This window comes from Staphylococcus sp. EG-SA-15, assembly GCF_017151895.1.
Classification (GTDB): Bacteria; Bacillota; Bacilli; order Staphylococcales; family Staphylococcaceae; genus Staphylococcus; species Staphylococcus aureus.
Map to the genome: position 1 here is coordinate 1 of NZ_JACVZN010000009.1, position 57,671 is coordinate 57,671.

Consider the following 57,671-nt stretch of genomic DNA (forward strand, 5'->3'; position numbering starts at 1 on the left):
ATTTTATTTTCAAAAATATTGTGATATGCTACAAAATAGAGAAAAATAAATGGGGCGTTTATTAACATGGATACAAAAGACTTTAAACGTTTAGAAAAAATGTATTCCCCGCGATACTTACCTGGATTAGATGGATTGAGGGCATTCGCAGTTATAGGAATCATTATTTATCACTTGAATGCACAATGGTTAAGTGGGGGCTTTTTAGGAGTAGATACATTCTTCGTTATTTCAGGTTATTTAATAACAAGTTTGTTGATAAGTGAGTATTATCGGACGCAAAAAATCGATTTGCTAGAGTTTTGGAAGCGACGATTGAAACGACTCATTCCGGCAGTGTTATTTTTAATCTGTGTCGTGCTTACGTTCACACTGATATTTAAACCGGAATTGATTATACAAATGAAACGAGATGCTATTGCAGCTATATTCTATGTTTCAAACTGGTGGTACATTTCACAGAATGTAGATTATTTTAACCAATTTGCTATTGAACCACTCAAACATTTATGGTCTTTAGCCATTGAAGAACAATTTTACTTGCTTTTCCCATTGGTTATCACGTTCTTATTACATAGATTTAAACCGAGAAATATTATTCAAACGCTATTTATTGTATCGTTGATTTCTTTAGGACTTATGATAGTGATTCATTTCATCACTGGAGATAATTCACGTGTGTATTTTGGGACAGATACACGACTGCAAACTTTATTGCTTGGTTGTATATTAGCATTTATTTGGCCTCCGTTTGCTTTGAAAAAAGATATTTCTAAAAAGATTGTCGTATCATTAGATATTATAGGGATATCTGGTTTTGCGGTTCTAATGACTTTGTTCTTTATAGTTGGAGACCAAGATCAATGGATCTATAATGGAGGATTTTACATTATATCATTTGCAACTTTATTCATTATTGCAATTGCGGTACATCCTTCTAGTTTATTTGCTAAATTTTTAAGTATGAAACCTTTACTAATTATAGGTAAACGATCATATAGCTTATACTTATGGCATTATCCTATCATTGTTTTTGTGAACAGTTATTACGTACAAGGACAAATACCGGTATACGTTTATATTATAGAAATTTTGTTAACAGCGTTAATGGCTGAAATTTCGTATCGCTTTATTGAAACACCTATACGTAAAAAAGGATTTAAAGCTTTTGCATTTTTACCTAAAAAGAAGGGGCAATTTGCTAGAACAGTGTTAGTTATCCTATTATTGGTTCCGTCTATCGTTGTGCTCAGTGGACAGTTTGATGCACTTGGCAAACAACATGAAGCCGAGAAGAAAGAGAAGAAGACGGAATTTAAAACAACGAAGAAAAAAGTCGTTAAAAAAGATAAGCAAGAGGATAAGCAGACAGCGAATAGCAAAGAGGATATTAAAAAGTCATCACCACTATTAATTGGTGACTCGGTCATGGTGGATATTGGTAATGTCTTTACTAAGAAAATACCAAATGCACAAATTGATGGTAAAGTTGGACGGCAACTCGTTGATGCTACACCAATTGTGAAATCGCAATATAAAGACTATGCTAAAAAAGGTCAAAAAGTTGTAGTAGAGCTTGGTACAAATGGGGCATTTACGAAAGATCAATTAAATGAACTATTGGATAGTTTTGGAAAAGCAGACATATATTTAGTTTCTATTAGAGTACCTAGAGATTATGAAGGTAGAATAAATAAATTAATTTATGAGGCAGCTGAAAAGCGCTCTAATGTACATCTAGTCGATTGGTATAAAGCTTCTGCAGGTCATCCGGAATACTTTGCATATGACGGTATTCACTTAGAATATGCAGGTAGTAAAGCGCTGACTGATTTGATTGTAAAAACGATGGAAACACATGCTACAAATAAGAAATAATTTGATGCACTAAACTTTTGAAATATTACATTACTTCTGATATTTATTATCAAAAATGATGTATTTCATTAAAAGTTTAGTGCTTTTTTATTTTCAAATCCCATAGTAACGGTGCAGAAAAAGTGTTGTAAACATTCTAATTGGTATATTACATTCAATGAAGCTTTATTAGGAACAGATTACATTATGATAACAAAGCCCGCAAGACACCTAATCTCTGTTATAGTTTGTTTTGTCGCAAAACTATAAAAGTTATAATTGTTTGCATACTAAAAAAATAAAAAATATAAAATTTAAAATAATTGAGTCGCTAATGACTATATGTATAGAGTGTTTTGATTATTGGGAGGATATTTAATTATGAAAAAAATCGTTACAGCTACAATCGCTACAGCAGGACTTGCCACTATCGCATTTGCAGGACATGATGCACAAGCCGCAGAACAAAATAACAATGGATATAATTCTAATGACGCTCAATCATACAGCTATACGTATACAATTGATGCACAAGGTAATTATCATTACACTTGGACAGGAAATTGGAATCCAAGTCAATTAACGCAAAACAACACATACTACTACAACAACTACAATACTTATAGTTATAACAATGCATCTTACAATAACTACTATAATCATTCATATCAATACAATAACTATACAAACAATAGTCAAACAGCAACAAATAACTATTATACTGGTGGTTCAGGTGCAAGTTATAGCACAACAAGTAATAATGTTCATGTGACTACAACTGCAGCGCCATCTTCAAATGGTCGTTCAATTTCTAATGGTTATGCATCAGGAAGTAACTTATATACTTCAGGACAATGTACTTATTATGTATTTGATCGTGTTGGTGGGAAAATTGGTTCAACATGGGGTAACGCAAGTAATTGGGCTAACGCAGCTGCATCATCTGGCTATACAGTGAACAATACACCAAAAGTTGGTGCTATCATGCAAACAACACAAGGCTATTACGGTCATGTTGCTTACGTTGAAGGCGTTAACAGCAACGGTTCTGTTCGTGTTTCAGAAATGAACTATGGACATGGTGCTGGTGTGGTTACGTCTCGTACAATTTCAGCAAACCAAGCAGGTTCATATAATTTCATTCATTAATCAAATGTAAATCAAATGACGTCAATATTCTCTAACATGAGAGTATTGGCGTTTTTGTTTTATATAAATATAAATGAGAGCGGTTTATTCACTGATCTTTAGGGAACTAAGTAATAAAGTGATAATTTATACTATGTCAGTATGATTGAGAGTGATTCAATTTAGATGAAAACCATGAAAAAATATATTAAAACAGCATTTTTTTGTAGTATGTATTGGTTAATTGTTCAACTAAATATAGCAAATTTAGGTACAAGAATTCCTGATAAGTATTTTCGTCAGAAGTACATAATATTTAAATCATTTAACTTTGAGAAGCATGGAAAATTTTGGAACAAATGGTTTTACGTAAGAAAATGGAAACATAAGATTTTAGATGGTCATCAGCTTAATCAAAATATATATGATCAGCGTCATTTAATGACAATCAATACTGATGAAATTGAAAAAATGATTATAGAGACAAAGAGGGCAGAGTTGATTCATTGGATATCGATACTTCCAGTCATCATATTCAATAAAGGCCCTCGTTTAGTAAAGTATATAAATATTTTCTATGCAATGATAGCTAATGTTCCAATCATTATTGTGCAACGCTATAATCGACCGAGATTAACGCAGTTACTACGCATATTAAAGCGAAGAGGTGAACGTCATGACTAAACATATCATCGTTATTGGTGGTGGCTTAGGTGGGATTTCTGCAGCAATTCGAATGGCACAAAGTGGCTATTCGGTCTCATTATATGAACAAAATAATCATATAGGAGGCAAAGTGAATCGTCATGAATCAGATGGCTTTGGCTTTGATTTAGGTCCATCTATTTTAACGATGCCTTATATTTTTGAAAAATTATTCGAATATAGCAAGAAGCAAATGTCAGACTACGTTACAATCAAGCGTTTACCACATCAATGGCGTAGCTTTTTTCCAGATGGCACGACTATCGATTTGTATGAAGGTATTAAAGAAACAGGTCAGCATAATGCGATATTGTCGAAACAGGATATAGAGGAACTGCAAAATTATTTGAATTATACAAGACGAATCGATCGTATTACTGAAAAAGGGTATTTTAACTATGGTTTAGATACACTATCTCAAATTATTAAATTTCATGGGCCATTAAATGCTCTTATTAATTATGATTATGTACATACTATGCAACAGGCCATAGACAAGCGTATCTCGAATCCATACTTGCGACAAATGTTAGGCTATTTTATCAAATATGTAGGTTCTTCATCATACGATGCGCCAGCTGTATTATCTATGTTATTCCATATGCAACAAGAGCAAGGCCTTTGGTATGTAGAAGGTGGAATCCATCATTTAGCCAATGCCTTGGAAAAGCTAGCGCGTGAAGAAGGTGTCACAATTCATACAGGTGCACGTGTGGACAATATTAAAACATATCAAAGACGTGTGACGGGTGTCAGATTAGATACAGGTGAGTTTGTAAAGGCAGATTATATTATTTCAAATATGGAAGTCATACCTACTTATAAATATTTACTTCACCTTGATACTCAACGATTAAACAAATTAGAGCGGGAATTTGAGCCAGCAAGCTCAGGATATGTGATGCATTTAGGTGTTGCTTGCCAATACCCGCAATTAGCACATCATAATTTCTTTTTTACGGAAAATGCTTATCTCAATTATCAACAAGTTTTTCATGAAAAGGTATTGCCAGATGATCCGACCATTTATCTAGTAAATACGAATAAAACTGATCACACACAAGCGCCAGTAGGTTATGAAAATATCAAAGTCTTACCACATATTCCATATATTCAAGATCAGCCTTTTACCACTGAAGATTATGCGAAGTTTAGGGATAAAATTTTGGATAAATTAGAAAAAATGGGACTTACTGATTTAAGAAAACACATTATTTATGAAGATGTTTGGACACCGGAGGATATTGAAAAAAATTATCGTTCTAATCGTGGTGCAATATATGGTGTTGTAGCAGATAAAAAGAAAAACAAAGGGTTTAAATTTCCTAAAGAAAGTCAGTATTTTGAAAACTTGTACTTTGTAGGTGGATCAGTAAATCCTGGTGGTGGCATGCCAATGGTTACATTAAGTGGGCAACAAGTCGCAGACAAAATAAACGTGCGAGAAGCGAAGAATAGGAAGTGATATCTATGAAATGGTTATCACGAATATTAACAGTAATAGTGACCATGTCTATGGCGTGTGGTGCATTGATATTTAATCGTAGACATCAGCTAAAGGCGAAAACGCTGAACTTCAATCATAAAGCATTAACAATTATTATTCCGGCTAGAAACGAAGAAAAAAGAATAGGTCATTTACTACATTCGATAATACAACAGCAAGTTCCAGTAGATGTCATTGTTATGAATGACGGATCGACAGATGAAACAGCACGTGTAGCACGTTCATATGGTGCGACTGTAGTAGATGTTGTTGATGATACTGACGGCAAATGGTATGGGAAATCACATGCTTGTTATCAAGGTGTGACGCATGTATGTACGAATCGTATTGCCTTTGTAGATGCTGATGTAACTTTCTTAAGGAAAGATGCTGTTGAAACGTTGATTAATCAGTATCAATTACAAGGTGAAAAAGGATTGTTAAGCGTACAGCCTTATCATATAACAAAGCGTTTCTACGAAGGGTTTTCAGCGATATTTAATTTAATGACAGTCGTTGGTATGAATGTATTTTCTACCTTAGACGACGGTCGGACTAACCAGCATGCATTTGGACCGGTGACATTAACAAATAAAGAAGATTATTATGCAACTGGAGGTCATAAAAGTGCGAACCGTCATATTATTGAAGGATTTGCTTTAGGAAGTGCATATACTTCACAATCATTGCCCGTAACAGTTTATGAAGGATTTCCATTTGTTGCATTTCGCATGTATCAAGAAGGATTTCAGTCATTACAAGAAGGATGGACAAAGCATTTGTCAACTGGGGCAGGTGGCACAAAGCCTAAGATCATGACAGCAATTGTGTTGTGGTTGTTCGGTTCTATAGCGAGTATTTTAGGGCTATGTCTTAGTTTAAAATATCGCCAAATGTCTGTAAGAAAAATGGTAGCACTTTACTTGAGCTACACTACACAATTTATTTATCTGCATCGAAGGGTCGGCCAATTTTCTAATTTATTAATGGTATGTCATCCATTGTTATTTATGTTTTTTACTAAAATTTTCATCCAATCTTGGAAACAAACGCATCGTTATGGTGTAGTTGAATGGAAAGGTCGTCAATATTCTATATCTAAAGAACAATAAATCAAGGTAATGGCATTTCAATATAGGAGGACTAGTATGACAATGATGGATATGAATTTTAAATATTGTCATAAAATCATGAAGAAACATTCAAAAAGCTTTTCTTACGCTTTTGACTTGTTACCAGAAGATCAAAGAAAAGCGGTTTGGGCAATTTATGCTGTGTGTCGTAAAATTGATGACAGTATAGATGTTTATGGCGATATTCAATTTTTAAATCAAATAAAAGAAGATATACAATCTATTGAAAAATACCCATATGAACATCATCACTTTCAAAGTGATCGTAGAATCATGATAGCACTTCAGCATGTTGCACAACATAAAAATATCGCCTTTCAATCTTTCTATAATCTCATTGATACTGTATATAAAGATCAACATTTTACAATGTTTGAAACGGACGCTGAATTATTCGGATATTGTTATGGTGTTGCTGGTACAGTAGGTGAAGTATTGACGCCGATTTTAAGTGATCATGAAACACATCAGACATACGATGTCGCAAGAAGACTTGGTGAATCGTTGCAATTGATTAATATATTAAGAGATGTCGGTGAAGATTTTGACAATGAACGGATATATTTTAGTAAGCAACGATTAAAGCAATATGAAGTTGATATTGCTGAAGTGTACCAAAATGGTGTTAATAATCATTATATTGACTTATGGGAATATTATGCAGCTATCGCAGAAAAAGATTTTCAAGATGTTATGGATCAAATCAAAGTATTTAGTATTGAAGCACAACCAATCATAGAATTAGCAGCACGTATATATATTGAAATACTGGACGAAGTGAGACAGGCTAACTATACATTACATGAACGTGTTTTTGTGGATAAGCGGAAAAAGGCAAAGTTGTTTCATGAAATAAATAGTAAATATCATAGAATATAGGTGGTTGAATAATGAAGATTGCAGTAATTGGTGCAGGTGTCACAGGATTAGCAGCGGCAGCCCGTATTGCTTCTCAAGGTCATGAAGTGACGATATTTGAAAAAAATAATAATGTAGGCGGGCGTATGAATCAATTAAAGAAAGACGGCTTTACATTTGATATGGGTCCCACAATTGTCATGATGCCAGATGTTTATAAAGATGTTTTTACAGCGTGTGGTAAAAATTATGAAGATTATATTGAATTGAGACAATTACGTTATATTTACGATGTGTATTTTGACCACGATGATCGTATAACGGTGCCTACAGATTTAGCTGAATTACAGCAAATGCTAGAAAGTATAGAACCTGGTTCAACGCATGGTTTTATGTCCTTTTTAACGGATGTTTATAAAAAATATGAAATTGCACGTCGCTATTTCTTAGAAAGAACGTATCGCAAACCGAGTGACTTTTATAATATGACGTCACTTGTGCAAGGTGCTAAGTTAAAAACGTTAAATCATGCAGATCAGCTAATTGAACATTATATTGATAACGAAAAGATACAAAAGCTTTTAGCGTTTCAAACGTTATACATAGGAATTGATCCAAAACGAGGCCCGTCACTATATTCAATTATTCCTATGATTGAAATGATGTTTGGTGTGCATTTTATTAAAGGCGGTATGTATGGCATGGCTCAAGGGCTAGCGCAATTAAATAAAGACTTAGGCGTTAATATTGAACTAAATGCTGAAATTGAGCAAATTATTATTGATCCTAAATTCAAACGGGCCGATGCGATAAAAGTGAATGGTGACATAAGAAAATTTGATAAAATTTTATGTACGGCTGATTTCCCTAGTGTTGCGGAATCATTAATGCCAGATTTTGCACCTATTAAAAAGTATCCACCACATAAAATTGCAGACTTAGATTACTCTTGTTCAGCATTTTTAATGTATATCGGTATAGATATTGATGTGACAGATCAAGTGAGACTTCATAATGTTATTTTTTCAGATGACTTTAGAGGCAATATTGAAGAAATATTTGAGGGACGTTTATCATATGATCCTTCTATTTATGTGTATGTACCAGCGGTCGCTGATAAATCACTTGCGCCAGAAGGCAAAACTGGTATTTATGTGCTAATGCCGACGCCGGAACTTAAAACAGGTAGCGGAATCGATTGGTCAGATGAAGCTTTGACGCAACAAATAAAGGAAATTATTTATCGTAAATTAGCAACGATTGAAGTATTTGAAGATATAAAATCGCATATTGTTTCAGAAACAATCTTTACGCCAAATGATTTTGAGCAAACGTATCATGCGAAATTTGGTTCGGCATTCGGTTTAATGCCAACTTTAGCGCAAAGTAATTATTATCGTCCACAAAATGTATCGCGAGATTATAAAGATTTATATTTTGCAGGTGCAAGTACGCATCCAGGTGCAGGCGTTCCTATTGTCTTAACGAGTGCGAAAATAACTGTAGATGAAATGATTAAAGATATTGAGCAGGGTGTGTAAGGGAGTAGTCTAAGAGAAAGATGTGAGAAAAGTATAAGGGGAACGTAAAAGGCATAGTGAAATAAGTATGTTCTAAAGAAGTTTTATTTAACAATGAATAGGCGCCTGTTAAGGTTCACGTTTGAATACGTACCTTGATGGGCGTTATACTTTATATAAGCATATCTAACTGGTTGTGCATGCGGATATGCATGGCAGTTAAATCCTAACGATTGAGTGTATATTAATCTGAAAATTCTTAATATTGACAATAATATTGTACCTACCTAAAATGAAAATAAATTCATTGAATACAACGTGTGTCATAAGTTCTGTTGAACATAACGGTGAATGGCAATGTCATTGTAACCATCTAAATGAGAGTGATACAAGTTGTTAGGTTTATGATAGTCACCCAGGCTACGTTTAATGATAGAGGAGGAATTTGATGATCTCTAACAAATTAGCAAATATCCCTGATAGTTATTTCGGGAAAACGATGGGACGTAAAATCGAACATGGACCATTGCCATTAATTAATATGGCAGTTGGGATCCCTGATGGGCCCACGCCACAAGGTATTATTGATCATTTTCAAAAAGCACTAACTATTCCTGAAAATCAAAAATATGGTGCTTTTCATGGTAAAGAAGCGTTCAAGCAAGCTATTGTAGATTTTTATCAAAGACAATATAATGTGACGCTAGATAAAGAAGATGAAGTATGCATTTTATATGGTACAAAAAATGGATTAGTGGCAGTACCAACATGTGTTATCAATCCAGGAGACTATGTATTACTACCTGATCCAGGATACACGGATTATTTAGCAGGTGTACTTTTAGCTGATGGCAAGCCTGTCCCGCTTAATTTAGAACCGCCACATTATTTGCCAGATTGGTCCAAAGTTGATTCACAAATAATAGATAAAACAAAACTCATTTATTTAACGTATCCAAATAATCCAACTGGATCGACAGCTACGAAAGAAGTTTTTGATGAAGCGATAGCTAAATTTAAAGATACAGACACTAAAATCGTGCATGATTTTGCTTATGGTGCTTTCGGTTTCGACGCTAAAAATCCTAGTATACTTGCTTCGGAAAATGGGAAAGATGTTGCGATTGAAATTTATTCCTTGTCTAAAGGTTATAACATGTCAGGTTTTAGAGTCGGTTTTGCAGTTGGTAATAAAGATATGATTCAAGCTTTGAAAAAGTACCAAACGCACACAAATGCTGGGATGTTTGGTGCATTACAAGATGCCGCAATATATGCTTTGAATCATTATGATGATTTTTTAGAAGAACAAAGCAATGTATTTAAAACACGTCGTGACCGATTCGAAGCCATGCTTGCAAAAGCTGATTTGCCATTTGTTCATGCTAAAGGTGGCATATATGTATGGTTGGAAACACCGCCTGGTTATGACAGCGAGCAATTTGAGCAATTTTTAGTGCAAGAGAAGTCAATACTTGTTGCTCCAGGGAAACCATTTGGAGAGAATGGTAATCGTTATGTGAGAATTTCATTGGCGTTAGATGACCAGAAATTAGACGAAGCTGCAATAAGATTAACAGAACTAGCATATTTATATGAATAATAAAGTTAAGGGTGATGTTAAAATGACAAAAATTAAAATCATGAGTGTACGTGATGAAGATATGCCTTATATCAAGGCGTGGGCAGAGAAACATCATGTTGAGGTAGATATTACTAAAGAAGCATTAACTGATGACAATGTTGAAGGTGTCGCTGGTTATGATGGCTTATCGCTATCACAACAAATACCATTATCAGAGCATGTTTATAAACGATTAAATGAACTTGGTATTAAACAAATCGCACAACGTAGTGCTGGATTTGATACATATGATTTGGAGTTAGCAAACAAGTATAACTTGATTGTGTCAAATGTGCCGTCATACTCTCCGAATTCAATTGCGGAGTTTGCTGTGAACCAGGCTATTAATGTGGTTCGTCATTTTAATCAAATTCAAACGAAAGTGCGGGAGCATGATTTTAGATGGGAACCTACTATTTTATCGAAATCCATTAAAGATTTAAAAGTAGCTGTTATTGGTACAGGTCGAATTGGCCGTGTAGTAGCCGATATATTTGCCAATGGTTATCAAAGTGATGTGGTCGCATACGACCCGTTTCCTAATGCTAAAATTGCAACGTATGTCGATTACAAAGATACGATTGAGGAAGCGGTTGAAGGTGCTGATATCGTGACATTACATGTACCTGCAACGAAATATAATCATTATCTATTTAATGCTGAATTATTTAAACATTTTAAAAAGGGCGCAGTATTTGTCAATTGTGCGAGAGGTTCTTTAGTAGATACTAAGGCGTTATTAGACGCATTAGACAATGGTGTGATTAAAGGTGCAGCACTTGATACGTATGAATTTGAACGCAAACTTTTCCCAAGTGATCAAAGGGGCAAAACACTGAACGATCCATTGTTAGAATCGTTGATTGACAGGGAAGATGTCATATTAACACCACATATTGCGTTTTATACTGAAGCTGCAGTTAAAAATCTAATTGTCGATGCATTAGATGCAACATTAGATGTATTGCAGACTGGAGATACTAGGTTACGAGTAAATTAAAAATCGAACTGATGAGATAATTTGGATTGTTGGGATTCTCATCAGTTCGATTTTTTAATTTGGTGTTGATGACGTTGAATATTGCCTAATTAAACGACATCGTAACCTTGATCTTCAATTGCGTCTTTCATTTGAGATACAGCAACTTTACTGTCATCATATTGAACACTTACTTGACCATTTTCAAGGTTAACGTCAGCTGAAGTGACACCGTCAATATTATTTAATGCAGATTCAACAGCACTTTTGCAGTGACCACAGCTCATACCTTCAACATTTAAAATTTCTTGTGACATAGCATTCACCTCCTTTTAGAGCCACTTATTATTTATAATAATTAGTGGCTCTTATGCAGTTGGAGCGAAGATCCAACTGTAAACCGTAGTGTACTTATTATTTATAATAATTAGTGGCTCTTATGCAGTTGGAGCGAAGATCCAACTGTAAACCGTAGTGTACTTATTATTTATAATAATTAGTGGCTCTTATGCAGTTGGAGCGAAGATCCAACTGTAAACCGTAGTGTACTTATTATTTATAATAATTAGTGGCTCTTATGCAGTTGGAGCGAAGATCCAACTGTAAACCGTAGTGTACTTATTATTTATAATAATGTTGGAACCTAATAGGCGGAGCTATTAGGTAAGATACACTAATTCGCTAAGCGAAAAGTGTAACTATATATGCAGTTGGAGCGAAGATCCAACTGTAAACCGCGACATTATAGAGCCAATCACTAGCCTATCTCAGAATCACCAACGAATCCTTCATTATTAAGGAATCTAGGCATCTTTACGGCGTGGTTCTAATCGCATCTTTTTCAATCTAAGTGCGTTTGTGACAACACTTACTGAACTTAGTGCCATTGCAGCACCAGCAACCCATGGCGCAAGTAAGCCCAATGCAGCTATAGGGATACCGGCAATATTATAGCCGAATGCCCAAAATAGATTTTGACGAATATTACGAATGGTTGCTTTACTTGCATAAATGGCTTTAGGAATAAGCATCAAGTCGCCACCAAGAATAGTAATATCAGCTGCTTCAATGGCAACTTCTGTACCTGTACCAATGGCGATACCGATATCAGCTTTAACTAATGCAGGTGCATCATTTACACCGTCACCAACCATCGCAACCTTCTTACCTTGTTGCTGTAGTTTCGCAATTTGTGCAGCTTTTTCTTCTGGTAAAATATCTGCAATAACAGTATCTATGCCTACTTGTTTTGCAATGGCTTGAGCAGTGTTTTTATTATCGCCAGTTAACATGGCAACTTCAATGCCCATATCATGCAATTGTTTTATTGCATCTTTGGCATGATCTTTTACAGTATCTGCCACTGCGATGATACCAGTTAATGAATAATTAACAGCAATGAGCATAGCAGTTTTACCATCTCGTTCATAATATGTTAAATCATCAGAAATATGCTTAGGCAAGCTAATATCATTGTCAGCCATTAATTTACGGTTACCAACCAATATATGGTGATGATCAATCGTTGCTTCAATACCATGTCCAGGTACTGCTTTAAATGTTGTCGTCTCAGTTAATGTTAATTGCTTTTCTTTTGCATAATTGACAATGGCTTCTGCCAATGGGTGTTCAGAATCTTTTTCAGCAGTAGCAAGCAGTTGTAGCGTTTGATTGTCACCATGATAATCTGTCACGACTGGATGACCATTTGTAATGGTACCCGTCTTATCTAAAACGATGGTATCAATTTGATGTGTGCGTTCAACAAACTCGCCACCTTTAAATAAAATGCCATTTTCAGCAGCGCGACCAGTACCTACCATAATAGAAGTTGGTGTAGCAAGTCCTAATGCGCATGGACAAGCAATGACAAGAACGGAAATACTCGCAACAAGTGCAGGTTCAAATGTACCTGGTGTAACTAAAGTAATCCACACGATAAATGTTAATAGTGCGATACCAACAACGATAGGAACGAAATAACCAGAAATAATATCTGCCAATCGTTGAATCGGCGCTTTAGAACTTTGAGCTTCTTCGACAACTTTAATAATATTTGCCAACGCAGTGTCCCCGCCAACTTTTGTTGCTGTCATAGTAATAGTACCGTTTTTGTTCATCGTTGAACCAATTACAGTATCATCAACATTCTTCTCAACAGGGATAGATTCACCTGTTAACATAGATTCGTCGATGGCAGTCATACCTTTAATAATTTTGCCATCAACAGGTATCTTTTCACCTGGTTTAACGATAAGTGTATCTCCAACATGTACTTCATTTAGAGGAATCATCACTTCATTACCATCTTTTAAAATACGTGCTTCTTTAGCTTGTAAACTTAATAATTCGCCAAGCGCATTGGTTGTTTGAGACTTCGCTCTAGCTTCTAAATACTTACCGAATAAGATTAAGGTAATTAGTACGGCGCTTGTTTCAAAGTATAAATGCGGTTGCGTTGTTGAGCCATTTAGCCAACGAACCATTTCATAAATACTGTAAAAATATGCTGCACTTGTACCAACAGCAACAAGTACATCCATATTGGCGCCACCATTTCTTAAGTTTTTATAAGCACCTACATAAAATTGCCATCCAATAATAAATTGTACAGGTGTAGCTAAAATAAATTGGAACCATGGATTCGTAAATAGTGCTGGTATATGCATATTGAAAAGATGCACAAACATTAACATTAATAGTGGTAAAGATAATACTGCTGATATGATAAGCTTAATCAATTTATGTTGTAGCGCTTCAGCTTTGCGTGACGTTTGATCTTTATTGTTATCTTTAATAGACGCGTCATAACCTAATTTTTGAATGCGAGTGACAAGTTTATCAGCATCTGTTTCTTCAGGATAATAGTCAACTTTAGCTTGCTCTGTTGTTAAATTGACCGTTGCATTTTGAACGCCGTCCATTTTATTTAACACTTTTTCAATACGGCTTGAGCATGCAGCACAAGTCATACCTGTAATGTCTAATTCGACAGTTTCTACAGCGACACCGTAACCTAAATGTTGAATCGTATTAATAAATTTTTGGACATCATGTTGATCAGGGTTATACTCAACAGTCGCTTTCTCTGTAGTTAAATTCACTTGGGCATTAACGTCATCAAGTTTATTCAGTTTCTTTTCGATACGATTTGAACATGCGGCACAAGTCATACCAGTGATATCTAATGTTGTTTTTTTCGTATTAGCCACATTATTGCCTCCCTGTGATTCATTGTTACACGTCTAATGTACCCCCTATAGGTATATAAGTCAATCGTTGCGTTTTACTTTTACCAATTTTAAAAAGAAAAAGAGAGATTGCCGTGCAAACATTGCACAACAATCTCTCTACTTAGCATCTATATAAAAGAAGTCGTAATTAATATTAAAGGATGTATGAATGAAAGGTAAAACTTAAATGACTTCTGGATTTGCAATTCTTAGGTGACTTAAAAGAAATCAGATGGGTTAAATTCTTTCGCATGTAAATTTTTAAAATTATTAAGATGGATGACTTTATCATCATCTTTGTTGTCTGACAACTGACGACTCGTGTCGTTTGTCATTTCGTAATCTTGTATCGTTTTGACCAAACCTAGAATGATTAAGATAGCAACTGTGCCTGTAATTAATATTCTCATCGCTATCATACTCCTTTATATTTCTCTTACTCACATTGTACGTTAATAGATTAAAAAATGAATGCGTCTGTAGTATTGAATTTATCTACTACTTTAGCAGTATTTGATGCGAGAATTGTATAGATAAGGGGGATAAGGTCATGATTTTATAATGTTATAGCGTATTAGTTGCATAGGCGAAGGTTTATTTGATTAACTTTTAAACAAGTAAATAAGTTATTAGGAGTTGAAAGGTGTAATGACTGAAAAAGAAAAAATGTTAGCAGAAAAATGGTACGATGCAAACTTTGATCAAGACTTAATCAATGAACGTGCACGAGCGAAAGATATTTGCTTTGAATTAAATCATACAATACCGAGTGCTACAAATAAAAGAAAGGAATTAATTGATCAATTATTTCAAACAACAACAGACAATGTAAGTATTTCGATTCCTTTTGATACAGATTATGGTTGGAACGTTAAACTAGGAAAAAATGTCTATGTAAACACCAATTGTTATTTTATGGATGGTGGACAGATTACAATTGGCGATAATGTTTTTATAGGACCTAATTGTGGATTCTACACAGCGACACATCCACTTAATTTTCATCATAGAAATGAAGGTTTTGAAAAAGCCGGACCCATTCATATTGGCAGTAATACTTGGTTTGGCGGTCATGTAGCCGTGCTACCAGGGGTGACGATTGGAGAAGGTAGTGTGATTGGTGCTGGTAGTGTTGTCACTAAAGATATTCCGCCACACAGCTTAGCGGTTGGAAACCCTTGTAAAGTCGTTCGTAAAATTGATAATGACCTACCATCCGAAACATTAAATGACGAAACGATAAAGTAGCAGTTGCGACACATATAAATTTTAAAAAGTAACCAATCAATTTCAAAATGCTTGAGAATAAGTGATAAAGCATAAAAATGAAAGCGATTGCAAAACTAACCTTAATCATAGTAAAATGAGTTTAAATGATGTTATATCATTAAATCAAAGGGTTAAACCACTTTCAAAATTTATAGGGGGTAAGTGTACATGGTAGTAGAATTTAAAAATGAACCTGGTTACGATTTTTCAGTCCAAGAAAATGTGGATATGTTTAAGAAAGCATTGAAAGACGTGGAAAAAGAATTAGGTCAAGACATACCATTAGTGATTAATGGAGAGAAGATTTTCAAAGATGACAAAATTAAATCAATCAATCCTGCAGACACATCACAAGTGATTGCAAATGCATCAAAGGCAACAAAACAAGATGTTGAAGATGCGTTTAAAGCAGCAAACGAAGCTTATAAATCTTGGAAAACATGGTCAGCAAATGATCGTGCAGAGCTTATGTTACGTGTTTCGGCAATTATTCGTCGTCGAAAAGCGGAAATTGCAGCAATTATGGTTTATGAAGCAGGTAAGCCATGGGATGAAGCAGTTGGTGATGCAGCTGAAGGTATTGATTTTATTGAATACTATGCACGTTCAATGATGGACTTGGCTCAAGGCAAGCCAGTACTTGATCGTGAAGGTGAACACAATAAATATTTCTATAAATCAATTGGTACAGGTGTTACAATTCCGCCGTGGAACTTCCCGTTTGCGATTATGGCTGGTACAACTTTAGCACCAGTTGTGGCAGGTAATACAGTGTTATTGAAACCTGCTGAGGATACACCTTATATCGCTTATAAATTAATGGAAATTTTAGAAGAAGCAGGATTACCAAAAGGCGTAGTTAACTTTGTTCCTGGTGATCCGAAAGAAATTGGTGATTACTTAGTTGATCATAAAGATACGCATTTCGTTACATTTACAGGATCACGTGCGACAGGTACTAGAATTTATGAACGTAGTGCCGTAGTTCAAGAAGGTCAAAACTTCTTGAAACGTGTTATCGCTGAAATGGGTGGTAAAGATGCCATTGTAGTTGATGAAAATATTGATACAGATATGGCGGCAGAAGCTATTGTAACGTCAGCGTTTGGTTTCTCTGGTCAAAAATGTTCTGCATGTTCACGTGCAATTGTGCATAAAGACGTTTATGACGAAGTATTAGAGAAATCAATCAAATTAACAAAAGAATTAACGTTGGGCAATACTGTAGACAATACGTATATGGGCCCAGTTATTAATAAAAAACAATTTGATAAGATTAAAAATTATATTGAGATTGGTAAAGAAGAAGGTAAATTAGAACAAGGTGGCGGCACTGATGATTCAAAAGGTTACTTTGTAGAACCAACAATCATTTCAGGACTTAAATCTAAAGATAGAATCATGCAAGAAGAAATTTTTGGTCCAGTTGTTGGCTTTGTGAAAGTTAACGATTTTGATGAAGCCATTGAGGTTGCAAATGATACAGATTACGGTTTAACTGGTGCAGTGATTACAAATAATCGCGAGCATTGGATTAAAGCGGTAAACGAATTTGATGTAGGTAATTTATACCTTAACAGAGGTTGTACTTCAGCAGTTGTTGGATACCATCCATTTGGTGGTTTCAAAATGTCAGGTACGGACGCTAAAACAGGTAGCCCAGACTACTTATTACACTTCTTAGAACAAAAGGTTGTTTCAGAAATGTTCTAATGCTTCATAATGAACAAGGGCCATCCATTGCGGTTGGCTCTTTTTATTTATAACTTTAAAAATTAAGTAATAGCAACCATATTTTTAGAAAAGGATTATAGGTGTAAGAATGTGAGATACGTTATTTCAATAATAATGGGAATTGTATTAGCAATTTGGTCATATAAACAACTGAGTCAAAGTCATTTAGATAGCGGATTTATTTTTTTCTTCATAGTTTATGTGTTGTGTATCAGTTATTTTAATAACGATAAGCACGATAAAAATAAAAAACGATAGTAGTACACGAATTCATTAACGTGTACACTATCGTTTTTATTATGAATGTTGGTAACGCTCATGAGTTTCTCATCTACTATTTAATCTTAATATTGATTAATCTATGGAAAATGTTATCAATATCTTCGCCAGGCCAGTCAATTTTTTCATCTTTTATCCAATGTATAAAACCTTCAATCAACGAGTCATAAATATAAAATATGAGATTATCTGGGATGTCGCTGTCAATATCGATACGGTCTCTATTATTTTTGATATCGTTATGCATAATTTTAATGCAGACATTTTTTAATACTTTATTAAATTCAGCGTCTTCTTCTTGGAATTCTGCGATTTCTCTCAAATCCTCTTTATTATTAATCGTATCACTCATCGTTTGGAATGGATGATTAAGACGGTCACTGATATCTCTAGCAAAGTAGTCTTTAGTCAATTGATTGAACAAATACTCTAGAAGATCATATTTATCATAAAAATGTTTATAAAATGTTGTGCGGTGTACGAGTGCATTGTCGCAAATTTGATTGACAGTAATCGTTTGGAATAATTGCTGTTCTAACAATTGTAGCAAGCTACTCGACAATGCTTTTTTTGTCTTTATAACTCGTAAATCAGTCTCTTTCATCTACATTTCTCCTTTGTGTGTAGTTTAATATACAAAATTTTCCAATTGATTCTTTAAGAGGTCGGGGATAGATACTATAATCGAACAATAATCTACACTGTATATTTAAACTATAACGTTGATTTTAAAAGGAGGCAATATACTTTGGCAAAATTTTTATATAAGATGGGGACATTCATCGCAAAACATAAATGGTCCGCGGTCATTGCATGGATAGTGATTGTAGCTGCAATATTGATACCACTTGCTACAAATGCACCGAAATTTGACAATGATATTAAAATGACAGGATTAGAGTCGTTAGATACGAATAAAAAGATTGAAAAACATTTTAATCAAGATAGTGAAAAGGCACAAATACGTGTTGTCTTTAAGACGATTAAAGATGATGGTATTGTGCAACCGAACATTACAGAAGACATTAAGAAAACATTAGAGGATATAAAAAAAGATGACAAGCACATTGATAAAATATCAGATCCATATGAAAATAAGCAAATTAGTAAAGATAAAACAACTGCATTTGCAGATATCACATATGACGTTAGTCAAACATCTTTAAAAGATGGCTCTAGAGATAATGTTAAAAGTCATTTGAAAGACTTACGTGACAATCATAATGTACAAACAGAGTTAACTGGTACAGGAATGACATCTACAGAAGTAGGCGGTAATTCTGAACTAGTTGGTATCATTGTTGCATTTGTAGTGTTATTGATTACATTTGGTTCAGTCATTGCTGCAGGATTACCAATTATAAGTGCATTGATTGGTCTAGCATCTGGGGTTGGCATTATCAGTTTGTTAACTTATGCATTCGATATACCAAATGTCACACTGACATTAGCCGTAATGATTGGACTAGCAGTTGGTATCGATTATGCATTATTTATTTTATTCAGATATCGACAAGTTATGAAAACTGAAACAGATTACATTAAAGGCATTGGTCTTGCAATAGGAACAGCAGGTAGCGCAGTCATCTTCGCTGGTGTGACAGTTGTGATTGCCGTATGCGGTTTATCGCTAGTTGGCATAGATTTCTTAGCAGTGATGGGGTTTGCTTCGGCAATTAGTGTTATATTTGCTGTATTCAGTGCACTGACTTTATTACCTGCGTTAATTAGTATTTTCCATAAACGCATTAAAGTGAACAAATTGCAGTCTAATTTTAAAAAAGATATTGATACGCCTTGGTCTAAATTTATTACAGGAAATGCACTTGCGGCAGTATTACTAGGTTTAATCATATTAGTAGCAGCTGCAATACCAGTTAGTCATATGCGACTTGGTATTCCAGATGACGGTGTTAAACCAGCAGATTCTACACAGAAAAAAGCTTACGATATAATCTCGGATAAATTTGGTGAAGGATTTAATGGCCAAATTCCGATGTTGATAAATGTGAAAGATAAAAAGGATGATCCACAAGGATTACAACAAGATTTACAGTCTGTATATAAAGATATTAAAGATAAGAAAAATGTAGATATCGTTACGCCGCCACAAATGAGTAAAGATAATGATTACGCTTTGATGGTCGTGATACCTAAGCAAGGGCCTAATGCAGAGAGTACAAATGATTTAGTGCATGATTTACGAGATTATCATAAAGATGCACAAGATAAATATGGGTTCAAAACGGAGATTTCGGGACAAAGTGTCATTAATATTGATATGTCTAAAAAGTTAAATGAGGCGACACCTTTATTTGCCTCAGTCATTGTTGTATTAGCATTTTTCTTATTAATGATTGTCTTCCGTTCAATTCTAATACCATTAAAAGCAGTTTTAGGATTCGTCTTGTCATTAATGGCAACATTAGGATTTACAACATTAGTAATGCAAGATGGTTTTATGAAAGGTCTGTTTGGTATTGAAACGACAGGACCAATGCTAGCATTTTTACCGGTTATTACTATAGGTATCTTATTTGGATTAGCGATGGATTATGAAGTCTTCCTTATGTCGCGAATTCATGAAGAATATAGTAAAACAGGGGATAATGATTATTCTATCAAAGTAGGATTGAAAGAAAGCGGTCCTGTTATTGTAGCAGCTGCATTAATTATGTTTAGTGTCTTCTTTGCGTTTGTATTCCAAGAAGATGTCATGATTAAATCAATGGGTATGGCATTAGCGTTTGGTGTACTCTTTGATGCCTTCGTAGTCAGAATGATGTTAATTCCTGCATTAACGAAATTGTTTGGAAAAGGTTCGTGGTATTTACCAGCATGGTTGAATCGCATTATTCCACGAGTTGATATTGAAGGACATGCACTTGAAAAATATAAAACGGTTGAATCACAGGAATCTGAAGCTAAAGATAGTAAGGAAACATACGACACAACCTTTAAAGTATATCCACAAGGTGCAACAAATGTATCGAAACATCAAGATGCACATGGGCAAGATGATGCACATTCAATAGTACTAGATGATAAAACGATGGCATTGTACCAAGAAGTGAAACAGCAATCAGCAAGTTCATTGTTCTTATATGATGCTTTAATAGATTATCAAAACAAGCATCAACTAAATTCAAAACAACAAGCAACGAATATAGAACAGTTGAATAAAAATATTGAAAAGCTCAATCAATTGTTAGAAAAAAATCTACGAAATAAATCATAAAATAACATGTACATGCCTCCGCTTTAAATGTCTATCAATGACATTTGAAGCGGAGGTTTTTTGCATGGAAGTGATTATACAAAACATTTTTGCAATGTCACAAATTTTACATGAAAAATGAAAATTATTTAAATAAAGTATTGCGAGCTACAATTTTAAGGGTTATGATTTTTAAGTGATAATGATTATTATTTCTAATAGGAGAGCGAAATAGTATGTTAAACATTAAAAATGGTGAAATGAATAAGGCTTATAAAATAAAGCGAATGGATATTGCTAATGAGAATATGTTGTATCGTCTAAGTGCCTTTGGGTTAACAGATGACGCTATCATAACGATTAAACAAAAATGTTTATTTAAAGGGCCATGTATTATTGAAGTAAACGGACAACAGTTAAGTATTAGGCATTGCGATGCTTGTTCTATTGCATTAGAAGAATAGGAGCCGGACGAATGGAAAATTATTGTATTTTAGGAAATCCTAATGTTGGTAAAACATCTTTGTTTAACGCTTTAACTGGTTCGTATGAATATATAGGCAACTGGAGTGGCGTAACGGTAGAGAAAAAAGTAGGGAAGCTAAAAGAAAATGTAGGACAATTAATTGATTTACCAGGTACATATGATTTATCGCCGATTTCTAAAGATGAAACTGTAGTGACAGACTATTTATTAAACGATTCATTTTCAGGAATCATTAACATTGTTGATGCGAGTCAACTAAAAAGAAATATGCAATTAACAGTACAATTGTTAGAACTTAATCAACCAATATACATCGGATTAAATATGATTGATGTAGCTACAAAGCGCGGGATAAAAATCGATTATCATAAATTGATGAAAAAGTTAAAAACACCTATTTTTCCAGTTGTGGCACGTACAGGCAAAGGAACTAAACATTTACTTGGCGAAATAAAGCATCTAGGGGAAGGGTATCAACCGCATTTTAAAATCAATTATGGTGAGAAGATTGAAGAGACAATTAAAAATATGTGTCAAATAATAATGACAGAGACATCTCATGATAAGTATCAAGCTAGATTTATTGCGATTCAATTCTTATTAAATAACATGCAAATTGCAAACGAACTTAATTCAGAGGTTGTAAATAAATTGTCGAGTTTACGTGATCAAGTTGATAAACAAGTACAGGCTGTATCTGTTCGTCGAGAGATGGAGCGTATACGCAATCATTATATTGAGACGTTATTGCAAGACGTGGTAACGTATCCAGATGAAGATAAGCAATATTTCAGCTCTAGAATAGACAAGATATTAACACATAAATATATAGGGATGCCTATTTTTCTAGCGATTATGTGGTTGATCTTTCAAACTACATTTACATGGATTGGCACACCTTTGTCGGATCAACTCGATGCATTTATAGGTGGTACATTTACCGATAGTGTGAAGACGATTATGAATTATCTTGGTGTTATACCATTTTTACAAGATTTAATTACAGATGGCATTATTGCTGGTGTAGGATCAGTATTAGTCTTTGTACCACAAATTGTTGTGCTCTTTTTCTTTATATCTTTATTAGAAGATTCGGGTTATATGGCACGTATTGCGGTTTTAATGGATCGTATTATGGAATCGTTCGGTTTAAGCGGGAAGTCTTTTATACCGATGATTATCGGATTTGGTTGTAACGTACCGAGTATTATGGCTGCGCGCAGTATTGAAAATGAAAAAGAGCGTTTAACAACGATATTAATTGCACCATTCATGTCATGCTCTGCTAGACTGCCAGTGTATGCGTTGTTCGTAGGTATCTTTTTCAAAGAGAATCAATCTTTAGTAGTATTAAGCCTGTATGTTTTAGGTATTATTATGGCATTTTTAGTCAGTACAGTACTTACTAAGACGATTTTAAAAAATGATAATGCAATCTTTATTGTGGAATTGCCAACATACCGTGTTCCTTCCATTAAAACGTTGTGGCGTAGTACTTGGGAAAAGGCTAAGGGCTTTGTTCGTAAAGCAGGTACATTTATTTTTGGCGGCTCAGTAGTCATTTGGCTATTAAGTTATGTAGGGCCACATGGTATCAATGTGAATATCAATCAAAGTTTTTTACATATGGTTGGTAGCTTCTTTGGTATGTTAGTGGAACCGCTCGGATTTGGAACATGGCAAGCAGGTGCTACGTTAGTGCCAGGATTTTTAGCAAAAGAAGTTATCGTAAGTTCGATGGCGATTATCTATTCATCAGGTGATGCAGGCCTTGTTAATGTGATTCAAAATCAATTCACACCGCTATCTGCGTATGCATTTATGATATTTATACTATTGTATATTCCTTGTGTTTCTACAGTGGCAGCAATCCGTAAAGAGACTTATTCATGGAAATGGACGGCACTTGCAGTTGCCTATCCTCTAGTCACTGCATATGTCTTAACATTCATTTTTTATCAAGTCGGACATTTATTTGTTTAAGGAGTGGTTAAAGTGTCAGTCATTATTAACATTTTAATTTTTTTAGCAATTTTCGGATATGCCTTATATACACTAGTAAAATTTTTCAAGCGTTCAAAACAAGGAAAATGTGGTACATGTGACATTAATCGTGATTGTTGTGGAACAGAACAGCACACAGCGAATCATTTTCCAGGGAAATAATTAAAAAAATGAGCACAGGCAAGGGCGACCTGATGCTCATTTTTGATATGTTAAAGTGTCGTTATGTACCTTTTACGACTAATTCGTTATCCTCAACATCTATATCCACATGTTTAACGTCTGTATGATCTAGATAATAATCTGTAATTTTGTCACGTACTTGCTGTTCAACAATACGTCTTAATGGACGCGCACCTAATTCTTCATCATAGCCTTCTTCAATTAACCAATCTTTCGCATCTTGAGAAACGTCCATCGTAATACCTTTTTTATCTAATGTAACTTGTACATCGTCTAATAATAAGTTGACGATATCTTGTAATGCATCTTTATCTAAATGTAAGAATTCAACGATGCCGTTGAAGCGGTTAAGGAATTCAGGGCGGAAGAATTTTTTCATTTCATGCATAATATCTTTTTCTTCAGTGTCATTGCCATTGCCAAAGCCAGCATTTGATGTACAAATAATAATTGTATTTTTAAAGTTGATAACATTACCTTGACCATCAGTCAAATTACCATCATCCATTACTTGTAATAACAATGTCAAAATTTGTGGATTTGCTTTTTCGATTTCATCAAATAGAATGACTGAATATGGATTACGGCGTACTTTTTCAGTTAACGTATTTGAATTGTCGTCATAACCGACATAACCAGCAGTTGTACCAATCATTTTTGAAACAGCTGTTGTGTCACTATATTCACTCATATCAAGTCGAATAAGTGCATCTTTATTACCAAATAGATCAATTGCTAATTGTTTAGCAAGCTCTGTTTTACCAACACCAGTAGGGCCGACAAATAGGAAACTACCAATTGGACGGTTGCCGTCATCAAACCCAGCGCGATTACGGCGAATTGCACGTGAAACCATTTCTACAGCTTGATCTTGACCTATGATTTTACTTCTTAAACGATTAGAAATATTTTTTAAACGTTCAATATCGTTATCATCCATTTGAGAAACTGGAATACCAGTTAATCGTTGAATAGTATCTGAAATATCATGAACTGTAGCAACAGCAGTATGTTCACCATTACTATTTTCTAATTTATCTTGTAATGATTTGATTTCATTTTGAATGTCGTCAGCTTTTTTATATTCTTCAGCACTTACTGCTTTACGTTTATCATTTTCTAATTCAGAAATTCGTTTTTCAGTTTCAACTTTATCGACAGCTGGACTTTGCGCAGATAAATGTGCTGCTGTAATATCTAACACATCGATTGCTTTATCTGGTAATAATCGTTGTGGAATATATTGAATTGATAAGTCAACACATGCTTTTAATACGTCATCTGGTAATTTTACTTGATGGTGTTCTTCGAATTTTTCGCGAATACCTTTTAAAATTTCAACAGTATCTTTAGCGCTTGGTTCATTAACAAGCACTTCATTAAATCTGCGCGTTAATGCAGCATCTTTAAGAATATTGTTTCGATATTCATCTTGTGTTGTTGCACCAATAATAGAAATCTCACCACGACTTAATGCAGGTTTCAAAATATCAGATAACCCTTTGCTACCTGAATCACTTCCTGTGGCACCTGAACCGATAATTTGATGGATTTCATCAAAGAATAGTACGGCATTTTGTGAAGATTTAACACCTTCGATTAATTTTTGAATATTTTCTTCAAAAGCACCACGATATTGCGTTCCAGCTTCTAATGATGAAATGTCTACAGAAATAATTTCTTTGTCTTTGATTGCTGCTGGTACATTTCCTTCAACGATTGCCTGTGCTAAACCTTCAACAATCGCAGTTTTACCAACACCAGCTTCTCCAACTAATATAGGATTGTTTTTAGTTCGTCTACTTAAAACTTCAGCAGTTTCTTGAATTTCTTTATCACGACCAATGACTGGATCTAATAAACCGTCACGTGCTTCTTGCGTAAGGTTACGACCAATTTGTTCTAAATAATTGCCGTTGCCACCTTGTTGCCCTTGTTGTCTTTGTGCTGCTTGTTGAAAAGCTTGCGCACTTTGTTCAGCAGAGTGATTGCCACCTTGTTGTGTGAGTTGCGCTAGTTCTTCAGGTGAAACTTCTTTACCATTAATATAGTACTTTTTGTTTCCGACTTGATTTGAACCTTGCATATCTTGCATCATTCTTCGAAAAATTGAATCAAAGTCGCTATTGAAAAAACCGTTATTCATATAACATCACCTCTAAATTTTTTTGAACTAAACAAAAAAGAAATTACTTTTGAAGCGTTATGCAAACTATATACAATTGCAATTGTACTTTTCCACTAATAGTAGGTGATAAAACAGAATATTTTTAAAACTTTATGAATATTGTGTGTTATTTTTAATAAGTAATTATAGGTTTAATAAAATATTAAGGATTCATTGCATTTTCAATATTTTAATTTAAGATTTGGTTTACAAAGTAAGAGGTTAGCACGTGTAGTAAGATATGTAACTGTATATTGCAGCAAAGTGATAGCTGGTATTACGTGTTTATATACGTAATTGACGACTTATTTATTTTTAAAAAATGTGAACATGAATATTTTCTAATTTAACAATTAAGGCGTATGATTAGAAAAAGGGGGCATTTTTATGGAGTATAAGAATTACTATGATTCGCCTGTAGGACGATTGGAACTTTTGAGTGATGGGGTAAGTCTGACCGCTGTTTTGTTTGAAAATCAACAAGGTGATGGTACTAGGGAAGAAAATACGTCTTTAGCGATATTTAAAGAGGCGACACAGTGGTTAGACGCGTATTTTAAAGGTGACAATCCTGAAATCACAATACCTTTAAAGCCAACAGGTAGTCATTTTCAACAGTGTGTTTGGAATGAATTAAGACAGGTTCCTTATGGGACTCTAACAACGTATGGTGCTATTGCCAAAAAAGTAGGCAAGGTGCTTGATAAGCCAAAAATGTCAGCCCAAGCGGTTGGAGGTGCAGTCGGAAGTAATCCATTATCTATTATCGTGCCATGTCATCGTGTTGTCGGTAAAACGGGTAGCTTAACAGGGTTTGGTGGAACGATTAATAATAAAATTAAGCTGTTAGAGCTGGAGAATATCGATATGTCAAAGCTTTATATACCTAAACACAGTACAAAGCCGTAACGTATAAATATGTTAGAAAAATAAATCTATGCATTGTTAAATACGTTGAATTATTTTAAAAACTAATCAAAATAAATTAATGATAATTTTAGAAAATTAACATCTAGAAATATTGATATATAGATCATTCGGTAATAACATTAAATTGCGCACAAAGCATTTGATGAATTTAATCTTAAATGAGAAAAGGATGATCTGAAAATGAAAGCTAAACTATGGTTTTTGTTGACAACTTTGGCATTTTTGATTGCAGTAACGGGATCTATTGGAATAGCAGAAGTAAAAGCAAAAACAACTGGATTGATTACAGAAAATAGTAATGACAGTTTAAAAGAGCATTATGCACAAAAATTTGAAGTTTATACGAATAAAGAAGTAACAGGAGTTGGGGAAAATTATATAGACGCGAAAGTTGACACCTACAATGTACGGACAGTGCTCTACAACACTGATTATTTGAAACAGTTTAAAAATCAAGACAAAGTTAATATATGGGGAACATTATATGAAAACCAACAATCTAAAGTATATCGTGGTACAGTAGTTAAGTATGATCCTATATCAAAAGTAACTAACTTATCTTATAGAATGAACTTGTTTGTTAACGGTCATCAAACTAAAGTGAATCCAGACAGTTTATTAGAAGTTAAGAATAAACAGATTTCTCTAAAAGAAACAGATTTTAGAATTAGAAAATATTTATTAGAAAAAGAACACCTATATAGTAATTACAATTCAGGGGAACTAATTATAGAAATGAAAAATGGAGCAAGACATAAAATAGATTTAGGCGACATATTGAGTGACTCACAAGAAAAAACGTTTGATTTTGATAATATTAGTCATATAGATATTTATATGAAATAAGTCGTTCCAACATAAAATGCGTCTAGGGTACTTTGACAATTTAAAATAGAATAGCTTAGGACATTAAGTTCTTAGGAAAATTTCAATAATGTGTCAAACAGGCTTAGCTAATCCATTCAATACAAAATGTTATAAATAGAAAACAGCAGTAAGACGATTTCAATGAGAAGTGGTCTTACTGCTGCTTTTAGGTTTTATTATATGTGTTTTAAATACACCGACTACTCTGGTCTGTGATATTCACGAACGTTATTTTCAATATTTGATAAGTAGAAAATATGACGATCTTCATGAACAGCATCTTGTTCTTCGTCAAATTCAACGTCATCAAAACGTTTGAAGAATGTTTCATATGCATCAACAGATACTTCAGTACGGTTATTTAATAATGCTTTATGTGCAGCTTGATCTAAATGATCTTTGTAGCCTTCAACTAATGTCGCACTATAAAATTCACCAACTGAACCTGAGCCATAACTGAATAAACCGATTGTTTCACCAGCTTGTAAATCACGATTTTCAAGTAATGATATTAGGCTTAAATATAATGATCCAGTATAAATATTACCGACATAACGGTTATAATCTACAGCATCTTCATATCCTGAACGTAAACGCTCTTGAGTTGTTTCATCAGCGTTATCAATGATTGACTCTAATGCCTTTTTACCCATTTTTGTAAATGGAACATGGAAGCATAGAGATGCGAAGTCAGCTAGCGACTTACCTTGACGTTTTGCGTATTCATTCCAGCTTTGTTGGAATGAGCGGATATAAGCATCTTTAGATAATGCACCATCAACTAATGGATATTTATGTCCAGTTGGACGCCAGAAATCATAAACGTCTTCAGTGTAAGCAACAGCATCTTCATTTAATGCCAAAATGCTTGGATTATGTGCAATAACCATCGCAACTGCGCCAGCACCTTGTGTTGGCTCGCCGCCTGAATTCAATCCATAACGTGCTGTATCTGTAGCAATAACTAATACTTTTTCATTCGGTCTAGTTGCTAAATAATCTTTAGCTAATTGAATTGCTGGTGTTGCAGCATAACAAGCTTCTTTCATTTCAAAGCAACGTGCAAAAGGTTGAATACCTAATAAGTTGTGAATTTGAACAGCGGCTGCTTTAGCAGCATCAACTGCTGATTCAGTTGCCACAATTACCATACCAATTTTCTTTTTGTCTTCGTCTGTTATAATGTCCTTAGCAGCATTAGCGCCCATTGAAACGATGTCTTGGTTTACAGGACTAACAGCCATTTCAGTTTGACCAATACCAATTAAAAATTTGTTTGGATCTACTTGGCGTGCTTCTGCTAATTTAGCCATGTCTACATAGTACTTTGGAACGTAAAAGTTTATTTTATCGATACCTATTGTCATAAGGTTTTACATCCTTTCAAATTTATAAAAGCAACACTTGTATCATATCAGAATATGCTAATTTTATACAAAGAAATATACTAAATTTAAAAATGATTTGTCGTTTCTTGTAAGCGTTTTAATTTACCTTGTTTTATTTTAAAGTCAAAACGACAATTATTCAATTGAATTTTAAGACGAATGACGTTATTTTGTGGTAAAAATAGTAGTGATTGAAATGTTAAAAATTATGTGAAGTAAAAGGAGTACGTCCATGCAAAATTTAGATAAGAATTTTCGACATTTATCTCGTAAAGAAAAGTTACAACAATTGGTTGATAAGCAATGGTTATCAGAAGAACAATTCGACATTTTACTGAATCATCCATTAATCGATGAAGAAGTAGCCAATAGTTTAATTGAAAATGTCATCGCGCAAGGTGCATTACCCGTTGGATTATTACCGAATATCATTGTGGACGATAAGGCATATGTTGTACCTATGATGGTGGAAGAGCCTTCAGTTGTCGCTGCAGCTAGTTATGGTGCAAAGCTAGTGAATCAGACTGGCGGATTTAAAACGGTATCTTCTGAACGTATTATGATAGGTCAAATCGTCTTTGATGGCGTTGACGATACTGAAAAATTATCAGCAGACATTAAAGCTTTAGAAAAGCAAATTCATAAAATTGCGGATGAGGCATATCCTTCTATTAAAGCGCGTGGTGGTGGTTACCAACGTATAGCGATTGATACATTTCCTGAGCAACAGTTACTATCTTTAAAAGTATTTGTTGATACGAAAGATGCTATGGGCGCTAATATGCTTAATACGATTTTAGAGGACATAACTGCATTTTTAAAAAATGAATTTCCGCAAAGCGACATTTTAATGAGTATTTTATCCAATCATGCAACAGCGTCCGTTGTTAAAGTTCAAGGCGAAATTGATGTTAAAGATTTAGCAAGGGGCGAGAGAACTGGAGAAGAGGTTGCCAAACGAATGGAACGTGCTTCTGTATTGGCACAAGTAGATATTCATCGTGCAGCAACACATAATAAAGGTGTTATGAATGGCATACATGCTGTTGTTTTAGCAACAGGAAATGATACGCGTGGTGCAGAAGCAAGTGCGCATGCATACGCAAGTCGTGACGGACAGTATCGTGGTATTGCTACATGGCGTTACGATCAAGATCGTCAACGTTTGATTGGTACAATTGAAGTGCCTATGACATTGGCAATCGTTGGCGGTGGTACAAAAGTATTACCAATTGCTAAAGCTTCTTTAGAATTGCTAAATGTAGAGTCAGCGCAAGAATTAGGGCATGTAGTTGCTGCCGTAGGTTTAGCGCAAAACTTTGCAGCATGTCGTGCGCTCGTTTCCGAAGGTATTCAACAAGGTCATATGAGTTTACAATATAAATCATTAGCTATCGTTGTAGGAGCAAAAGGTGATGAAATTGCTAAAGTAGCTGAAGCATTGAAGCAAGAACCCCGTGCAAATACACAAGCAGCGGAACGTATTTTACAAGAAATTAGACAACAATAGTAAATTGCGAATAGCGATTTTAAAGAAAAGTTTAAGTCAGTCCATCGTAGCGCTTAGATAAATTAATATGAACAAAAATAAAAACTTCTATCACACGCATACAGGAAATTGAAGCGTTCGTGATAGAAGTTTTTTGATTAGTAAATATAGTTAAAGTTACGTGCTGCCTTTTTGCTTAGTACACGTGTATTGTATTTTAATGGGCGATAAAAGTTGTATTCTGAAACTTTAATACTACCGTTTTTATATACTTGTTCAACAACTGCGACATGTCCATAATATCCTGCAGTTGATTGCATGACAGCAAATTTTCTTGGTGTACGACCAGTCGCATATTTTGATTTACGTGCATTGTAATACCAATTTTTAGCATTGCCCCATCTATTAGAAACAGGTTTACCGACTTGTGCGCGACGTTTAAATGCCCACCATGTACATTGGTTTTTACTATAATAATTAACTGCGGCATGCGATTGATGCGTTTGTTCGACGGATTGATAAGTGAAATCTGCTGAGAAAAGTACTGCAAAAGCAATTAATAAACGAATTAGTATCTTTTTATATTCCATTTTTATCTCCCAAGTTAATTTTTTTCTTTATTCAACGTTAATTATGATAACAAATTTTTTTTAGAAAACAATGCAAGCAATCAACAATAAAAGTAACTGTAATGAAGTTGTCATATAAAGTGTTGAATTGTAATAAAAATGGATTTTTTCATAAAATGTAGAAATTCATGTATTTAACAATTAATTGTCATAGTGATACAAGGATGTCAGGATTGATTAACAGCGGATATTAGTGGGAAAATATAAAATGATTTAAAAGAAAAGGTACGTGGTTCTATAACTGAAAGAAAATAGCAATCACAATATACTAAATGAAGCGATAGCATTAAAAATAGCGCCCTGCAATCAGAGCGCTAACATGAGATGATGTGACTCCATGTATTCATGTATCATTGTACATTTGTGAATTGGTTGAAAACTGATAGTGCCCGTTTAATTACAGGTACTGAGATGCTTTCAGGACATGGATTTGTTCGAAAATATGACAATATTTCACTATGGCTCTTCACTTCTCTAGGGAAATTGCTATCTTGATTAATCCAATCAACCAATTCACCTAATGGTGTGTCATCACCAAGAAAATTTTGCATAAATTCGTAAAAGCTCAATACCTCACCTCGATTAATATACTTGAGCCATTATTATAATAACATAAAAGAATGTGTATTTTACATGAAACTTTTTATAAAGCAATTTTATAAATCTAAATTTATTGAATGTTTAAGAAGTTGTGTATAATGAAATAAACGTGTTGAAATAGTTAGGATGATGTTAGTGGATATCAAACATATGAAATATTTTATTGAAGTCGTTAAGCAAGGAGGCATGACTAATGCTTCCAAATCATTATATATTGCACAACCTACAATTAGTAAAGCAATTAAAGATATTGAAAATGAAATGGGCACGCCCTTATTTGATAGAAGTAAAAGACATTTAATACTTACCGATGCAGGTCAAATTTTTTATGAGAAAAGTAAAGAAATTGTTGCACTGTATGATTATTTACCATCTGAAATGGAACGCTTGAATGGACTGGAAACAGGGCATATAAACATGGGCATGTCGGCAGTCATGAATATGAAGATTCTTATCAATATTCTTGGTGCATTCCATCAACAATATCCAAATGTTACATATAATTTAATAGAAAATGGCGGCAAAACAATTGAACAGCAAATTATCAATGATGAAGTAGATATAGGCGTGACCACTTTGCCAGTCGATCATCATATTTTCGATTATACTACCCTAGATAAGGAAGATTTGCGACTTATCGTGAGCAGAGAGCATCGACTCGCAAAATATGAAACTGTTAAACTCGAAGATTTAGCAGGTGAAGACTTCATTTTATTTAATAAAGACTTTTACTTGAATGATAAAATTATTGAAAATGCTAAAAACGTTGGCTTTGTTCCGAATACTGTAGCGCAAATTTCACAATGGCATGTTATAGAAGATTTAGTTACGAATGAATTAGGTATTAGTATTTTACCAACATCAATTTCAGAGCAACTAAATGGAGATGTGAAGCTGCTACGCATTGAAGATGCGCATGTACATTGGGAATTAGGTGTTGTTTGGAAGAAGGATAAACAATTAAGTCATGCCACAACGAAATGGATAGAATTTTTGAAAGATCGTTTAGGCTAACATATTAATAAAGCACTCATTATTTAAGGCGCATCATTACGTGGGTCATTGAAATGATGAGTGTTTTTTTGTGAAAATGAAGTGAAATTGAGAGAGCGTTTCCATAGAAAATAGTAATACAAACTATAAAAAAAGAGTATTTTTATATTGTGTACGCCATCTTTATAATAGTTATTGTAACAATTTAGACATATTTAGAAAGGGATGGCGCCATGCACAAAGTCCAATTAATAATCAAACTACTACTACAACTAGGAATCATCATTGTGATTACTTATATTGGCACAGAAATTCAAAAGATTTTTCATCTTCCCTTAGCCGGCAGTATTGTTGGTCTATTTTTATTTTATTTACTATTACAATTTAAGATTGTACCGCTAACTTGGGTAGAAGACGGTGCAAACTTTTTATTAAAGACGATGGTCTTTTTCTTCATACCGTCAGTTGTAGGTATTATGGATGTTGCTTCCGAAATTACGCTAAATTATATACTCTTTTTCGCAGTCATTATTATAGGAACATGTATCGTTGCATTATCTTCAGGTTATATTGCTGAAAAAATGTCTGTTAAACATAAACATCGTAAAGGTGTAGACGCTTATGAATGATTACGTGCAAGCCTTATTAATGATTTTGTTGACTGTCGTTTTATATTATTTCGCTAAAAGGTTACAACAAAAATATCCGAACCCATTTTTGAATCCAGCATTAATTGCATCTTTAGGAATTATTTTTGTCTTACTTATCTTTGGAATTAGTTATAACGGGTATATGAAAGGTGGCAGTTGGATCAACCATATTTTAAACGCAACGGTCGTATGTTTAGCGTACCCACTTTATAAAAATAGAGAGAAAATTAAAGACAATGTCTCTATCATTTTTGCAAGTGTATTAACTGGCGTCATGCTGAATTTCATGTTAGTGTTCTTAACACTTAAAGCATTTGGCTATTCTAAAGACGTCATTGTAACGTTATTGCCCCGATCTATAACAGCCGCAGTAGGTATCGAAGTGTCACATGAACTAGGTGGTACAGATACGATGACCGTACTTTTTATTATCACAACGGGTTTAATCGGTAGTATTTTAGGTTCGATGTTATTAAGATTTGGAAGATTTGAATCTTCTATCGCCAAAGGTTTAACGTATGGGAATGCGTCACATGCATTTGGCACAGCTAAAGCACTAGAAATGGATATTGAATCCGGTGCATTTAGTTCAATTGGGATGATTTTAACTGCAGTTATTAGTTCAGTGTTAATACCTGTTCTAATTTTATTATTCTATTAATTTAGATATTTAAAATGATAGACAGAAAGGGAGGCTATTAGTAATAATGGCAAAAATAAAAGCAAATGAAGCATTAGTTAAAGCATTACAAGCATGGGATATAGATCACTTGTATGGTATTCCAGGAGACTCAATCGACGCAGTAGTCGATAGTTTACGTACAGTGAGAGATCAATTTAAATTTTATCATGTACGTCATGAAGAAGTAGCAAGCTTAGCGGCTGCTGGTTACACAAAATTAACTGGTAAAATCGGTGTGGCATTAAGTATCGGTGGCCCTGGTTTAATTCATTTATTAAATGGTATGTATGATGCCAAAATGGATAATGTACCGCAATTAATATTATCTGGACAAACGAATAGTACAGCACTTGGAACGAAAGCATTCCAAGAAACAAATTTACAAAAATTATGTGAAGATGTAGCCGTTTATAATCACCAAATTGAAAAAGGTGACAATGTGTTTGAAATTGTTAACGAAGCAATTCGTACGGCATATGAACAAAAAGGTGTAGCTGTTGTTATTTGTCCTAACGACTTATTAACTGAAAAAATTAAAGATACAACGAATAAACCAGTAGATACATCAAGACCAACTGTTGTATCACCAAAATATAAAGACATTAAAAAAGCTGTTAAATTAATCAATAAGAGTAAAAAGCCGGTTATGTTGATTGGTGTTGGTGCAAAACATGCGAAAGATGAGCTACGTGCGTTTGTTGAAGCGGCAAAAATTCCGGTCGTTCATTCATTACCTGCTAAGACAATCTTACCGGATGACCATCCATACAGTATTGGTAACTTAGGTAAAATAGGTACAAAAACCTCATATCAGACAATGCAGGATGCAGATTTACTAATTATGGTAGGTACAAACTATCCATATGTAGATTACTTACCTAAGAAAAATATTAAAGCAATCCAAATCGACACAAATCCTAAAAATATCGGACATCGTTTTAATATTAATGTAGGAATTGTTGGAGACAGTAAAATTGCATTGCATCAGTTAACTGAAAATATTAAACATGTTGCGGAAAGACCATTTTTAAACAAAACGTTAGAACGTAAAGCGGTTTGGGATAAATGGATGGAACAAGATAAAAATAATAATAGCAAACCATTACGTCCAGAACGTTTAATGGCATCAATTAACAAATTTATTAAAGATGATGCAGTAATTTCAGCAGATGTAGGTACAGCAACAGTTTGGTCAACTCGATACTTAAACCTTGGTGTAAATAACAAGTTCATCATTTCAAGTTGGTTAGGTACAATGGGTTGCGGTCTTCCAGGTGCAATGGCATCAAAAATTGCATTTCCAAATAGACAAGCCATCGCAATTGCTGGTGACGGTGCATTCCAAATGGTAATGCAAGACTTCGCTACAGCAGTACAATATGATTTACCTTTAACTGTATTTGTACTTAATAACAAACAGTTAGCATTTATTAAATATGAACAACAAGCAGCTGGTGAATTAGAATATGCAGTTGATTTTTCTGATATGGATCATGCAAAATTTGCTGAGGCAGCAGGTGGTAAAGGTTATACAATTAAGAGTGCTAGCGAAGTAGATGCTATAGTCGAAGAGGCATTAGCACAAGATGTACCAACGATTGTAGATGTATATGTTGATCCTAATGCTGCGCCATTACCAGGTAAAATTGTAAATGAAGAAGCGCTTGGTTATGGTAAGTGGGCATTTAGATCAATTACTGAAGATAAACATTTAGATTTAGATCAAATTCCACCAATTTCAGTGGCAGCAAAACGTTTCTTATAACTGATTGAAAGGTTATCACAATTGAATTGAACTATAAAAACGGTAATTTCTATTTCAACAAAATGGGAATTGCCGTTTTGTTTATTTATCACAAATGATCGTACTGAATTGATGATAAAATTGTGAAAAAGTTGTTGAAAACGCTTTTACAAATATGTATAATAGCTATGAATTAGATATCACTTGCGTGTTACTGGTAATGCAGGCATGAGCAAACAACCGCACTATGAGAATAGTCTTGTTTGTTCATGCCTGCTTTTTTTGTACATGGAAGCGGAAATTGAGATAGGGGATGTTTATATGTTTAAGAAATTGTTTGGACAATTGCAACGTATCGGTAAAGCATTAATGTTACCTGTTGCGATTTTACCAGCAGCTGGTATTTTATTAGCGTTTGGTAACGCAATGCACAACGAACAATTAGTAGAAATTGCACCATGGTTAAAAAACGATATCATTGTAATGATTTCGTCGGTCATGGAAGCAGCAGGACAAGTTGTATTTGATAACTTGCCATTATTATTTGCAGTTGGTACAGCACTTGGATTAGCAGGAGGAGACGGTGTTGCAGCATTAGCAGCGCTAGTAGGTTACTTAATTATGAATGCAACAATGGGGAAAGTGTTGCACATTACAATTGATGACATTTTCTCATATGCCAAAGGGGCAAAAGAATTAAGTCAAGCAGCGAAAGAACCAGCACATGCTTTAGTATTAGGTATTCCAACGTTACAAACGGGTGTGTTTGGTGGTATTATCATGGGTGCTTTAGCCGCATGGTGTTACAACAAATTTTATAATATTACACTACCACCATTTTTAGGATTCTTTGCAGGTAAACGATTTGTACCGATTGTGACATCGGTCGTAGCAATCGCAACAGGTGTGCTTTTAAGCTTTGCGTGGCCACCAATTCAAGATGGATTAAATAGTTTATCGAATTTCTTATTAAATAAAAATTTAACATTAACAACGTTTATATTCGGTATTATTGAACGCTCATTAATTCCATTTGGTTTACATCATATTTTCTATTCACCGTTCTGGTTTGAATTCGGAAGTTATACAAATCACGCAGGTGAATTGGTTCGTGGTGACCAACGTATTTGGATGGCACAATTGAAAGATGGCGTACCATTTACTGCTGGTGCATTTACTACTGGTAAATATCCATTTATGATGTTTGGTTTACCAGCGGCGGCATTTGCTATTTATAAAAATGCACGACCAGAACGTAAAAAAGTCGTGGGTGGTTTAATGTTATCAGCAGGATTAACTGCATTTTTAACTGGTATCACTGAGCCATTAGAATTTTCATTCTTATTTGTAGCACCAGTACTTTATGGAATTCACGTATTATTAGCTGGTACATCATTCTTAGTAATGCATTTATTAGGCGTTAAAATTGGTATGACATTCTCAGGTGGTTTCATAGATTATATTTTATATGGTTTATTAAACTGGGATCGTTCACACGCATTATTAGTTATTCCAGTCGGTATTGTATATGCTATCGTGTATTACTTCTTATTCGACTTTGCAATTCGTAAGTTTAAATTGAAAACACCAGGTCGTGAAGATGAAGAAACTGAAATTCGTAACTCTAGTGTCGCAAAATTACCATTTGATGTCTTAGATGCAATGGGTGGAAAAGAAAACATTAAACATTTAGATGCATGTATTACACGTCTACGCGTAGAAGTGGTTGATAAATCAAAAGTAGATGTAGCAGGTATTAAAGCTTTAGGCGCATCAGGTGTATTAGAAGTTGGAAACAATATGCAAGCTATCTTTGGTCCAAAATCAGATCAAATTAAACATGATATGGCCAAGATTATGAGTGGTGAAATTACGAAACCAAGTGAAACGACAGTGACTGAAGAAATGTCAGATGAACCAGTTCACGTAGAAGCACTTGGAACAACAGACATCTATGCACCAGGTATCGGTCAAATCATTCCATTATCAGAAGTACCTGATCAAGTATTCGCTGGTAAAATGATGGGTGATGGTGTTGGCTTTATCCCTGAAAAAGGTGAAATTGTAGCACCGTTTGATGGTACAGTGAAAACAATCTTCCCTACGAAACATGCGATAGGATTAGAATCTGAAAGTGGCGTCGAAGTACTTATTCATATTGGTATCGATACAGTGAAACTGAATGGTGAAGGATTCGAAAGTCTGATTAACGTTGATGAAAAAGTAACACAAGGTCAACCATTAATGAAAGTGAATTTAGCATACTTGAAAGCACACGCATCAAGCATCGTTACACCAATGATTATTACAAATCTTGAAAATAAAGAACTTGTCATTGAAGATGTACAAGATGCTGATCCAGGTAAGCTAATTATGACAGTCAAATAATGATTAAAAATGAAACAGCATATCAAATGAATGAACTTTTAGTCATTCGTAGTGCGTATGCGAAGTAGCGAGTTGAAAGAGAATACGTTACAAAAGGCAGTAGCTTAAAATGAAGCTACTGCCTTTTTAGTGCGCAATGATGTATAGCAATGGCATAGATGTTAGTTTGGGGGATAGAAAGTAGGGATTGTACTTTTTGTACATTTTAGAAAAATGCATCTTCACGACTAGTCAAATTAATAACGTCATTGAAAAGTTTGATTTTCCGTAATAAAGTTCAATTGCTTGTATTTTTATCATGAAAGTAATAAAAATAAATTAACATGATTTTAAATCTATTTGTAAGATAAGGAGATTTGTCATTATGACAACAGAAGGTCTATTAGTTGCAGAGAAAGAAATCGAAGTGAATGGTTACGACATTGATGCGATGGGTGTCGTTAGTAATATCGTTTATATTAGATGGTTCGAAGATTTGAGAACAGCGTTTATTAATCAGCACATGAATTACTCAACAATGATCAATCAAGGCATTTCACCTATACTTATGAAAACGGAAGCAGAGTATAAAGTACCTGTCACAATACATGACAAACCAGTAGGTCGTATTTACTTAGTTAAAGCAAGCAAGATGAAATGGGTGTTTCAGTTTGAAATTGTGTCCGCACATGGCGTGCATTGTATTGGTACACAGACAGGCGGTTTTTACAGATTGAGCGATAAGAAGATAACCTCTGTGCCACAAGTGTTTCAAGACATTTTAGCAACAAAATAATGACTTCATTTTAAAATATAAAAAGTAAGAAGGTGTTCGAAATGGTTAAGCAATTAAATAGTGTCGAAGCATTCCGTGAATTTATTCATCAATATCCGTTAGCAGTTGTACATGTCATGCGCGATCAGTGTAGCGTGTGTCATGCCGTTTTACCACAAATTGAAGACTTGATGCAATCATATCCCAATGTGCCATTAGCTGTGATTAATCAAAGTCAGGTGGAAGCTATTGCTGGAGAATTAAATATTTTCACTGTACCTGTGGATTTAATTTTTATGAATGGAAAAGAAATGCATCGTCAAGGGCGTTTTATCGATATGCAACGTTTTGAACATCATCTTAAGCAAATGAATGATAGTGTAAATAACGATGTCGATGAGCATTAATATCGCAAATGATTAGCATTGCTAAGATTATGTAGACATCATAACTTATTTCCCAGTAAATATTGGTAGTAATAAGAATCAGCATGGTACAGTAGAACTATAGTAGAAATCATCAAAGAGGAGTGACGACAAATGCGTAAAAAATGGTCTACACTTGCGTTTGGATTTTTAGTAGCAGCATACGCACATATTAGAATTAAAGAAAAACGCAGTGTGAAAAGTTATATGTTAGAACAAGGTATACGATTATCTAGAGCTAAGCGTCGTTTTATGTATAAAGAAGAAGCGATGAAAGCATTAGAAAAAATGGCGCCACAGACAGCAGGTGAATATGAGGGCACCAATTATCAGTTTAAGATGCCAGTAACAGTGGATAAGCACTACGGTTCAACCGTTTATACCGTTAATGATAAACAAGATAAGCATCAACGTGTTGTATTATACGCACATGGAGGCGCATGGTTCCAAGACCCACTCAAAATTCATTTCGAATTTATTGATGAACTTGCAGAAACACTCAATGCTAAAGTCATCATGCCAGTATATCCGAAGATTCCGCATCAAGATTATCAAGCGACGTATGTGCTTTTTGAAAAGTTATACCATGATTTATTGAATCAAGTAGCAGATTCTAAACAAATCGTTGTAATGGGTGACTCTGCGGGCGGTCAAATTGCTTTATCATTTGCTCAATTGTTAAAAGAAAAACATATTGTGCAACCAGGACATATTGTATTAATTTCACCAGTTTTAGATGCAACGATGCAGCATCCTGAAATTCCTGACTACTTAAAGAAAGACCCAATGGTAGGTGTGGATGGCAGTGTGTTCTTAGCTGAACAATGGGCAGGGGACACACCTTTAGATAACTACAAAGTATCACCAATTAATGGTGACTTAGATGGTTTAGGTCGTATTACATTAACTGTTGGCACAAAAGAAGTACTGTACCCAGATGCTTTGAACTTATCGCAATTGTTGAGTGCAAAAGGTATCGAACATGACTTTATACCTGGATATTACCAATTCCATATTTATCCAGTATTTCCGATACCAGAGCGCCGACGCTTTTTATACCAAGTGAAAAATATTATTAATTAAAATAAAAAACTCTGATATCACCTATAAGGTAACTACGTTGTTAAAAATAGTTACTTGCTAAAGTGATTATCAGAGTTTTCTTATTCATCTAATGCTTCAGGTTGTCTTTTAAGTGATAGTAATAAAATTAAAATCATAATAAGAATGATGCCTACGATTTGAAATGGTTTGAATGCCACATGTAACCATAGACTGCTTGCAATAACGGCTACGACAGGTTCAACAGTTCCGAATAATGTTGTTTCTTTCGCTGATATGTATTGTAAACTGTCGATAAAGAAATAAAATGCGAGTGCGGTACCACCGATAATACCAAAGATTAAAAATAATATAATTGATATGTCCCATTTAGTGATATCAATGTGCCAAATTGGATGGCGTAAATTCATCGCAACACCAGAAATAAGCATTGCCCACCCGACAATTAGAATCGAACCGAAGCGGTTAAGTAGGTCTGAAGGATAAATTGTGTAAAAAGCGAGTGCTACACCAGCTAAAATACCCCAGAATAAACTTGCAGGATTGACGACTAAATTAGAAAATGAACCATTCGTTAATAATAAAAATGTTCCTAATAGTGTCATGATAATAGCAAGCACATCAAATAATGTTAGTTTTGCAACGCCTCTTATGACAAACCAAATAATAATATAAACTGGCGCAATGTATTGTAGTAATGTTGCAATCGCAGCATTACCTGTATTAATAGATGCCATATAAGCATATTGTACAACTAACATGCCCAGTATACTGAAGATAAGTAATTTGCCTAACATACGTCGATCTTGGAATACGCTAAATATTGAACGTTTGGGTTGCATCATTTTGTACATAATAAGTAAGAAAACACCACTGACTACAAGTCGAGCAGTGACGTACCAATCGACATTAATATTCTTATATTTGAACAAGAAATCAGAAACAGTACCACCTAATCCCCATAAACAAGCACCGACAATGGCAAGTATAATTCCTTTTAAACGCAAAGCTGAATGATTATTCGCCAAGTATCTCACCCCTTTAAAACTTAACACCAACAACATAAAATATGTCGGTGTATGATAATGATTTAATTCATTATATCGACTTTTAAGAAAGAGTGAAATGAGAAAATAAAAAAATCATCTAAGATGTAGTGGTCTAGATGATAGATAAATGAATCGATATGGGAAATGAATGTTGAAACACAGAGGATAAACTATTTAAATGAGATTTCAGGAAGACTCAAATGTTTTTGCGTAAGAGATCCATGATGAGAATGCTGACTATCTAACACGAAATGTGATACATCATGTCCAGTCATACTCGTATATAAAATAATGACTAAATAAGAAGTGAACGTTATAAAGATAAGTGCTAAATAGATAGAAATTGCAACTTTAACGGAATGACTCAATTGCACCTTTATCGCCTCCACTAAGTTATACTAAATATTTTCATCTTCAGTATAACCAGCCATTGTTAAGTTGATGTAAATTTAGCTTTAAAAAAAGTAAAGATTCAACCTATAGACTATCATCATTCCTATCAGAAAACTAAAAATAATATCCTACTTTAATTATCTTATTGCAAATATATGTGTAATAAGTTATTTTTGAATATAGTGTGTGGTTTTATAAACACAGCACAAAAACAAAAAATAAATAGTTCGAAAGATAAAGTGTATAAATATTAAAGATTTTTAGAAATATTACTCACTTTCAGATGTAAAAAAGTTATCAAAAAACTGTCGCACAACTGTTTGAAATATAGAGTAAAAAGTTAATTAGTAAATATTAATGACAACATAAGTAGTTTTTGAAACAATCCATTTTAAAAATCTTTCACAAATATGAAATATTTCACTTAAATATTTGATTTGATAACAGATAAAAGTTGAAAACGTTTTCTTAAGGGTGTACGATGTTTATGGTCTGAAAATAAAATAAACATAGAGAGAGGTTTTTGGGAAATGGATATTCTGTTAGGTGTAGGCACATTAGTCTTGGTTTTAGTGATCATGACGCTATTTTTAAAGTATGCACCGTACGGTAAACAAGGACTACAAGCATTATCCGGTGCAGCTTGTGCGACATTTCTACCACAAGCATTCTTAAGTTACGCTATTGGTGGCGTATTTGATATTAAATTTCTACAAGATATTGGGGATTTAGCAGGAAGTTTAAGCGGTATCGCAGTAGGTATTCTAACGTGCTTAAACTTAGGCGTTGCACCAGTATTTGCGGTTATTGTTGGTTTAGTATTACATGACTTTAAATTATTACCAGCATTCATCGCAGCTTATGGCGTAGCTTTTTTAATTAAATGGATTGAAAAGAAAGTTCCAGAAGGCTTGGACTTAATTGTGGTGATCTTATTTGCACCAGCAATTGCTTTCGGACTTGCATCAATCATTACACCTGGTGTGCTAGCAACATTAAAACAAATAGGTAGTGCTGTCACTGCGGTAGGTGATAACAATCCATATGCATTAGCGGTCATTTTAGGACTAGTGATTCCTGTTACAGGTATGACACCGCTAAGTTCAATGGTATTAACAAGTTTATTAGGACTGACAGGTGTTCCTATGGCTATTGGAGCACTAACATGTACAGGTAGCTCATTTGTTAACCTTATTTTATTCCGAAAATTAAACATTGGTGGACCGTCAAAAGCATTTGCAGTTTGTATTGAGCCATTGACGCAAATTGATTTAATAGCGCAATATCCAGTACAACTATATGGTACAAATGCACTGATTGGGGTCGTCAACGCATGTATCGTGACATTTAGCGGACTAGTAATAGGTGTCAAAGGTATGGCAACACCAATTGCAGGCGCCATCGTATTGTTTGGCTTTAATAATGCAGTGACATCAATTGTAACAATCGCAACAGTGATTATTGTCAGCATTGTCTTAGCCTATATTATTGGAACACTAATTAATAAGTTTAATTTAATGAATATCAACTTTAAAATGCCGAGCAAAAAGAATCATATTAAGGAGAGTGTTTAATTATGGCAAAGAGCTATGATTATCAAAGTGCTTTCGATATTATCGGACCAGTTATGATGGGCCCTTCAAGTTCTCATACGGCTGGTGCAGTAAAGATTGGGAATTCAGCACGCGCAATATTGGGAGATATTCCTAAAAATATTGAAATACATTATTATGAATCATTTGCTCAAACACACCAAGGACATGGTACAGATGTCGCTATTGTGGGTGGAGCAATGGGATATTCAACATTTGATAACCGAATTAAATCTTCATTAGAAATTGCAGCTGATGATGGTATTAAAATAGATATCATCGAAGAAGAAGGCGATAGTATTGGTCAACATCCAAACTGTGCTTATATCAAATCATCTCGTAATGATGGTCGCTACATTGAAATTATCGGTATTTCAATCGGTGGTGGTACAATTAAAATTAAAGGTATTCATATAAATGGACTAGAAGTAGATTTAAATCATGGATTACCAATTTTAGTTGTTGACGGAAATATGACTAAAGCACAAGTAAATCATTTCATCAATGATATCAACGATATGAAATTAGACTGTAAAGATGAATTTATTAAGATAGATGAAGATAAATGCTTGGTTGTAATACCATTAAATAAAGCAATCTCAGAATCAACATTAAATACAATTAAAGAGAAATACAGTGACGTAAACGTTTCCTATATAAATTAGAGGGGGAATAAACATGTTTGATTCAATTAGAGAGACTATAGATTATGCCGTAGAAAATAATATGTCATTTGCGGATATCATGGTTAAAGAAGAAATGGAATTAAGCGGTAAATCACGTGATGAAGTGCGAGCGCAAATGAAACAAAATTTAGATGTCATGCGAGACGCAGTAATCAAAGGGACGACAGGTGATGGGGTTGAAAGTGTAACGGGCTACACTGGTCATGATGCTGCTAAACTACGTGATTATAATGAAACACATCATGCTTTGTCTGGATATGAAATGATTGACGCAGTCAAAGGTGCCATTGCAACAAATGAAGTCAATGCTGCGATGGGTATTATTTGTGCAACGCCAACAGCTGGTTCCTCGGGTACCATTCCCGGTGCACTTTTTAAATTAGAAAAAACACATGATTTAACAGAAGAGCAAATGATTGATTTCTTATTCACTTCAGCATTGTTTGGGCGTGTCGTAGCAAACAATGCAAGTGTAGCTGGTGCAACAGGTGGCTGCCAAGCTGAAGTTGGTTCAGCATCTGCAATGGCCGCAGCTGCAGCAGTAGCTATATTCGGAGGATCACCAGAAGCATCCGGGCACGCTATGGCATTAGCGATAAGTAATTTATTAGGTTTAGTTTGTGATCCAGTAGCCGGACTTGTTGAAATTCCTTGTGTTATGAGAAATGCAATTGGTTCGGGTAACGCTTTAATTTCAGCAGATTTAGCATTAGCAGGTATTGAAAGTAGAATCCCTGTTGATGAAGTTATTGAAGCAATGGATAAGGTTGGTCGTAACCTTCCTGCATCATTACGTGAAACTGGATTGGGTGGACTAGCAGGCACACCAACTGGCGAAGCAATTAAACGTAAAATCTTTGGCACAGCTGAAGATATGGTTAAAAATAATTAATGAGATAACAATAAAATATTGATAAAAAAGAAGCATCTGTCTGGATCATTAGTACCAGATAGATGCTTCTTAATTATCTCTGAAGAAGTTGAAAGATTTATGGAAAATGCATACTAATCAAAATAGTGATTGCAAAAGCGCCCCCGTATATCTAAAATAACTTAAAAGGAGTGATGATATGCTAAGACTATCAATCATCTTTATAGCATTCATCATTAACACAACGATTACATATGGATATACGACTGAGGGAACGTGGGTCAATCTATTATTTAAATCTTTATCGCTCAGCATGATTATCGTTTTCATGTTCTACTATATTCGTTTTGTTATTGAGAAAAAGCGTTAAATCAAAGCTATGGGGATAGTATTTGAAAAGAATAAATAAAAGGGACAATGTAAATCAATGTAATATGCTCTACAAAGTTATATTGGCAGTAGTTGACTGAACGAAAATGCGCTTGTAACAAGCTTTTTGGGCCCCAACACAGAAGCTGACGAAAAGTCAGCTTACAATAATGTGCGAGTTGGGGTGGGACGACGATAAAGAAATACTTTTTCTATAGAAATTAGTATTTCTTATGCATGAGTTTTACTCATGTATTCCTATTTTTAAGTACACATTAGCTGTGGCTAATGTGTAAGAACCACTACATAATAAATCATTAGTGGCTCTTTATCATTTCTGTCCCACTCCCCTGAGAAGTTTAAAATTTTATATGTTGGCTTGTTATGTTAAGGGAATTAACATGGTTGTCTTGTTTATATTATGTGATTCAAACATTACTAGTCTTGTAAATCTAATTCGTAAAATGCTAAATCTAACCATCTATTAAATTTAAAACCTACATTGGTCAGTGTGCCGGCATGCTTAAAAGCAAACTTTTGATGCAACTGAATACTCGCTTTGTTGGAAGCATCAATGCCTGCAACTAGCGCACGATAACCTTTAGCTTTTGCTTCCACAATTAAATGGTGTAGTAATTGACTAGCAATACCTTTTCCTCTAGCTGAAGCATCGACATAAATAGAATGTTCGATTGTATATAGGTATGCTGGCCAAGGTCTAAATGAACCGAACGTCGCAAACCCTAAGACACTTCCATTTTCCTCAAATACAAAGATAGGCTCATGCTTACGTTGTTTCGTTTCAAACCATGCGACACGTTCGTCTATGGTTTGTGGTTCATAAGTATAAACAGCTGTAGTATTGATAATGGCATCATTGTATATCGCTAATATAGCGTTTAAATCCTCTTTTTTAGCGTATCTAATCATATCAATTCCCCCTTAGTAATTATTAAAAGCGTTTCGTTATTTGAATGCAAATATGTGTAATGAAATCTAACGTAAAAGTATACATGTAAATTTTATAGTATAAAATGAATTGCTATGAGTCATTTTGAAATTAATGGTATACTATATGAAATGTTAACAGGCATTGTGAAATGTATAAAAGGAGCCTTAACGTATGAAAAAATGGACAAATCGATTAATGACAATCGCTGGTGTGGTACTTATCCTAGTGGCAGCATATTTGTTTGCTAAACCACATATCGATAATTATCTTCACGATAAAGATAAAGATGAAAAGATTGAACAATATGATAAAAATGTAAAAGAACAGGCGAGTAAAGATAAAAAGCAGCAAGCTAAACCTCAAATTCCGAAAGATAAATCGAAAGTGGCAGGCTATATTGAAATTCCAGATGCTGATATTAAAGAACCAGTATATCCAGGATCAGCAACACCTGAACAATTAAATAGAGGTGTAAGCTTTGCAGAAGAAAATGAATCACTAGATGATCAAAATATTTCAATTGCAGGACACACTTTCATTGACCGTCCGAACTATCAATTTACAAATCTTAAAGCAGCCAAAAAAGGTAGTATGGTGTACTTTAAAGTTGGTAATGAAACACGTAAGTATAAAATGACAAGTATAAGAGATGTTAAGCCTACAGATGTAGGAGTTCTAGATGAACAAAAAGGTAAAGATAAACAATTAACATTAATTACTTGTGATGATTACAATGAAAAGACAGGCGTTTGGGAAAAACGTAAAATCTTTGTAGCTACAGAAGTCAAATAATCTATTACGCTAATGGATGAATATATTGAGTGGAAAACAGTCTTGATTGCGAGACTGTTTTTTGTTTGGTATGAGGTAGCAATGACGACGTGTCATTGGTGGAGATTGTAAAAATACATAATAAAAAGAAGCGGCAATGTATACCGCTCCTTTTTTATACTACATACCGATTTTCAACCATCTCTTTCTACTTAGTAATAAGACAATAGTATTAACTATAAATAGAAGAACGAAGAATGATACTATATTTATAATTTCAGTAGGACACATAAATGTTGACTCGTTATTCAATATTTTTTCTACGGCACGATACATCGTATTGCTCGCCTCAAATGGAGCAACGATACCAAATATATTTTTATTAATGGCAACTAAGATGACTGAACCAATCCAATATACAATGCTGATACCTAAGCTGATTAAAATGTTAGGTGAAACCATACTAATCGTTCCAACAACTAAGATATATTGTAAGATAACGAGTGAAAATAAGATTATTAATAGTAAGTAATGTGAGAAATCCGAATATATAATTGAAATAATAGTGATACTTAGAATTATGAACACTAAACATTCAAAAAATAACACTGCTACCTTTTTATAGAAGAAGGTAAAGATATTATCGCCAATCAATTTATAAAACAGGATATTTTTATTCGAATACTCTTTATTAATAAAATATGCAATAACAAATGAAAATAGTAAGAACCCTAATTGCGTTGCAACAGTATATGAACTGAAGAAAAACTGGCTATAGCTTAAACTTTTAACTTTGTCTATACCTATTGGTAAAAAATACCCAAGTAAGAAAAGGAATGTGAATAGCACAACAAGCGTGTAAATAATTTTATTGGAAATACTTTTTTTAAATTCTAATTTCAAAGTGGACACCTCAATTATAAATTAATGTAATCATTTATGACTTCTTCTTTTGATTGGTACTCTTCTATTTGAAGGTCTTTAAAAATAAAGTATTTACCCGGCAAAGCACTTAAATCGGATAAATTATGTGTAATATTGATAATAGTTTTAGTTTGATGGCTTTGAATAAAATCATTTAAAAATTCATAAATTTCATTAACTGTTTTCTTGTCTAAAGCGTTTGTAACTTCATCTAATATGATTAAATCATGATCTTCCAATAAGAAACTTAATAATTTAAGCTTTTGTTTTTGACCATCACTCAAGTTTTTTAGTAGTACGTTAGACGGTATTGCTTCGATGTTTAGTATGTTATAAATCTTATCGAATGTTTGTCGATTGTTTTCAAATTTTGATTTTAACAATGATAATAAAAAATCTTTTGTTATATCATTAGGAATATTTGATGAACTTGATATTAAGGTTACATTTTGAGAAATGGACTTAGGGATATTTCCACTATGATTTAGTAAGAAATCTTTAGCTAATAAAGATTTTCCTACACCATTTTTACCAACAATGTGATTGATCTGACCAAGATAGAAATTTAAATCACAATTGTCAACTAGTTGTTTGTTTTTAACTTTTAAAGAATAGTTATTTAGTTTCATGTATACAACTCCTATGTATAAAGGGATTTATTACACCGATATTTAATTGTATTTTTAAAAATTCTTTCACATTATGTATAGATGTTATAAATTAGTATATCACACTATATTTTGTCTAAATGATAAATATATCGTTATATTTTTACAATATTCTGAAATTTATGTTCACCTCTGAATGCTATATCCAGTGTAATGTGTTTTGCATATATGAAAGCAATTTCAAAATGTGAATATAGGTTCATTGTGGTATGACAAACTTCATTGCTTGTCATGAGATGGATATAATGAAGACGACTAAAAGAGCAATGAGGAGGATAATCATGGTTAAGGCTATTGCGGTAGATATGGACGGGACGTTTTTAGATTCAAAAAAGACATATGATAAACTTAGATTTGAAGCGATTTTTACTGAACTTAGAAATAGAGATATTACATTTATTGCTGCGAGTGGCAATCAATATGCGAAGTTGAAGTCTATTTTCGGGGATAGAGATATGTATTTTATTTCTGAAAATGGTGCAGTTATTTATAATGGCAATGAGTTATATAATTATAAAAGCTTTAATCGTCAGGTGTTTCAACAGGTTGTCGATTACTTAAATATGAAGCAAAGTATTGATCAACTCGTCATCTGTGGTTTGAAAAGCGCGTATATTTTAAAACATACTTCTGAAGCGTTTAAAGAAGATACGAGATTTTATTATCATCAGTTAAAAGAAATTGACAGTCTACAGCAATTACCTGAGGATGATTATGTCAAAATAGCATTTAATATTAATCGTGAGACGCATCCGAATGTTGACGAAGAAGTAGCAACGCAATTCAGCAATGATATTAAACTTGTCTCAAGTGGGCACGATAGCATTGATATTATTATGCCAAACATGACTAAAGGGCAGGCATTAAAACGATTGTTAGATAAATGGGAAATGTCTCCTTCAGAGCTCATGGCCTTCGGAGATGCGAATAATGATAAAGATATGTTAGCGTTCGCTAAGCATAGTTATGTGATGGAAAATAGTCATGATGAAGAATTGTTCAATATTGCCTCTGCTGTCGCTCCAAGTAATGATAAGCAGGGTGTATTAACGATTATCGAACAAGAAGTGTTGAAAAAGTAGGTAGTATATCATCAATGAAGCAGCTATCATGATACTAAATACATGTTAAATGAAAACTTTGAATACGAATCATCAAATATTAATATATCTCAAACAGGTTAGGCAATAATGCCATAGTAAAATAAGCGCACTAAAATCATTTGAATAGATGATAAAATAAAGCGGATTTTAATCAAATCGATTTTGATACAGATATACAAAATAAAAAGCAAAGGCACATGGCGCGCCTTTGCTTTTAAATATATATATTAATTTAAACGTGTTTCACATGTACCAGTGTTAATGACAGATAATGCTGCGTTTAAACCACCTTCAACAAGGTTTTGTACTGCTTCATCAGAGAAGAAAGCAATATGTGGTGTTACTAAAATTCTTTCATGTTCGATTAACTCTAATAATGTTTTATCGTCAATGTCTTTATTAGTCCAGTCATTTGTGAAGTATGCTGCTTCATTTTCATAAGTATCAATCGCAGCACCTAACAAAGTACCATCGTTCACTGCAGCGATTAAATCAGGTGTATTGATGACTGCACCACGTGCTGCGTTAACTAAGATTGCACCTTTTTTCACATGATCAAACATTGCTTTATCGAATAAATGATAGCTTTCTTTGTTCGCTGGAACATGTAAAGAAATAATATCGGCATCTTTAATAGCTTCTTTAACACTATCTTTATAAGTTAAAAAGTCTAAATCTTTATTAGGATAGGCGTCATAAGCTGTAATTGTAGCACCAAATCCTGCATATATTTTAGCTGTAGCAGCACCGATACGACCCGTACCAATAATTGCAACAGTCATATTTTTAACTGGTTTAGACATGATTTCTGCTTGCCAAGTAAAATCATGTGCTTGTACACGGCGTTCAATATCTGGGAAGCGACGCACTAATTGTAGGGCGATAGAAACAGAATACTCTGCAATTGTTTCAGGTGAATAACTAGGAACGTTAGATATCACAATATTGTGTTTTTTAGCTAAATCTAAATCATACATATCAAATCCAGCAGTACGTTGTGCAATTTGTTTAATACCGTAAGATTCTAATTTAGGATAAACGTCATTTTCTAACTTACCAAATTGCATTGTAGTTACGCCATCGTAATCTTTTAATTGATCGACTGTAGCACTTGATAATAGCTCTTTAGAAGTAGTTACTTCGACATTATTCTTTTTCCCCCAATTTAATGCCATCTCTTTCTCATAATCACGCGTACCAAAGAACATAATTTTTGTCATTATTAAAAACCTCGCTTTTAAAAGATTGAAAAGTAAATGAGTGAAATTAAAGATTATGCACATTAAAATCACGCCACAATTTAATTGTGAAAAATATCACAAATATATTATAACACTAAATTTCCCAAAATTCAAAAGTGTGTTTTATTGCAGAAAACTTATAACATGTGCACAAGTTATAGTGAATTGCAAACGGATTACTTTAGTCTTTTTAAAACATGAAGTATAATTTGTATAGCAATAAATATAAAAATGGGAGGCTATGTTCAATGAGCAATATGAATCAAACAATTATGGATGCATTTCATTTCAGACATGCGACTAAGCAATTCGATCCACAAAAGAAAGTTTCGAAAGAAGATTTTGAAACAATATTAGAGTCAGGTAGATTGTCTCCAAGTTCTCTTGGGTTAGAACCTTGGAAGTTTGTCGTGATTCAAGATCAAGCGTTACGTGATGAATTAAAAGCGCACAGTTGGGGCGCAGCAAAACAATTAGATACAGCGAGCCATTTTGTGCTAATTTTTGCGCGTAAAAATGTAACGTCAAGATCACCGTATGTACAACATATGTTAAGAGATATTAAAAAATATGAGGCACAAACGATTCCAGCTGTTGAACAAAAATTCGATGCATTCCAAGCAGATTTCCATATTTCTGATAATGATCAAGCCTTGTATGACTGGTCAAGTAAACAAACGTATATTGCATTAGGCAATATGATGACGACAGCCGCATTGTTAGGTATTGATTCATGTCCGATGGAAGGTTTTAGTCTGGATACAGTGACAGACATTTTAGCAAATAAAGGTATTTTAGATACTGAGCAATTTGGTTTATCAGTGATGGTTGCATTTGGCTACAGACAACAAGATCCACCGAAAAATAAAACACGCCAAGCATATGAAGATGTTATTGAATGGGTTGGACCAAAAGAATAAATAGAATACAGTATGTCTAAATATATAAAATTAAAAAGTTAGCAATAAAAAAAGCCTGCGATTACATAAATGAATCGCAGGCTTTTGCGTGAAAAAATTGTATTAATAAAGTATGGATGATTATTTTTCTGGAACAAGGTCAGTATTTGAATGAACTGTGATGTCAAACCCTTCTGGTGCCGTAAATGTATGTGTTGAGGCGTCGGGTTGATAAATATCAACATGTGTTAATCCATAACTTTGTGCATTGTTTTGTCTTGCTTGATTGGATTGCCAAGTATTAGCAGCAATATGATGGTGATAATGATTCGTTGACATAAATAGCGCACGTGGAAAATCAGACACATGTTGGAATCCTAATTGTTCAATGTAACATTGATATGCTGCGTCTAAATCATGTGTTTTTAAATGTAAGTGTCCAATCATGCCTTTTGCTGGCATTCCTTGCCAACCTTCATCAGTACGATGTGTTAATAAGGTTTGGCTATCAACTTCTAAAGTATCCATTTTAACTTTGCCATTTTGCCATTCCCATGAAGATGAAGGTCTATCGCGATAGACTTCAATACCATTACCTTCGGGGTCGTTGAAATATAAAGCTTCACTTACTAAATGATCACCAGCGCCAATGCCCATATTTTTTTGTGCCACGAAATATAAGAAGTTAGCTAGATCCTCAGTAGTTGGTAATAAAAATGCTATATGAAAAAGTCCTGCTTCACGTGGGGAAGTCTGACGGCCGTCTTCTAATAAATGTAACGTTAGAGTATGGCCACCAGTCCCAACAGATAATACGGTTGTGTTATCGTCAGAACTTTTAACGGATAGTCCTAAAATGCTTTTGTAAAATGTTGTCATTAAGTCTAAGTCTCTTACGTTCAGTTCAATGTTTGTCACTTGTGTTGCTGTTTTATCGTGAAATGCCATTATGCATCGCCTCGTTTTCTATTTTTCTATAAGTTAGTATAAAAAGTATACCAGAAAAGAAAATGAATTGATAGCATAAAGTTTGAAATGCAAAATAACTAGTCGTTTTGCAATTTTATATTGATGCGAACAAAAAAGCGATGGTACAGTTGCACCATCGCAAAATTTATTTAACCAAGATATACATCTTGATATGAATCTTCTTTTTCTAACATATGTTTGGCAAATGAACATGAGGCAATAATTTTTAAATTATTTTCTCGAGCGTGTTCAACAACTGCTTTAACTAGTTTTTTGCCAACACCTTGACCACCGAGTTCATCAGATACGCCTGTATGATCAATGTTAATTTCATTATTATCCACAAAACGGTATGTGATTTCAGCTAAAGCATGATTTTCATCATCACCTATATAGAATTTGTTCTCGCCTTGTTTAATTTCAAGGTTACTCATACATATCAACTCCTATCATGATTGATTATAGTATTTCCCTATTCTATTTTAACTTAAACGAAGTAAAAGGTGCATGACAGTCATGTGACGACATTGCCACATTTATGTAGTCGTTTTTATTAAGCGCAATTTGAAATAAAGATGAAAACACGTATCTTGACATTAAATCTATTCAGCTATATAATTTATCTCGAAATCGAAATAAAATAAAAGTTGGTGATGATATGGATCGAACGAAACAATCGCTCAATGTCTTTGTCGGAATGAATAGAGCATTAGACACATTAGAGCAAATTACAAAAGAAGACGTAAAGCGTTATGGATTAAATATTACTGAATTTGCAGTGCTTGAGTTGCTTTATAACAAAGGTCCACAACCAATTCAACGTATTAGAGACCGCGTATTAATTGCAAGTAGCAGCATTTCATATGTTGTAAGTCAATTAGAGGACAAAGATTGGATTACACGTGAAAAGGATAAAGATGATAAACGTGTATATATGGCTTGTTTAACTGAAAAAGGTCAAAGTCAAATGGCAGATATTTTCCCTAAGCATGCTGAGACATTAACAAAAGCGTTTGATGTGTTAACAAAGGATGAATTAACAATCTTACAACAAGCGTTTAAGAAACTAAGTGCACAATCTACAGAAGTGTAAAGCGTGCACTAAAAATTTACATTAAAATATCTCGATTTCGAGATAAATACATTAAAAAGACAAAGAGGGTATATAAAATGGCAAATAATCATGAACTATTAGGTATTCACCATGTTACAGCAATGACAGATGATGCAGAACGTAATTATAAATTTTTTACAGAAGTACTAGGCATGCGTTTAGTTAAAAAGACAGTCAATCAAGATGATATTTATACGTATCATACTTTTTTGCAGATGACGTAGGTTCGGCAGGTACAGACATGACGTTCTTTGATTTTCCAAATATTACAAAAGGGCAGGCAGGTACAAATTCCATTACAAGACCGTCTTTTAGAGTGCCTAACGATGACGCATTAATGTATTATGAACAGCGCTTTGATGAGTTTGGTGTTAAACACGAAGGTATTCAAGAATTATTTGGTAAAAAAGTGTTGCCATTTGAAGAAGTCGATGGCCAAGTGTATCAATTAATTTCAGATGAGTTAAATGAAGGGGTAGCACCTGGTGTACCTTGGAAGAATGGACCGGTTCCAGTAGATAAAGCGATTTATGGATTAGGACCCATTGAAATTAAAGTAAGTTATTTTGACGACTTTAAAAATATTTTAGAGACTGTTTACGGTATGACAACTATTGCGCATGAAGATAATGTCGCATTACTTGAAGTTGGCGAAGGCGGCAATGGTGGCCAGGTAATCTTAATAAAAGGTGATAAAGGGCCAGCAGCACGTCAAGGTTATGGTGAGGTACATCATGTGTCATTTCGTGTGAAAGATCATGATGCAATAGAAGCGTGGGCAACGAAATATAAAGAGGTAGGTATTAACAACTCAGGCATCGTTAATCGTTTCTATTTTGAAGCATTATATGCACGTGTGGGGCATATTTTAATAGAAATTTCAACAGATGGACCAGGATTTATGGAAGATGAACCGTATGAAACATTAGGTGAAGGTTTATCATTGCCACCATTTTTAGAAAATAAAAGAGAATATATTGAATCGGAAGTTAGACCTTTTAATACGAAGCGTCAACATGGTTAATTGGAATGAGGAGGATTTGTGATGAAACATATTTTTAGAGAAGGACAAAATGGTGCGCCAACACTAATATTATTGCATGGTACAGGTGGTGATGAGTTCGATTTATTACCGTTAGGCGAAGCATTGAATGAAAATTATCACTTGTTAAGTATTAGAGGACAAGTTTCAGAAAATGGGATGAACCGTTATTTCAAACGTCTTGGTGAAGGTGTTTATGATGAAGAAGATTTGGCATTTCGTGGACAAGAATTGTTAACGTTCATTAAAGAAGCTGCTGAACGTTATGAATTTGATATTGAAAAGGCTGTGCTTGTTGGATTTTCAAATGGATCAAATATAGCGATTAACTTAATGTTGCGTTCAGAAGCACCATTTAAAAAAGCATTGTTATATGCACCGTTATACCCAGTTGAAGTAACGTCAACAAAGAATTTATCAGATGTCAGTGTGTTGCTTTCTATGGGGAAACATGATCCAATTGTGCCATTAGCTGCAAGTGAACAAGTCATTAACTTGTTTAAGACACGTGGGGCACAAGTCGAAGAAGTTTGGGTGAATGGTCATGAAATTACAGAAACTGGATTAACGGCTGGTCAACAAATACTTGGGAAATAACAGTTCTATTAAGAAGCGGACAGATGGAAAAGATTTTTACTTTTCATCTGCCCGCTTTTTTGATTTTGAAGTGCTGTACTAAATTTTACAATAGTATAGATATTTTAATCGATATGAGATTTGCCGGTAATACGCTTAATTAAACCTTTATAGAGTACAGGTATGAGTAAGATGAAACCGAACAATCCCATAATAGGGAATACTTTTCCAATTAATGAAATGAAACCGATAAATGTACTAATATAAGTGATGACAGCCATTGTAATAATAATGATGAAGTAACGTCTGCTGAATGGAACGCTGAAACGTGACGCAAATGCATACATTAATCCAACAACAGTATTGTAGATGACAAGTATCATAATGACAGACATAATAATACCAATTGACGGAGACATTTGTGTCGCTAATTTTAATGTAGGTAGATCTACGTGTTTAATTTTATCGAATTGAGAAATTAAACCTAGATTAATCATCATGAGTAAAAATGTAATGATTAAACCGCCAATCAAGCCCCCGTATAACGTTGAGTCACGATATTTAACTTTACTACCCATCACTGATAAGAAGCTGAAGGCAGCAGCAATTTGCAAGCTTGCATAGTTAATCGCATCAAACCACCATCCAGGTGATAATGATTTCTGCTTATGAATCTGAGCATCATTATTAGCGGCAGTAAAATCAAGATGACTTGTTGTGAAATAGTAGACCGCAATCATAATGACAATCGCAATTAAAAATGGGGTAACACCGCCAAGCACAGCAATTAAACGATCGAATTTTAGAAACAGTGTTGCTAAAATAAAGGCGACTAATATGAGTGCGCTCAGCCAATACGGTAAGTTGAAACTTTGATGAATGGTTGACGCACCACCTGCAGTCATAATAATAGCTAAAGACAACATAAACATTGTTAAAATAATATCAAAACCTCTTGCAATAGAGGGGTATAAGAAATAGTTAATTGAATCAGAATGATTTCTGGACTTTAGATGATGACCTGTATGCATGACAACCATTCCACCTAAAGTAATCAATAGTCCTGTTACAATAATGCCTGAAATGCTATATGCGCCATGACTTGTGAAAAACTGGAAAATTTCTTGACCAGTAGCAAAGCCGGCACCAACGACAACACCAACAAAGGCAAATGCCACAATAATGGACTCTTTTAAGATACGCATGATTTAAAAATGTCCCTTCGTAATTTTAAGTAATATAGAAAATGTAACATACATGTTAATGAAAAATATAGTACTAATATAGTATTTTGTTAAATTGGAGTAGAAGCGAGGGTGTCGGTCATTTCATTAATTTATTAGTTGATTTTGCATTTTTTTGCTGTAAAGTTGTTATAATACAGTTAACAGGAATTAGCATAGATACACCAATCCCCTCACTACTCGCAATAGTGAGGGGATTTTTTTCGGTGTAGCTAGGTCGCCTATTTATCATCGTGTTTGCGTAGCCAATGCGTAAACACAGTACCACTAAATAAGTGCACGATACATGCATCAAATGTCGTCTTTAGTCTAAGTAACGATCATGCATTAACATTTTCAAAATATCTATTTGAGCTTGAAGATCTTTACCAATATTGGTATCACGAATCTTCTTACGTTGTAATTCTTTATCTACGACGCGCTTTATAGAAAGTTCATCGATACCTTCGGAAAGTATTTTTTCTTTAGCGTTAAATTGTTGGTGTGCAACGAGTTGCATACCGAATGAATTATACAATAGTGTATAGCCTGCAATGCCAGTTGTTGACTGATAAGCTTTTGAAAAGCCACCATCAATGACAAGCATCTTTCCATCAGCCTTGATAGGATCTTCGCCATTGATTTCTTTCACTGGTGTGTGACCATTAATAATGCGTCCTTCATCTGGATTTAATCCGAAATCACTGAGCATTTTACGAACCATATTCACATCTTCACGAAGATGATAGTACGGATTCTTTTCTT

55 protein-coding genes and 1 pseudogene (1 of these 56 running past the window's edge) are annotated in these 57,671 nt (G+C 34.1%); 38 read left to right on the forward strand and 18 right to left on the reverse strand.

All coding sequences use genetic code 11. The features are described 5' to 3' along the window. Window positions 1–66: 66 nt before the first annotated feature. From IDG64_RS05945 to IDG64_RS05985, 9 genes are all read left to right on the forward strand, one after another. Window positions 67–1,878, forward strand: coding sequence for an acyltransferase family protein (locus tag IDG64_RS05945; RefSeq protein ID WP_000379821.1), 1,812 nt, complete (start codon window positions 67–69; stop codon window positions 1,876–1,878). Window positions 1,879–2,238: 360 nt separating this feature from the next. After that, a complete protein-coding gene (locus tag IDG64_RS05950; protein ID WP_000725225.1) occupies window positions 2,239–3,006 on the forward strand; it encodes a CHAP domain-containing protein in 768 nt (255 codons plus the stop codon). Window positions 3,007–3,180: 174 nt separating this feature from the next. Then, entirely contained in the window at window positions 3,181–3,669 is a 489-nt protein-coding gene (gene crtO, locus IDG64_RS05955; RefSeq protein ID WP_001795496.1) for a glycosyl-4,4'-diaponeurosporenoate acyltransferase, read from the forward strand. Beyond that, on the forward strand, window positions 3,662–5,155 hold the full coding sequence (locus IDG64_RS05960) for a phytoene desaturase family protein (protein ID WP_000160459.1): 1,494 nt from the start codon (window positions 3,662–3,664) through the stop codon (window positions 5,153–5,155). The genes crtO and IDG64_RS05960 overlap by 8 nt, the downstream gene beginning before the upstream one ends. Window positions 5,156–5,160: 5 nt before the next feature. Further along, window positions 5,161–6,288 carry a 4,4'-diaponeurosporenoate glycosyltransferase gene (gene crtQ, locus IDG64_RS05965; RefSeq protein ID WP_000871732.1) on the forward strand — a complete coding sequence of 376 codons (1,128 nt, stop codon included), beginning with the start codon at window positions 5,161–5,163 and terminating at the stop codon, window positions 6,286–6,288. A gap of 36 nt (window positions 6,289–6,324) precedes the next feature. Further along, the gene (gene crtM, locus IDG64_RS05970; RefSeq protein ID WP_000178305.1) at window positions 6,325–7,188 is read left to right on the forward strand and encodes a 4,4'-diapophytoene synthase CrtM; all 864 of its coding nucleotides are present in this window, start codon (window positions 6,325–6,327) and stop codon (window positions 7,186–7,188) included. An 11-nt stretch (window positions 7,189–7,199) separates the two neighbouring features. Beyond that, window positions 7,200–8,708, forward strand: a complete 1,509-nt coding sequence (locus tag IDG64_RS05975; RefSeq protein WP_000686167.1) for a phytoene desaturase family protein — start codon at window positions 7,200–7,202, stop codon at window positions 8,706–8,708. A gap of 427 nt (window positions 8,709–9,135) precedes the next feature. Beyond that, window positions 9,136–10,290, forward strand: a complete 1,155-nt coding sequence (locus tag IDG64_RS05980) for an aminotransferase class I/II-fold pyridoxal phosphate-dependent enzyme (protein ID WP_000625056.1) — start codon at window positions 9,136–9,138, stop codon at window positions 10,288–10,290. A gap of 22 nt (window positions 10,291–10,312) precedes the next feature. Next, window positions 10,313–11,311, forward strand: a complete 999-nt coding sequence (locus IDG64_RS05985; RefSeq protein ID WP_000161366.1) for a D-lactate dehydrogenase — start codon at window positions 10,313–10,315, stop codon at window positions 11,309–11,311. An 89-nt stretch (window positions 11,312–11,400) separates the two neighbouring features. Here the strand turns inward: IDG64_RS05985 and copZ are convergent, their stop codons facing one another. The 3 genes from copZ to cwrA all read right to left on the reverse strand — a co-directional run bounded on the left by copZ (window position 11,401) and on the right by cwrA (window position 14,933). Continuing rightward, the gene (copZ, locus tag IDG64_RS05990; RefSeq protein WP_000076661.1) at window positions 11,401–11,607 is read right to left on the reverse strand and encodes a copper chaperone CopZ; all 207 of its coding nucleotides are present in this window, start codon (window positions 11,605–11,607) and stop codon (window positions 11,401–11,403) included. A 486-nt stretch (window positions 11,608–12,093) separates the two neighbouring features. Then, window positions 12,094–14,502 carry a heavy metal translocating P-type ATPase gene (locus tag IDG64_RS05995; RefSeq protein WP_000024142.1) on the reverse strand — a complete coding sequence of 803 codons (2,409 nt, stop codon included), beginning with the start codon at window positions 14,500–14,502 and terminating at the stop codon, window positions 12,094–12,096. A gap of 239 nt (window positions 14,503–14,741) precedes the next feature. Next, a complete protein-coding gene (gene cwrA, locus IDG64_RS06000) occupies window positions 14,742–14,933 on the reverse strand; it encodes a cell wall inhibition responsive protein CwrA (RefSeq protein ID WP_001221404.1) in 192 nt (63 codons plus the stop codon). 238 nt (window positions 14,934–15,171) lie between these two features. Here cwrA and IDG64_RS06005 point away from each other — a divergent pair, with 238 nt between their 5' ends. The 3 genes from IDG64_RS06005 (at window position 15,172) to IDG64_RS06015 (ending at window position 17,784) form a co-directional block, all read left to right on the forward strand. Further along, window positions 15,172–15,771, forward strand: coding sequence for a sugar O-acetyltransferase (locus tag IDG64_RS06005; protein ID WP_000136480.1), 600 nt, complete (start codon window positions 15,172–15,174; stop codon window positions 15,769–15,771). Between the two features lie 189 nt (window positions 15,772–15,960). Then, entirely contained in the window at window positions 15,961–17,505 is a 1,545-nt protein-coding gene (pruA, locus tag IDG64_RS06010) for an L-glutamate gamma-semialdehyde dehydrogenase (RefSeq protein ID WP_000259692.1), read from the forward strand. A 111-nt stretch (window positions 17,506–17,616) separates the two neighbouring features. Next, window positions 17,617–17,784, forward strand: coding sequence for a hypothetical protein (locus tag IDG64_RS06015; protein WP_001791990.1), 168 nt, complete (start codon window positions 17,617–17,619; stop codon window positions 17,782–17,784). 76 nt (window positions 17,785–17,860) lie between these two features. Here IDG64_RS06015 and farR read toward each other — a convergent pair whose 3' ends face one another. Further along, the gene (farR, locus tag IDG64_RS06020) at window positions 17,861–18,409 is read right to left on the reverse strand and encodes a fatty acid efflux pump transcriptional regulator FarR (protein WP_000665238.1); all 549 of its coding nucleotides are present in this window, start codon (window positions 18,407–18,409) and stop codon (window positions 17,861–17,863) included. Window positions 18,410–18,553: 144 nt separating this feature from the next. Between farR and farE the strand changes: the two genes are divergently transcribed. The 4 genes from farE (at window position 18,554) to IDG64_RS06040 (ending at window position 23,675) form a co-directional block, all read left to right on the forward strand. Then, a complete protein-coding gene (gene farE / locus IDG64_RS06025) occupies window positions 18,554–21,043 on the forward strand; it encodes a fatty acid efflux MMPL transporter FarE (protein WP_001051415.1) in 2,490 nt (829 codons plus the stop codon). Between the two features lie 215 nt (window positions 21,044–21,258). After that, on the forward strand, window positions 21,259–21,486 hold the full coding sequence (locus IDG64_RS06030; protein ID WP_000932073.1) for a FeoA family protein: 228 nt from the start codon (window positions 21,259–21,261) through the stop codon (window positions 21,484–21,486). Between the two features lie 11 nt (window positions 21,487–21,497). Further along, entirely contained in the window at window positions 21,498–23,492 is a 1,995-nt protein-coding gene (gene feoB, locus IDG64_RS06035) for a ferrous iron transport protein B (RefSeq protein ID WP_000432898.1), read from the forward strand. A gap of 12 nt (window positions 23,493–23,504) precedes the next feature. Next, entirely contained in the window at window positions 23,505–23,675 is a 171-nt protein-coding gene (locus IDG64_RS06040) for a FeoB-associated Cys-rich membrane protein (RefSeq protein ID WP_000111118.1), read from the forward strand. 61 nt (window positions 23,676–23,736) lie between these two features. Here the strand turns inward: IDG64_RS06040 and clpL are convergent, their stop codons facing one another. Then, window positions 23,737–25,842 (reverse strand): ATP-dependent Clp protease ATP-binding subunit ClpL, encoded by a 2,106-nt coding sequence (gene clpL / locus IDG64_RS06045; protein WP_001058990.1) that lies wholly within the window; start codon window positions 25,840–25,842, stop codon window positions 23,737–23,739. 408 nt (window positions 25,843–26,250) lie between these two features. On the opposite strand from clpL, the gene IDG64_RS06050 reads away from it, so the two are divergent. Together IDG64_RS06050 and sey are read left to right on the forward strand one after the other, a co-directional pair. Continuing rightward, window positions 26,251–26,772: a methylated-DNA--[protein]-cysteine S-methyltransferase gene (locus tag IDG64_RS06050; RefSeq protein WP_000455969.1), complete on the forward strand. Its 522-nt coding sequence runs from the start codon at window positions 26,251–26,253 to the stop codon at window positions 26,770–26,772. A 201-nt stretch (window positions 26,773–26,973) separates the two neighbouring features. After that, window positions 26,974–27,639, forward strand: coding sequence for a staphylococcal enterotoxin type Y (gene sey / locus IDG64_RS06055; RefSeq protein ID WP_000644942.1), 666 nt, complete (start codon window positions 26,974–26,976; stop codon window positions 27,637–27,639). A 221-nt stretch (window positions 27,640–27,860) separates the two neighbouring features. Here sey and IDG64_RS06060 read toward each other — a convergent pair whose 3' ends face one another. Further along, on the reverse strand, window positions 27,861–29,027 hold the full coding sequence (locus IDG64_RS06060) for a hydroxymethylglutaryl-CoA synthase (RefSeq protein WP_000151982.1): 1,167 nt from the start codon (window positions 29,025–29,027) through the stop codon (window positions 27,861–27,863). A 253-nt stretch (window positions 29,028–29,280) separates the two neighbouring features. Here IDG64_RS06060 and IDG64_RS06065 point away from each other — a divergent pair, with 253 nt between their 5' ends. Next, the gene (locus IDG64_RS06065) at window positions 29,281–30,558 is read left to right on the forward strand and encodes a hydroxymethylglutaryl-CoA reductase, degradative (RefSeq protein WP_001180332.1); all 1,278 of its coding nucleotides are present in this window, start codon (window positions 29,281–29,283) and stop codon (window positions 30,556–30,558) included. Window positions 30,559–30,695: 137 nt separating this feature from the next. On the opposite strand, the gene IDG64_RS06070 is transcribed toward IDG64_RS06065, so the two are convergent. Together IDG64_RS06070 and IDG64_RS06075 are read right to left on the reverse strand one after the other, a co-directional pair. After that, window positions 30,696–31,127, reverse strand: a complete 432-nt coding sequence (locus IDG64_RS06070; RefSeq protein ID WP_000455861.1) for a CHAP domain-containing protein — start codon at window positions 31,125–31,127, stop codon at window positions 30,696–30,698. A 389-nt stretch (window positions 31,128–31,516) separates the two neighbouring features. Beyond that, window positions 31,517–31,735 (reverse strand): sterile alpha motif-like domain-containing protein, encoded by a 219-nt coding sequence (locus tag IDG64_RS06075; protein ID WP_000011686.1) that lies wholly within the window; start codon window positions 31,733–31,735, stop codon window positions 31,517–31,519. 166 nt (window positions 31,736–31,901) lie between these two features. On the opposite strand from IDG64_RS06075, the gene cidR reads away from it, so the two are divergent. From cidR to IDG64_RS06115, 8 genes are all read left to right on the forward strand, one after another. Continuing rightward, on the forward strand, window positions 31,902–32,780 hold the full coding sequence (gene cidR, locus IDG64_RS06080; protein ID WP_000351761.1) for a cidABC operon transcriptional activator CidR: 879 nt from the start codon (window positions 31,902–31,904) through the stop codon (window positions 32,778–32,780). Window positions 32,781–32,992: 212 nt separating this feature from the next. After that, on the forward strand, window positions 32,993–33,388 hold the full coding sequence (cidA, locus tag IDG64_RS06085; RefSeq protein WP_000549734.1) for a holin-like murein hydrolase modulator CidA: 396 nt from the start codon (window positions 32,993–32,995) through the stop codon (window positions 33,386–33,388). Beyond that, window positions 33,381–34,070: an LrgB family protein gene (locus IDG64_RS06090; protein ID WP_001001019.1), complete on the forward strand. Its 690-nt coding sequence runs from the start codon at window positions 33,381–33,383 to the stop codon at window positions 34,068–34,070. The genes cidA and IDG64_RS06090 overlap by 8 nt, the downstream gene beginning before the upstream one ends. 46 nt (window positions 34,071–34,116) lie before the next feature. Then, window positions 34,117–35,856: a pyruvate oxidase gene (locus tag IDG64_RS06095; protein WP_001062651.1), complete on the forward strand. Its 1,740-nt coding sequence runs from the start codon at window positions 34,117–34,119 to the stop codon at window positions 35,854–35,856. Between the two features lie 300 nt (window positions 35,857–36,156). Continuing rightward, complete coding sequence (ptsG, locus tag IDG64_RS06100) at window positions 36,157–38,223, forward strand: glucose-specific PTS transporter subunit IIBC (RefSeq protein ID WP_000473676.1); 2,067 nt, start codon at window positions 36,157–36,159, stop codon at window positions 38,221–38,223. Window positions 38,224–38,587: 364 nt separating this feature from the next. Next, window positions 38,588–38,998, forward strand: a complete 411-nt coding sequence (locus IDG64_RS06105) for an acyl-CoA thioesterase (RefSeq protein WP_000206033.1) — start codon at window positions 38,588–38,590, stop codon at window positions 38,996–38,998. A gap of 41 nt (window positions 38,999–39,039) precedes the next feature. After that, window positions 39,040–39,384 carry a thioredoxin family protein gene (locus tag IDG64_RS06110; RefSeq protein WP_000240662.1) on the forward strand — a complete coding sequence of 115 codons (345 nt, stop codon included), beginning with the start codon at window positions 39,040–39,042 and terminating at the stop codon, window positions 39,382–39,384. Between the two features lie 132 nt (window positions 39,385–39,516). Further along, entirely contained in the window at window positions 39,517–40,485 is a 969-nt protein-coding gene (locus tag IDG64_RS06115; protein ID WP_001228169.1) for an alpha/beta hydrolase fold domain-containing protein, read from the forward strand. A gap of 80 nt (window positions 40,486–40,565) precedes the next feature. On the opposite strand, the gene IDG64_RS06120 is transcribed toward IDG64_RS06115, so the two are convergent. Further along, entirely contained in the window at window positions 40,566–41,501 is a 936-nt protein-coding gene (locus tag IDG64_RS06120) for a DMT family transporter (protein WP_072362001.1), read from the reverse strand. A 182-nt stretch (window positions 41,502–41,683) separates the two neighbouring features. Next, window positions 41,684–41,887, reverse strand: coding sequence for a hypothetical protein (locus tag IDG64_RS06125; RefSeq protein ID WP_001177186.1), 204 nt, complete (start codon window positions 41,885–41,887; stop codon window positions 41,684–41,686). Between the two features lie 549 nt (window positions 41,888–42,436). Here IDG64_RS06125 and IDG64_RS06130 point away from each other — a divergent pair. The 5 genes from IDG64_RS06130 to IDG64_RS06150 all read left to right on the forward strand — a co-directional run bounded on the left by IDG64_RS06130 (window position 42,437) and on the right by IDG64_RS06150 (window position 45,425). Next, window positions 42,437–43,480, forward strand: a complete 1,044-nt coding sequence (locus IDG64_RS06130; RefSeq protein ID WP_000353634.1) for a PTS sugar transporter subunit IIC — start codon at window positions 42,437–42,439, stop codon at window positions 43,478–43,480. Between the two features lie 2 nt (window positions 43,481–43,482). Beyond that, on the forward strand, window positions 43,483–44,163 hold the full coding sequence (gene sdaAB / locus IDG64_RS06135; protein ID WP_001140234.1) for an L-serine ammonia-lyase, iron-sulfur-dependent subunit beta: 681 nt from the start codon (window positions 43,483–43,485) through the stop codon (window positions 44,161–44,163). A 13-nt stretch (window positions 44,164–44,176) separates the two neighbouring features. Continuing rightward, window positions 44,177–45,076, forward strand: a complete 900-nt coding sequence (gene sdaAA, locus IDG64_RS06140) for an L-serine ammonia-lyase, iron-sulfur-dependent, subunit alpha (RefSeq protein WP_000460421.1) — start codon at window positions 44,177–44,179, stop codon at window positions 45,074–45,076. Between the two features lie 18 nt (window positions 45,077–45,094). Continuing rightward, a complete protein-coding gene (locus IDG64_RS06145) occupies window positions 45,095–45,193 on the forward strand; it encodes a hypothetical protein (protein ID WP_001789909.1) in 99 nt (32 codons plus the stop codon). 61 nt (window positions 45,194–45,254) lie between these two features. Continuing rightward, window positions 45,255–45,425, forward strand: coding sequence for a hypothetical protein (locus IDG64_RS06150; protein ID WP_001549802.1), 171 nt, complete (start codon window positions 45,255–45,257; stop codon window positions 45,423–45,425). A 437-nt stretch (window positions 45,426–45,862) separates the two neighbouring features. On the opposite strand, the gene IDG64_RS06155 is transcribed toward IDG64_RS06150, so the two are convergent. Continuing rightward, on the reverse strand, window positions 45,863–46,354 hold the full coding sequence (locus tag IDG64_RS06155; RefSeq protein ID WP_000621927.1) for a GNAT family N-acetyltransferase: 492 nt from the start codon (window positions 46,352–46,354) through the stop codon (window positions 45,863–45,865). A 193-nt stretch (window positions 46,355–46,547) separates the two neighbouring features. Here IDG64_RS06155 and srtA point away from each other — a divergent pair, with 193 nt between their 5' ends. After that, complete coding sequence (srtA, locus tag IDG64_RS06160; protein ID WP_000759362.1) at window positions 46,548–47,168, forward strand: class A sortase SrtA; 621 nt, start codon at window positions 46,548–46,550, stop codon at window positions 47,166–47,168. A gap of 159 nt (window positions 47,169–47,327) precedes the next feature. Here the strand turns inward: srtA and IDG64_RS06165 are convergent, their stop codons facing one another. Both IDG64_RS06165 and IDG64_RS06170 read right to left on the reverse strand, forming a co-directional pair. After that, window positions 47,328–48,059, reverse strand: coding sequence for a peptide ABC transporter permease (locus IDG64_RS06165; RefSeq protein ID WP_001795485.1), 732 nt, complete (start codon window positions 48,057–48,059; stop codon window positions 47,328–47,330). Window positions 48,060–48,064: 5 nt separating this feature from the next. Beyond that, a complete protein-coding gene (locus IDG64_RS06170) occupies window positions 48,065–48,700 on the reverse strand; it encodes an ATP-binding cassette domain-containing protein (protein ID WP_000773917.1) in 636 nt (211 codons plus the stop codon). 320 nt (window positions 48,701–49,020) lie between these two features. Between IDG64_RS06170 and IDG64_RS06175 the strand changes: the two genes are divergently transcribed. Further along, a complete protein-coding gene (locus IDG64_RS06175; RefSeq protein WP_000237517.1) occupies window positions 49,021–49,821 on the forward strand; it encodes a Cof-type HAD-IIB family hydrolase in 801 nt (266 codons plus the stop codon). 248 nt (window positions 49,822–50,069) lie between these two features. Here the strand turns inward: IDG64_RS06175 and IDG64_RS06180 are convergent, their stop codons facing one another. Beyond that, entirely contained in the window at window positions 50,070–51,062 is a 993-nt protein-coding gene (locus IDG64_RS06180; RefSeq protein WP_000161536.1) for a D-lactate dehydrogenase, read from the reverse strand. Between the two features lie 269 nt (window positions 51,063–51,331). On the opposite strand from IDG64_RS06180, the gene IDG64_RS06185 reads away from it, so the two are divergent. Beyond that, entirely contained in the window at window positions 51,332–52,003 is a 672-nt protein-coding gene (locus tag IDG64_RS06185) for an NAD(P)H-dependent oxidoreductase (RefSeq protein WP_000069098.1), read from the forward strand. Window positions 52,004–52,123: 120 nt separating this feature from the next. On the opposite strand, the gene IDG64_RS06190 is transcribed toward IDG64_RS06185, so the two are convergent. Further along, complete coding sequence (locus tag IDG64_RS06190; RefSeq protein WP_000863977.1) at window positions 52,124–52,930, reverse strand: VOC family protein; 807 nt, start codon at window positions 52,928–52,930, stop codon at window positions 52,124–52,126. A 170-nt stretch (window positions 52,931–53,100) separates the two neighbouring features. After that, window positions 53,101–53,385, reverse strand: a complete 285-nt coding sequence (locus tag IDG64_RS06195; protein ID WP_000067113.1) for a GNAT family N-acetyltransferase — start codon at window positions 53,383–53,385, stop codon at window positions 53,101–53,103. Between the two features lie 224 nt (window positions 53,386–53,609). On the opposite strand from IDG64_RS06195, the gene mhqR reads away from it, so the two are divergent. From mhqR to mhqD, 3 genes and pseudogenes are all read left to right on the forward strand, one after another. Beyond that, window positions 53,610–54,044: a MarR family transcriptional regulator MhqR gene (mhqR, locus tag IDG64_RS06200; RefSeq protein WP_000376233.1), complete on the forward strand. Its 435-nt coding sequence runs from the start codon at window positions 53,610–53,612 to the stop codon at window positions 54,042–54,044. A gap of 77 nt (window positions 54,045–54,121) precedes the next feature. Continuing rightward, window positions 54,122–55,089, forward strand: a pseudogene (gene mhqE, locus IDG64_RS06205) (ring-cleaving dioxygenase MhqE). A gap of 21 nt (window positions 55,090–55,110) precedes the next feature. After that, window positions 55,111–55,704: a methylhydroquinone degradation carboxylesterase MhqD gene (gene mhqD / locus IDG64_RS06210; protein ID WP_000680461.1), complete on the forward strand. Its 594-nt coding sequence runs from the start codon at window positions 55,111–55,113 to the stop codon at window positions 55,702–55,704. Window positions 55,705–55,808: 104 nt separating this feature from the next. Here mhqD and IDG64_RS06215 read toward each other — a convergent pair whose 3' ends face one another. Both IDG64_RS06215 and IDG64_RS06220 read right to left on the reverse strand, forming a co-directional pair. Next, entirely contained in the window at window positions 55,809–56,888 is a 1,080-nt protein-coding gene (locus IDG64_RS06215; RefSeq protein WP_001549787.1) for a YkvI family membrane protein, read from the reverse strand. 343 nt (window positions 56,889–57,231) lie between these two features. Next, on the reverse strand, window positions 57,232–57,671 hold the 3' portion of the coding sequence (locus IDG64_RS06220) for a fructose-1,6-bisphosphatase (RefSeq protein WP_000192168.1). The gene runs 1,525 nt beyond the window's last position; 440 of the gene's 1,965 nt are visible here — the last part of the coding sequence; the start codon falls outside the window, past its right edge; its stop codon occupies window positions 57,232–57,234.

Bases quoted from the DNA above. Each gene is read 5' to 3' on its own strand.
- IDG64_RS05960 (WP_000160459.1), top strand. From the start codon at position 3,662: ATGACTAAACATATCATCGTTATTGGTGGTGGCTTAGGTGGGATTTCT.
- IDG64_RS06030 (WP_000932073.1), top strand. From the start codon at position 21,259: ATGTTAAACATTAAAAATGGTGAAATGAATAAGGCTTATAAAATAAAG.
- IDG64_RS05945 (WP_000379821.1), top strand. From the start codon at position 67: ATGGATACAAAAGACTTTAAACGTTTAGAAAAAATGTATTCCCCGCGA.
- IDG64_RS06190 (WP_000863977.1), bottom strand. From the start codon at position 52,930: ATGGCATTTCACGATAAAACAGCAACACAAGTGACAAACATTGAACTG.
- IDG64_RS06175 (WP_000237517.1), top strand. From the start codon at position 49,021: ATGGTTAAGGCTATTGCGGTAGATATGGACGGGACGTTTTTAGATTCA.
- IDG64_RS06090 (WP_001001019.1), top strand. From the start codon at position 33,381: ATGAATGATTACGTGCAAGCCTTATTAATGATTTTGTTGACTGTCGTT.
- IDG64_RS06110 (WP_000240662.1), top strand. From the start codon at position 39,040: ATGGTTAAGCAATTAAATAGTGTCGAAGCATTCCGTGAATTTATTCAT.
- IDG64_RS06185 (WP_000069098.1), top strand. From the start codon at position 51,332: ATGAGCAATATGAATCAAACAATTATGGATGCATTTCATTTCAGACAT.
- IDG64_RS05950 (WP_000725225.1), top strand. From the start codon at position 2,239: ATGAAAAAAATCGTTACAGCTACAATCGCTACAGCAGGACTTGCCACT.
- IDG64_RS06195 (WP_000067113.1), bottom strand. From the start codon at position 53,385: ATGAGTAACCTTGAAATTAAACAAGGCGAGAACAAATTCTATATAGGT.
- sdaAA (WP_000460421.1), top strand. From the start codon at position 44,177: ATGTTTGATTCAATTAGAGAGACTATAGATTATGCCGTAGAAAATAAT.
- sdaAB (WP_001140234.1), top strand. From the start codon at position 43,483: ATGGCAAAGAGCTATGATTATCAAAGTGCTTTCGATATTATCGGACCA.
- IDG64_RS06005 (WP_000136480.1), top strand. From the start codon at position 15,172: ATGACTGAAAAAGAAAAAATGTTAGCAGAAAAATGGTACGATGCAAAC.
- IDG64_RS05985 (WP_000161366.1), top strand. From the start codon at position 10,313: ATGACAAAAATTAAAATCATGAGTGTACGTGATGAAGATATGCCTTAT.
- IDG64_RS06065 (WP_001180332.1), top strand. From the start codon at position 29,281: ATGCAAAATTTAGATAAGAATTTTCGACATTTATCTCGTAAAGAAAAG.
- mhqR (WP_000376233.1), top strand. From the start codon at position 53,610: ATGGATCGAACGAAACAATCGCTCAATGTCTTTGTCGGAATGAATAGA.
- pruA (WP_000259692.1), top strand. From the start codon at position 15,961: ATGGTAGTAGAATTTAAAAATGAACCTGGTTACGATTTTTCAGTCCAA.
- IDG64_RS06130 (WP_000353634.1), top strand. From the start codon at position 42,437: ATGGATATTCTGTTAGGTGTAGGCACATTAGTCTTGGTTTTAGTGATC.
- crtO (WP_001795496.1), top strand. From the start codon at position 3,181: ATGAAAAAATATATTAAAACAGCATTTTTTTGTAGTATGTATTGGTTA.
- mhqD (WP_000680461.1), top strand. From the start codon at position 55,111: ATGAAACATATTTTTAGAGAAGGACAAAATGGTGCGCCAACACTAATA.
- IDG64_RS06070 (WP_000455861.1), bottom strand. From the start codon at position 31,127: ATGGAATATAAAAAGATACTAATTCGTTTATTAATTGCTTTTGCAGTA.
- crtM (WP_000178305.1), top strand. From the start codon at position 6,325: ATGACAATGATGGATATGAATTTTAAATATTGTCATAAAATCATGAAG.
- copZ (WP_000076661.1), bottom strand. From the start codon at position 11,607: ATGTCACAAGAAATTTTAAATGTTGAAGGTATGAGCTGTGGTCACTGC.
- IDG64_RS06105 (WP_000206033.1), top strand. From the start codon at position 38,588: ATGACAACAGAAGGTCTATTAGTTGCAGAGAAAGAAATCGAAGTGAAT.
- farR (WP_000665238.1), bottom strand. From the start codon at position 18,409: ATGAAAGAGACTGATTTACGAGTTATAAAGACAAAAAAAGCATTGTCG.
- IDG64_RS05980 (WP_000625056.1), top strand. From the start codon at position 9,136: ATGATCTCTAACAAATTAGCAAATATCCCTGATAGTTATTTCGGGAAA.
- IDG64_RS06150 (WP_001549802.1), top strand. From the start codon at position 45,255: ATGCTAAGACTATCAATCATCTTTATAGCATTCATCATTAACACAACG.
- IDG64_RS06060 (WP_000151982.1), bottom strand. From the start codon at position 29,027: ATGACAATAGGTATCGATAAAATAAACTTTTACGTTCCAAAGTACTAT.
- IDG64_RS06050 (WP_000455969.1), top strand. From the start codon at position 26,251: ATGGAGTATAAGAATTACTATGATTCGCCTGTAGGACGATTGGAACTT.
- IDG64_RS06095 (WP_001062651.1), top strand. From the start codon at position 34,117: ATGGCAAAAATAAAAGCAAATGAAGCATTAGTTAAAGCATTACAAGCA.
- IDG64_RS06180 (WP_000161536.1), bottom strand. From the start codon at position 51,062: ATGACAAAAATTATGTTCTTTGGTACGCGTGATTATGAGAAAGAGATG.
- cidA (WP_000549734.1), top strand. From the start codon at position 32,993: ATGCACAAAGTCCAATTAATAATCAAACTACTACTACAACTAGGAATC.
- clpL (WP_001058990.1), bottom strand. From the start codon at position 25,842: ATGAATAACGGTTTTTTCAATAGCGACTTTGATTCAATTTTTCGAAGA.
- IDG64_RS06155 (WP_000621927.1), bottom strand. From the start codon at position 46,354: ATGATTAGATACGCTAAAAAAGAGGATTTAAACGCTATATTAGCGATA.
- sey (WP_000644942.1), top strand. From the start codon at position 26,974: ATGAAAGCTAAACTATGGTTTTTGTTGACAACTTTGGCATTTTTGATT.
- IDG64_RS06170 (WP_000773917.1), bottom strand. From the start codon at position 48,700: ATGAAACTAAATAACTATTCTTTAAAAGTTAAAAACAAACAACTAGTT.
- IDG64_RS05975 (WP_000686167.1), top strand. From the start codon at position 7,200: ATGAAGATTGCAGTAATTGGTGCAGGTGTCACAGGATTAGCAGCGGCA.
- IDG64_RS06215 (WP_001549787.1), bottom strand. From the start codon at position 56,888: ATGCGTATCTTAAAAGAGTCCATTATTGTGGCATTTGCCTTTGTTGGT.
- ptsG (WP_000473676.1), top strand. From the start codon at position 36,157: ATGTTTAAGAAATTGTTTGGACAATTGCAACGTATCGGTAAAGCATTA.
- cwrA (WP_001221404.1), bottom strand. From the start codon at position 14,933: ATGAGAATATTAATTACAGGCACAGTTGCTATCTTAATCATTCTAGGT.
- srtA (WP_000759362.1), top strand. From the start codon at position 46,548: ATGAAAAAATGGACAAATCGATTAATGACAATCGCTGGTGTGGTACTT.
- crtQ (WP_000871732.1), top strand. From the start codon at position 5,161: ATGAAATGGTTATCACGAATATTAACAGTAATAGTGACCATGTCTATG.
- feoB (WP_000432898.1), top strand. From the start codon at position 21,498: ATGGAAAATTATTGTATTTTAGGAAATCCTAATGTTGGTAAAACATCT.
- IDG64_RS06115 (WP_001228169.1), top strand. From the start codon at position 39,517: ATGCGTAAAAAATGGTCTACACTTGCGTTTGGATTTTTAGTAGCAGCA.